This window comes from Coriobacteriia bacterium (assembly GCA_018368455.1).
In the GTDB taxonomy this organism is placed as follows: domain Bacteria; phylum Actinomycetota; class Coriobacteriia; order Coriobacteriales; family UMGS124; genus JAGZEG01.
This window is the reverse complement of the sequence record JAGZEG010000010.1, coordinates 57,672-115,342: the sequence shown is the minus strand read 5'-3', so window position 1 is coordinate 115,342 and position 57,671 is coordinate 57,672. Positions and strand designations below refer to the sequence as shown.

The window sequence follows — 57,671 nt, the reverse complement described above, 5'->3', positions numbered from 1 at the left end:
ACGGGCGGGGACGGCCTGTTCGCTGACGAGGCCCTCGCGGTTGATGCGCAGAACCTCGCCAGGGCGCACGTCTCGCACGAACGTCGCGCCCAGGATGTCGAGGGCGCACGTCTCGCTTGCAACGCACCAACCGGCGCCATCGGGCAGCTCGCCGAGTACGAGCGGGCGGATGCCCTGCGGGTCACGGAATGCGTAGAGCGCCTCATCATTGATGAGCGCCATGGCATAACCGCCCTCGAGCAGCTCCATCGTGTTGCGAATGCCTTCGCGGATGTGATGCGTGTTCTGCGTGAAGTAGCCGATGAGGCGCGTGGCAACCTCGGAGTCGGTGTTGCTCATGAACGGAACGCCGAGATCGATGAGCTGGCGCCTCAGGTTATCGGAGTTGACGAGCGTGCCGTTGTGAGCTAGGGCGATGATGACATCGCCGATGGTGGAGAGGTGCGGTTGGGCGCCCATCCAGCCTTTAGAGCCCGCCGTACCATAGCGCACGTGCCCCACGGCGACGTCGCCGACGAGGGAAGCGATATCCGCATCGGAGAACACCTGGTTGACGAGGCCGGTGTCCTTGCGAACGAGCACGGTCTGACCGTCACCCACGGCTATGCCAGCCGACTCCTGGCCACGATGCTGCAACGCATGCAGGGCAAAGTACGACATGCGGGCGACATCTTTGCCCGGTGCCCACACGCCGAAAACGCCGCATTCCTCCTCGGGTTTGTCGGAGGATGCCCAGTCGGCGGATGAGCAAGGTGAGCTGTTCCCGCACATGGTGCAGTCGGACGGCTTTGACGCAAGTGAAGCCATGCTCAGGGCGTTCATAAACTCCTCTTCGGAAGTCATCGGGACACAATGCAAACGGGGGCTATGCCGCACACACAGCATAGCCCCCGCATAGGTCAGATGCGTTACGCAGCGACATCCTCCGCAGGCACGCCCTCATCCACCGGCACATCCTCGGCAGGAGCCGCGTCTTCGGCAGGAGCTGCCGCGTCGGTCGCAGGCTCGCCGGTCACGTCGCTCACGACCTGGCCCGCCTCTGAACGAATGTCGGCGATGTCTTGAGACGCGTCATGAGCAGCAGCACCGATCTGCGCACGATCGACAGCCAACAGGATCGTGCGGTCGTTCTCACGCTCGTAGCTGCAAGTCGACAGCATGTAGAGGTGCGCGATGCCCGCAACGTTCACGTCGGCTCGCCGAGAAGAGCAGCGATCGAGCAGGCCCTGCACGTAGGCCTGGAACTCCGCGTCAGACGCGAAGTCGAACCGCAGGACGCCCGTGTCCTCGCCGTCCACGACGAGCGCACCGATCGGGACGAGATCGTGCACCGCGCCGTCATCTGTCACGTAGTACACAGCGGGAATCGCGTCGAACTCCGCCTGGTCGGAGTAGTCGGCAACCTTTGCGAACATCTCTCCGTTCTTGAGGTGGTGCCCGTAGATGGTCGTGAGGCGATCGCCCAGCGCCGGGTCACTGCGGTAGTCGAGGAACACCGCACCGAAGTCATCATCGCGTCCGAGGAACGAGTGGTTAAGGTAGTAGTCGTTATCACCATGCTGGGCAATCGGATAGTTGACCGGCGTACCCGGAATCTGAACCCACCCCACGATCTCGGGGTTCTGCGTCTTGAGCGTCGTGAAGTCGACGACGGGCTCATTCGTTGCCGTGTCCTCGGTGACGTTCTGCGCGGCAAGGGCGGCGTACTCGTCTTTGTTCTGCTGGTAGTTGTGCTGCGTCATCAGATAGATGCCAAGCGCCGTGCCCAGCAAGGCCAGGCCCACGATGAGCAAGATGACCGCAGCAATTGTCGTACCGCGCCCGCTCTTTTTCTGAGGCGGCTGACCTCCGGAGGGCCCACCCGCCATCGAGGGCACGTAGCCGGGCACCTGGGGCAGGTCACGCGAAGAGGCGGGATTCTGGGCGAACCGGCGGCCGGCTGGCTGAGGGCGCTGGGCCGAGGACGATCCCTTATAGGCTGAGCGACTATATGCCGACGAAGGTGCGCCCTGAGGCTGTCCCCCCTGTGGCGCAGCGAAGCGAGATCCTCGAGGACTCGCAGTCCCTCGGGGCTGTCCTTGCCGTGCGCCACTCTGGGGAGCAGGGCCAGATGGCGGAGCAAAATGCGAGCCCCTCCGCTGATAGGGATTCTCGCCACCTGGACGCTGGTTGTTTTGTTGAGCCATGGTATCCGCCTGCCTTCGCATGCCACCGCCCAGGGTATCCCAACGCTTGGAAGATCACTCATCCAGCGCCGAGAATGACCCCTCGGCCCACATTCCCGGGATGGCGCCATGATAGCGCACCGCCAGGGCGTGCCACGACGCCTGGGCACCGTCTCGACGAATGCCCATCGACGCGGCGATGCTATGCCAGCTTTGCCCCCGCCAGCTTGGCAGCAGACGGCTTGTCGAAGTTGCCACCCGTGCGCTCGCCAAGCTCTTTCATGAGGCGGCCCATGTCCTTCTTCGAAGACAGGCCCAGCTCAGAAACGACAGCGTCGATAAGGGCAGCGAGCTCATCGCCAGCGACCTGATGGGGCAACAGGCCTTCGAGGATTTCCACCTGGCGTGCAAGGTTTGCGGTACGCTCCTCGTTCGTGCCGGCCTGACGCGAGTAATCGAGCGTCTCGGACGTCACCTTGATGAGCTTCTTGACGCAAGCCGTCACGTCGGCATCGGTCACATCGCGGCGCTGGTCGACTTCGATCTTTTTGAACTCCTCGTTCACCTGACGCAGGATGGACAGACGAACCTTATCCTTCGCACGCATGGCCTCTTTGATAAGTTCGAGCACTTCGTCTTTCGTCATGAGGCTGTTCTCCTTCTCACCGAGAGTATTCGTTGATGACATATGCCCATATACCCACCGCTCATCAGGTGCGCGGGAGCATTGCGCTGGGGAAAGTATATACCCATCATGCGCATATGGGAACATGTGTTCGTAATCATGTAAGGCGTCCACGTGCCAGAACTCGACGGATGCCAGCCATGCCAGATATCTCCTCAAGCACGTCTAGGAGCTCGTCCGCCTGGTAAAAGATACCCCGGCGAGCCGTGCCAATCGGTCTGAGCATCCCATAGGAGCACGCCCGGTCGAGCAGGTTATTTGCGGCTCGTACGGTGATACCCATCGTGCGTGCCAAGTATCGGGAATCAACGACAGGCTGCTCGGCCAGAACGTTTGGCAAGCGATGGATACTTGCCCCCACGCGCTCCTTCATACGAGACGACCAGCTAGACAGTACATCATCAAGAGCGCTCGCCACCAGTGAGCCTATGAGGATGGCTTGCTCAAGCGCTTCGACAATCCTCTCAACAATAGCAATGGGATTACCAGCTTGATATGCCCTCAGCGACTCCATATACATACCGACGTCGTGAAGCAAGCCCGCTGATACAGGAAGCGTCGCTTCGGTGAGAACGCCATCACGCCGTAGAATCTTATGGAGAAGCGTCCGTCCCGTTCGACCATTCCCGTCAATGAAGGGGTGGATCGTCTCGAATTGAGCGTGCACAATAGCAGCTTTGACGATGGGGTTCACGTTATCGCGGCGAGCGTAGATGACAAGGTCGTCGAGGCAGGCACGCACCCTAGACGGCTGAGGAGGGACAAAGAGGGCACCATGCGGGCTAAAGCCACTCCCCCCAATCCAAACCTGTTCCTCGCGAAGCTCTCCTCCAAATGACTCACCTGACGGCGCCATGAGAGCCCGGTGAATCTCGCAGATGCCGTCGACGGTAAGGTCATCGGGCAAGGCTAATGCAGTATGCATCGCGGCAACATTTCCCGCTATGAGACGTGCGTTATGTGGGGCCCCATCCGACAACTCCGCCAGCGCAACGTTACGCACGCTTGACGTCAAATTCTCGATCTGGGAGCTCGCCGCTGACTCACTGCGCAGAAGAAGAGCAGGCAGATTGTATCCCCGCGCTTGTTGACCCGCATCAAACCGAGCTAGGCTGACCATCAGGTCGTCCATGCGTGAGAGGATGTCTTGGGGAAGAGAGAAGTCCCGATCCGCAATAGCAGGGGGAACAGCCGCCCAGTATGTCGATCTGATGCGCTGACGCTGGCGCTTCGAGGCAAAAACAAGCTCGTCCGGATCGCGATGCCACGGCAGCTCTTCCAAAACAACGGGTGGCCACAAAGCGCCGGGTTGTTGTTTCCCCCCTGGTAGAACAGTCCGGCCCCCTAGCTCTTCCACACCGTCCTGATCATGCGGACATACTGAGCATGGCTGCAAAAAGTCCCGTTCTTTTTCCGTTTGCCGACATGACATCTCTAAGTTCACCTCTTATCTGCTGCTCTACGCGTAACACAAGGGTGGCACGCGGTGTCTCGCTTCCTCTATATCTTACCTAGAGGAAGCGAAATGGCATTCACTTCCTCTAAATGGCCTCGAAAAGAAGCGGACGAACCAGCAGGAAAATGCAGATGTGAAGCTTCCCGCCGCGCGACTAGAATACGTACGTTGCCGCGATGTAGAGCGCCCATAACACGAAGATGACGACATACGGCCACAGATGGGCCTTCGTGATAGCAATGAACTCGCGCATGAACGCGGCCGGCCAGTACCAGCCGCGCGTGGGGCTCCCGACGCCGTCGGCCTGAATGCCCAGCTTGTGGGCATATTCAGCACAGCGAAACACATGGAAGTCGCTTGTGACGACGGCGCAGCGATACGGACGGCATCGCCGGGGGGCGCCGGCGCGCGATGGAGTGGGGACATCGCCAGCAGGCGCACCAAGGCCCGCCCGCTCGTCCATGATGCGCTTAGAGAACGCAAGGTTCTCCATAGTTGTCGTGGACTCGTCCTCGTCGAGGATCATCTCGTCGGGAACACCGCGCTTAGCAAGATAAGCGTGCATGGCCCGCGCCTCCGACACCTCCTCGTCAGGCCCCTGGCCTCCCGAGACAATGAAATACCCCACGCGACCCTGGCGATCCCACAGCTCGAGCGCACGGTCAAGGCGCCCCGCCAGAAGCGGCGACGGCTTGTCACCCACCAGGCCAGCTCCGTGCACGACGATGTAGTCGTACGTGCGGCGACGTGGCAGGACGCGGTAAAACCACGAGTACAGCAGGAGCGCCACGAGCGTGAACGAGAACCAGAGCCCCTCCAGCATCAGCAGGCCGATGACTTCGATAACCCACACCGGCGCAGAGAGCGTCACCGCCACCGGCAAGGCAAAATACATGAGCAGGATGAAAGCCGCGAGTGCACCGGGCAGCAAGCTTGACGCTGACAAACCGTTGCGCCGCACAACGGTGACGCAATTCGCAACGAGCAGTCCCGAGGCAGCGAGAGGGAACAGAAGCGCAGCAAGGACAAGCGGTATCACCATCCACAGCTGGCCAAAGCGCATGCCGAGCATCAGGGCGGCCCACAGAAGACCGGCCAGCAGGTAGATAGCGTTACGAAAGCGACGAGGCTCGCGCACAAACGAGATGAGGAAGCACAGCCCCGCAACGATAGCAGGGGACCACAGCGCCACGACGAGAACCGTGTCGGCATGTGCGTTCAGAAATGTCTCCATCGCGCGCCCCTCACCCTATAGGATGCCACCGATCTTTCTCATTGTACCGAAGCGAAAACGGGGAGGAATGCCTCCGAGTTAGCTACGGCCCTCTGAGGAGATACCGTGCCGCGAGAGGCACGGACCCCCTTTCGGGCTACGCTTGTATGTGGGCAATCTGCATGCCAACCCGACCGCGCCGCCACCCGAAGGGAAGCCCATGAGTAACGAGAGCCTCGCGCCGTCCCAGACAGTCGACTCCACTGATCTCGAAGAGATTGCGAGCAGCGGTTCGCAGATACAGCGAGCACTTGCCGGGCTGCTTTACGGAGGTGGCTACGAGGATCCCGAGATGTCGCGCGCGTTCATCAGGTGCCGCATCCTCCTGGAGCGCTATAACGCCTCGAGCGTCACGGATCCGCAGGGTCGTCGTGCGCTGCTTGAGATGCTCATCGGATCGCTCGCCGACGACTGCTGCATCGAGCCGCCATTTCGCTGCGACTACGGAAGCAATATCTCGCTGGGGCGGGGCTTCTATGCCAACACCAGCTGCGTTTTCCTCGACTGCGCACCCATCACGATTGGCGACAATGTGTTCGTCGGACCGCAGGTAGGGATGTACACGCCGACGCACCCCATCGATGCCGAGACACGTAACACGCACGTTGAGCTGGCCCTTCCCATCACGATCGGCGATGACGTCTGGATCGGGGGAAACACGACCATCTGCCCCGGCGTCACTATCGGAAGCGACGTCGTCATCGGAGCGGGGTCAGTCGTAACGCACGACATCCCCGACCACTGCATAGCCGTCGGGAGCCCGTGTCGCGTGCTGCGCACCATCACCGACGAGGAGCGAGCCACGTGGAAGCGCATGGCGCAGGAGTACATCGGCCAGATGGATGCGCTCGGCATCGAGAAGAGGAAGCGAGCGGATCAGGCCGGGGCCGACTTCGCTCATGAGGTCGAGCTCATCGACGAGCAGCTCGCGGCCAAAACCAAGCCGGCCTCCGCCTCCGCGGAGAATCCAACGCGGGCGCAGACCATTCCCATGCGCCGGACACGCCAAGAGCTCCCACGTGAAGAGGTGGCATCGCTGCTGGTAGCTCACGGGGCGACGTCCGGAACCCTGGCCCTGAACGACCCCGTTGCGGGCGTTCCCTATCAGGTACCGATAAGCTACGTGTACGAGCCTGCAACGGATGCAGCTCCGCTCGGCACGTTCTACTTCCACGGGGCACTCAAGGGGCACAAGATCGAGCTCATTCGCCAGGGAGCGCAGGAGGGAACGAACCGCGCGAGCTTCTGTGTGACGTTCGCCGATGATGTCGTGCCCGAGAACTATTCGACGCGTTATCGCAGCGCCGTGGCGACGGGGTGCATCGAGGAGGTTGAAGACGAACAGGAGCGACAGGTGGCGCTCATGGAGCTCGGTCTCGCATATGCGGCAACGCTGGCCAATCCTCGTGGGGCGACGCAGGAAGAGATCGACAAGTTCGGCCCCGCCACCTGTGTGCTCGCCCTGCGAGTCGAGACGCTCGTTGGCAAAGAGGCGAAGTCTCTCGCCGAGGAGAGGAATGGGGCGACGACTTCGCCCGCGGCAGCGATATAGACGACCCTGTTGATCGACGTCGCCACGGGATCATCCCCGCATGCGCGGGGAGCACGGTCATTCCAAAGCCGTCCGCTATTTTCTTCATGGGATCATCCCCGCATGTGCGGGGAGCACGACCTCGGCGGACTTGGCGTAGGACTCCATCCCGGGATCATCCCCGCGCATGCGGGGAACACTGGGCCGGGCCCTGTCGGCGTCGGCCAGCGCCGGTGGATCATCCCCGCACATGCGGGGAGCACCTTCTGGGCGAACTGGATGGCGCCCTGCTCGACGGGATCATCCCCGCGTATGCGGGAGCACGTACTCGAGGCGGTTGGCCGACAGCATGATCTCGGGATCATCCCCGCGTATGCGGGGAGCACAGGCTGTACGACTTGCCGCTGCCGGGCTCCCCGAGGATCATCCCCGCATACGCGGGGAGCACGCTGACCGTCTCGACGAAACCGTTCCACGCCTCGGGATCATCCCCGCATACGCGGGGAGCACGCGCTCCCAGACCAGGCGGCTCTTGAGCACCCAGGGGTCATCCCCGCATATGCGGGGAGCACGGGTGCCGCGACCCTCGTGTGGGGCGTCATCATGGGATCATCCCCGCATACGCGGGGAGCACAAAGGGGTCGCCATACGAGACGTTCGCGTCGTAGGGATCATCCCCGCATACGCGGGAGCACCGGCGCGGGGTGGGGATTCCTGACGTGCGCCGCGGGATCATCCCCGCATACGCGGGGAGCACGGCGGCCGTGGCCGTGCTGGGCGCGGGCGGGTGGGGATCATCCCCGCACATGCGGGGAGCACCTGACCCCTCTCGTATCCGTAGGCGTCCACGAAGGGATCATCCCCGCACATGCGGGGAGCACCCCGATCATGGACAAGCGGGTCGTGCTGGAGTGGGGATCATCCCCGCACATGCGGGGAGCACGGTGCGCGGTCGCGCCGGACACCGAGGCGTCATCGGATCATCCCCGCATACGCGGGGAGCACCTTGCCCGACTTCGTCTCTTTCCACCTGATGTCGGGATCATCCCCGCATACGCGGGGAGCACCACGTGGTCGTAGTCGGGGTTGTCCCAGCCCCAAGGATCATCCCCGCATACGCGGGGAGCACCCTGACGGCAGATCCGCAGGGCAACGAGACGATGGGATCATCCCCGCATACGCGGGGAGCACCTCCCATGCGGAGGACAGCAGGCTCGACATGGCGGGATCATCCCCGCATACGCGGGGAGCACGTCAGAGCTGCTCGCGTAGGCCACGTGGAAGTAGGGATCATCCCCGCATACGCGGGGAGCACGCCCGTGCCGACGTTTGCCATGACGTTGGCCTGGGGATCATCCCCGCATACGCGGGGAGCACTCGTAGTGCGTGCTCATGTGGTGCTCCTTTCTAGGGATCATCCCCGCATACGCGGGGAGCACCGCCCCGGTCGCAGGGTAGAGCGCGGCGTGGAGGGGATCATCCCCGCATACGCGGGGAGCACGTCTCCCGTCGGGCGGAGCTCCGCGAGGTTTATGGGATCATCCCCGCATACGCGGGGAGCACGCACGACCACGCCATGGACGTGTCGGGGTCGGTGGGATCATCCCCGCATACGCGGGGAGCACCCTCATCGCAGAAAGGCGTCAATGTCCGCCTGCGGGATCATCCCGGCATACGCGGGGAGCACGGCGGCACGTTTAGCCCTCCTTGACCCACCATCGGGATCATCCCCGCATACGCGGGGAGCACCATCTCCGGCGAGCGCGACTCTGACTCCTCGACGGGATCATCCCCGCATACGCGGGGAGCACCGGAAAGGTGGCCGCGTACAACCTGGCGTACGCGGGATCATCCCCGCATACGCGGGGAGCACGTTTTCGTTTTGGGTGACGATGCCAGATACGGCGGGATCATCCCCGCATACGCGGGGAGCACGATCGAGCTGACCAACTACGACGGCAACCCCGTAGGATCATCCCCGCATACGCGGGGAGCACGTTGATGGTGCAGGTCAGCTCCGTGGCCGTCTCGGGATCATCCCCGCATACGCGGGGAGCACGTCGGGTCGGTCGAGTCCGGGTCCAGCTCGAAGGGGATCATCCCCGCATACGCGGGGAGCACCTCGCGCAGCATGAAGTGCTCGACGATGCGCTCGGGATCATCCCCGCATACGCGGGGAGCACGCGCTGACGCCCAACTCGACGCTGCCTGACTGGGGGATCATCCCCGCATACGCGGGGAGCACCGATATCTCGCGCTCCTGCTTCGTGGAGTAGTTGGGATCATCCCCGCATACGCGGGGAGCACGGCGATGGCCAGAAAGACCGTGATACGCCGCGCGGGATCATCCCCGCATACGCGGGGAGCACGCGCCCGGCGGAGCTCGTGGCCGACTTCCGCCAGGGATCATCCCCGCATACGCGGGGAGCACCGAGGCCCACTTGCGCCAGCGCACGCCGTTCGAGGGATCATCCCCGCATACGCGGGGAGCACGTTTCTCTGCTGGTTCGCCACGGCCAACGCGTTGGGATCATCCCCGCATACGCGGGGAGCACCATCATCAGTCTCACTACAGTACCGCAGGGGATGGGATCATCCCCGCATACGCGGGGAGCACGCAGCGGGCGCAGCCTCTGCAGCCGGAAAGGCAGGGATCATCCCCGCATACGCGGGGAGCACACTTGTTGACCTCGGGATCCCTGCCGAAGCATCTCGATTTTAATTCACTTTCCTTCTCGCAAAAGCCCCGTTCTCAAAGCAAAAAGCCCGCACCCGAAACGCCGCCCGCCACGAACTTCATCCGCCATATCTCCGCGCACGGTGGCGCTTGCTCGCGCTGCTCCACCCCGCCTTTGGCGCACCCATCAGCGTGGAGTCCTCAGTCCCCTTTGGCCGGCGGATCAGTTCCAGCCCATCCACGTCGACAGGCCCCCAATCAGGTTGGTGAACCTTAAAAGCCAGATGTTGCTCGTTGTTCATCGAGTACACCATGATTGCTCGCCCACCTTCCGCCAGGGAAACAACTCTTTCCCACAGCTTATCTCGGACGCGAGCGGACACGTGGCCAACGAACACGCCTGGGGCTATCTCCAGCAGCCATCGCGTCAGATCCCCGCGCAAACCACTTGGGCAGGCAGTCAACACCATAACGATCATGTCTCTTCCACCGCCCCGAGGTCCCAGTCCTCTGCGTAGGACTTCCCCGCCGGCACCTCTCCCCGCTTATCATCCCAAAGCGTGACGAGGTCCCCCATCGTATCCGGCTCTTGAACAACCTCTCCCAGCAGCAAGTCCTTTACATCGCTGACAATGCGATCGAGAATCGCCAGGTTATAGAACTCGTCCCTCATGGCATGTCGCACTACTGACCCGATGTCATCCGGCTTCGTCGCGGCAGCCCTGAACGCAACTGGGATTGAAACATCAGCTTTGTACAGATCGGCAATATCGTACACAAACGACTTCTCGTGTCCCGTGTGCACAAAGCCCAGCCCCGGCGAGCACCCGAGCGCAACGATGGCCGCGTGCACGATTCCGTAGAGGCACGTATGCGCCGCAGACAGCGCTTTGTTTATCTCCGATCCCGCATCGTAATCGTTTGGATCAAACACCCTTTTGTCCCATGGAACACCCGTCTCGTGTGACCGCGCCCGATATACCTTGCGGACTCGGGCCCCTTCGCGCCCTCGAAGCTGCTGCATGGTGAGTTTCGATACGTCTTCGCCCTCAAAACGCATGCCATACATGCGTCGCGCCACGGCAAGCCGCGAGCGCGCGTTGGAGACAAGAGCCGCCTGGCGCTGCAAGAGGGCCGAAGAGTGCGTGAGAGGCTTACCGAACGCATACATCCTGACCCCGCGCTCTCCAACCCAAATAACAGTCGCACCGTTTTCCCCTATCGTTGTCATTGCGCGATGGGTAACCGTTGTGCCAGGTCCCAGCATGAGAACGTTAAGCGAAGCCGCAGGCAGATACACCGTCCCCTCGTCATCGACGATTGTGATGGCGTTGTCTGAGCGACTCACGGTGCAGCGTTCGAAATACGCAAACGTCAGACGATCCTGCACACGCGCCAAGTCCGTGACCTCCGGGGGAGGGGAGCCCAGAGGCTTCTTACGAGGCCCACCCGTTCCTCCCCCAGACATCTCGGCGCTCATCGGAAGATGGCCCGGGCGGGGGCCACCGTAAGCAGGCCACATCCAAATCCTTTAGCCCGCCCCATCCCGTAGCACAGTGTGCGTCTAAACTTCTCGGCATCCAAAACCACCAGTGTGCCGTCATACACCACCGTCGTCAGGGTAACGTGGCTCCCCTTGTGGAGAAACGCACCCTTAGCCCGCTGGCTCAAGCGCACGGCAGGCGCACCAGCGCTGTCCGACGCAACAGAGAACCCATGTTCTTCGCACCGGGAAAGCAGCCATTTGAGCTGCTGCTGCTCGGTAACATGGCCCTGGATTTTTCCGACAACATTCTCGTTCTTCTGGGTCCCCAAATCCTTGGAGACCTTTCTGACCGGATTTGCCTTCAACCTGAAACTCCAGACCTGGCCATCTGCTATTCGATCCAGCAGGGGCGCATAGTCCTTAGTCTCCCACGTCCCTAACGTCGGCCATCCCGCCCGCTCGCAAATATGCGTGAAATCGGGCTTGTCAGGGCTCACCACATACAACCAGATATCCTCTGAGCCACGGGGCACAATATCCAAGCGCCAAAGAATCCTGCCCTGCGCAGACCCACTCTCCTCTCGAGGAGGAAACGCATGCTCAACGGCAGCGTGCATTTTGTTCGGCGACGCGATCAACTCCATTGCTCCCCTGCGAGCAGAGTTGAGCGGCAACTTCGAGATATACATCCTCCCCTCCTTAGAAGAACATGGGGTCGTGGATGGCGAGATAAGCCTCCGCCGTCTCTTCAACATGTCGATCCCCGCCCACATCATTACAGGGATTCCCACAGGGGTTAGGCACGTAGTACCGCACGACGCTGCGCACACCATAGCGCCGGACAGCACCGAAGCTCAGGGGGATGTCGGGCTGACTTTCCCCCCGCTCCCCCGCACGAGCATCACGCGACACCTCTAATTCGGGATAGGTCGCACTGTCTCCATCGCGCCCAAACCTCGCCCGATACCACTCGGAAGCAATCCAAGGCTCGTTTGCCAGGGCTTCGACCACGTCTCCGTAACAAGCGCCCCTCCCGGACAAGACCAAAGGGACATCGGCAGGACACGACCTGCGCCCCAAAAACAAAGGCCATCGAGGACGGCCGAGAGCCTTTTCTATCGAAGCCAGCAACCCGACCTCTCCCCCAAGCGCCACCAAAAACTTGGCGTCGGCCAGGTAATATCGCTGCGAGAGAGGCATCGTAGCCTTGCCATCAGCCGAGCGCTCCGTCTGGAAGTCACGCAGTAGCCTCCCCGGCTGGTCGGCGCGCACACCAAACTCGAGACCACACAAATCGGACAGAGGCTCTTCCCGCCCACGCCCCAAAGCAGCAGCAATAAGCCCGACGACACCGCTCTTCGTAGGCTCGCGCCGCGTCGAGCGCACCGTAAATCGGGAGGAGTCTCCCCATGACTGCAGCGGCCCCGACAGGCGCAGCAGCAGTACACCCATCTCACTCACCGGATCCCAGATATGCCAGAACCTCGTCATGTAAGCCGGCGACGAGATCCCCGAGGCAAACACTCTCGCTCACGGCATCCAGCTCAACCACGGACTTACCGACAACGGTGTTCCACGCTTTGTGGGCGGGCATACCGTACGCCCGCTCGAAAGCCTCGACCGCTGTACCCAGTTTGGCAGCAGCCTGACGGGCAACTGACGTATCTACCGCAGAGGTAACAGGACACTCGAAAGCAGAGACGACGTTCACAGGCTGGGCGTCACGCAAAGAGACGAGAATGCAGCTCGGAAGCGTCCTGTTGGCAAACGTGTTTTGCTTACCAGTGGGCATGGAACGAGCGAATGCCTCGACAAACGCCGTAACACCGCAGGCCGTAGCCTCCGTGTCAGAGAGCTGTTCGTACAGAGAGTCGATGTTCACCGTCGCATAGCGATACAACGTTGACGAGTTGAAGTCGACGGTGCCAATCATGCCAGCTCCCGCGTTATCCTCCGACGAGCAGTCGTCAACCGCCGTAAAGTAGTCGTATTCCTGCGTCACTCGATCCACGGAGATAGCGTGGGCAACCTGAGCCGCAGCATCCGTGTTGAGATCGGGGGCATCCGCAAGCATCCGCCCGAACAGTGCGATGTCCACGGCGCCTGTCCCATGAAACGCGGCTTTTGCCTCCTTCTTTGCCGCAGCGTCAAGCTTGTCAGGCTTAAGTCCGGCGTCCGCCCAGCCGATGGCAACTTCGCTCAAGGCATCGAGTTCCCGACGCGAGATGAACACGAGGTAGCTCGTCGCCTGCTTCCCCTCATCGTCTCCCGATCGCTTCGAGGATTCGACAGCGATGCCCAGCGCCTTTAATGTCGCAACACCAAAATCCAGCGCCAAGGCCTCTAGATCCGGCCTCTTTTCGACGATTCTCTGTGCAATAAGCTCGGCGGCAAGCTTCGTGCGAACTCCGAGCGAATCCTTCGGGAGATACTTCTCAAACTCCTGACGCATTGCGCGCTTCCACGCCTGGCTGGAAACGCGAGCACGTTGGACCCCCCCGAAGTACGCCGTCTTGGGACTCCCCGTATCATCCCGGTTAATGTTGCTCGGTGGAACAGTCTGGATGGCATATATATCCACAAACATGGATTATCACCCCAAAATTAAGGTTAGCTCTAGCAGTTGCTATTGGTTTTCAACCTCGACCTTTCGATATTGGAAGTAATCGCGCGCCCATCCATAGAAGACCGATCGCCGCCACTGTCCGGATAGCTGGATCAAATACAGATCCTCTGTAAGCGCCACATAATCAAGTCGGATAATCCGTGTTCCTTTTCCAGACTTGATGAGACGAATAAGGGCGCGCATCCCGTATAGGACACCATCCATATCCGATGCAGCCGCGACCGCGGCTAGGCGGCGCTGAATGCCGGCGGCGGCGTCGAGATCGGGGCAGGCCTCACGACAAGCCTTACCAAACGTGCCATTTCGGCGCCTCCGAGCAAAATCCTCATCGGACTCGTCCGACGCACGTAGAATCGCACATCCCCCCGAAAGAGACTGCTGATGAATGGCATAAAGGTTCAGCACGCCCTTTACAGCCGCAAAAGCTCTGTCCTTATCAGATTCCCGAGCTCCGAGATTCTGGAACGCCTGCTCAGGCCACCCGTCAAACAAAAGCTCACCATTCTCGAGAACGGGCGAGCCCGCCAGGGAGCTCAATCTGCGCAAGCCAGCCAGAGAAGCTCGGGCCCTTGAGGCAGAAGGCCCCGTCCCCGACGTATAGCCACGCTGAAGCACACGAATCTTCGAGACGGCATACAATCCCGCCGTTCTTGCTATGCCCCGTTGATCAGGCATCGTCGCTCACTCCCTCCTTTTTTCGAGGAGCCCCGATGCTCCCCAGGAGCTCGTTTAGGCTGAAGCTCAATCTCGAGAAGGCCTCGGCAGCCGAGTATGTGGCGTTCGTGTACACCTTTCGCCGCGCAAACGGCTGCGGACCCGCGTCTGCCAGGTAACTCCGAGCCAGTCGTAGCAGGACCCGATGCGTCTCGTCATACCACGCGTTGCAATACTCGACTACCGGCTCATCCGTCGAAAAACCTGCGATCTTGCTCCTAAACAGCTCGTCGAGCTCCGCATACGCGCGCTCCCTGACGTCGTCGGACATTCGCCCTGTCTGGCTGTCCCTGTCACCGCGAGCATCGCCCTTGATGCGCTCGACTTCGCGCACGAACGTTGCGAGGCGGGAGACTGCCTGCTCCGTCTGGGCCACCAGCGCGATAGTTTGGGTCGTCGCTTCGGAATCGCTTCTCATCATGGCAGAGCCGAGGTCGAGACGGTCATCGAGTGCGTTGGTGATAACGCTGCTCTGAGCCCCGTATTCGACTCCCTGAGCGTGGATGGCAACAACATCGGGAACGCCTTCTACTTCCTCGTACCGCAGCTCTTCCAGCCAGCGGATCACACCCGGTCGGCAATCACCATCAGCGCCCTTTCCCTTGCTGAGCAACGCCGACAGTCCGCGCCAAAGCGCCCGACCACACACATGCGTTTTGGGCATCAGGGGCATCGTTGAAGTCCCCAGAGCCTTCTGCTGCTGCGCACTTGGACGCCAGGATGTCATCGTCTCCCATCCTGGTGCCTCCGTGGGATGCAGTACATCGCCGTAGCACCCGATAACCCCTTTGACCTGCCCGGGAGCCTCACTCGCCACGAGCCTAGCACGCCTGCTTTGCCACGTCAGCATCTGAGCGGGACCCTGGGGAATTTTAATCTCGCAGTCCGCCGTTGGCGCGGACCTCTCCCATGGAGCAGAATCATGCTCATTTTCGAAGAGCGCCCTGTCCGGAAACGCCGTGTCATACATGACGAAGTTCATCATGAGCGTCTCGAACAGGTTGTTGCCCTCGAGAAAGACACCACCGATCGAGCCGAGCCACCCCATCCCTGGGTAGCCCTTGGGCGGGTAGACCTTACCATTTCTGGCTGAGGAGTTGCCAACCACAGGCGTCTTTATCCCTGCGCAGTCGTACGACTGGAAGAAGAGAAGCCAGCGCGCAGCCTCCGCATAGCCGATGTCCCCCGGTGCATTGCGAGCTCGCATGGAAAACAAGTACTTCGCATCCTTGGGAACGTCGGCGATTAGCTCACGGATTGGATCGAACTCCTTGTCTTTCGAGCTGTAGGCAAGTCCCGGCACCTGAAAGAAGGGGCGCGCGCCGAACAGGTCAAAGCCGTCCCGATACTCACCCAAATAGTCCTCGAGAGCTTCCATCGGAAACGAGCCCTTCAGCCAAAGGTCTCTCCACGCTTCGCGCATTTCACTCCGTCGAAGCTCCTCTTCGAAGCTGCCGGCAAACGCCCGGTACATGGTCGCGACACACAGCCTGATGAGGGGCAGCTCAAGCTGGGGAATGTCGCCAATAACCCGACGTATGCGATGGGCGTCTCTGAAGAGCGTAAGTAGCGACACCTCCGCCGTTTCCCCAGAAAGGCCCACAACAGGGATCCATGGGTTCGTCAAGAGGTTAAAGCTCGGTTGAGCCATATCATTCATTTCAACCTCCTCAATGAGTCGAAGGTGTTGAGATATTCGGTTCTCAAGGTGCGGTCATCTTTCTTTCAAACCCCACGTATGTGGGGAGCATATTGTTAGTAAGTACTAACACAGGACCAACCCAACATCAAAGCCGTCGGGACAACTCGGAGTATACAACTTTTTGAACGTGTTTGTACTAAAAGCTTTTCGTTTGAAGACCCATTTCCCTGGAGTACGTCAGGCATCGGCCATCAAGGTGCGCCACGAGAGCCCCCGTAGCGTCCTCCTCAAAGAAGAGCACGAGCTGGCCGGCCAGCCATGGCGACTCCTGCCAGGCGCCGACGTAGGGACCATCCTCCCTCTCGAGCTCCCGGATAACGCTCTCTATCCTGGTAGGCGGGCACACAGATAGGGGCAGCCTCACCACAGACTGGGCGGCCACCTTTGCGACGGCATCGCTCGGGCACAGATTCGTCGTAAGCTCCGCACCAAGCTCGACACCGCCGGCTTCGTCTCCAATCCACGGCAACAGGCGAATGCCGGCCTCGCCACGCCTAAGAACAACGACCTCCAGCGTTTCCTGAGTATCTCTCACGGCACGAGGCCCACTGTCGTAATCGCCGCCCGCCATCGCTGACTGGCCCTCGCTACGCCTGCCGTTGTACATGCCGACCAGTGTGTCCTCGTTGCGGCACATGTCCGCAACAGAACGCAGGAGACAAAATGAGGCGCGCCGACGCTTCTCTTCGATATGGCGGCTACGATCCTCGCACGCACGGTCATACGTCTCTCGCCATGTCGGCGGCATATCCGCGGCAGTTTCTTCCCCGTACGCTTGGCGCACCATGCGCGAGATGTCAGTCGGCAGCGTCAGCTGGACAGTCGCGCCTTCATTGCGGAGGCCCATAACCGAGAGAGCTTCCAGGAGTGACGCTCGTTCATACACCCTGGCAATCGCCGGCACGAACCTGGGGCCGCCTTCTTCCCAGCTCTCAATTCCCCGCACAAAGCATCGGGCATTCTGTAAGCCAGCGGGCCGATCATCCCGGGCATGTCGATGGACACGACCAAGCCGCTGGAACAAGAGGTCAGTTGGCGCAACATCTGTCACCAGGACGTCGAAGTCCAGGTCGAGCGACTGCTCGAGCACCTGAGTGCCCACCACAATGTGCAGATCCGGCCGACGGCCGTTTGCTCTCGTTGCGTCAGGCCCCAAGATGGCACGGATGGCCTGCTCGTTTTCCATGCGGTCTATGTCAGTGAATCTCGCGTGTGTCAGGGACACCCTGTCCTGGCCAAACGCGGCACGCAAAACCGTTGCCGCCTCTTGTGCACGGCCCACGGTGTCGCAGACAACGCCGGCGCAACCTCCGCCCTCAAGCTGCTTGCCCAGAAGCCCGACGAGCAAATCTGCATCGTCGGCGATCAGAGCGACTTCTGCCGTAAGCCTCCGCGAAGATGGCGCGATGGCAAGGTAGTCGAGAGTAGAGCCATTCGTATACGCGACGAGAGGGTAGGCCGATTCGGGAGCCTTTGGAATATCTATTTCCTGCCGACGTTTCGGCGGGACTGCATCGGGAGGCCGTCTCCTGCCAAGGCTAAGTTTGCTGCCGCCCTCCTTGCTCCCCGCCTCGGCTCGCCATCCTTTCAGATAAGACCGCGCCATCTCCTCTCGCTGAGCTTCGGGAAGTGTTGCCGAGAGAAGGATCACCGGCGTGCGCCAGCTCCCCATCCACTCAAGTGCAACGCGGAGATACTCTCTCATGTACGCGTCATATGCATGGCACTCGTCGATGATGACAACCTTGTTCGCCAAAGCCAGCTGGCGAAGCGCCAGGTGCTTCATTTGGAGGGCGCTCATGAGCACCTGGTCGATGGTGCACACGACGAAGTTGGCGAGCACCCCGCGCTTTCTGCCGTACATCCAATCGCAGACAACGGCTTCTGGACTCTCGGCCTTCTCTCGAATGTCCTGCCCAATTGCCGAAAACGAGCTGCCGTGCGCGATACCCCGATACTCCTCGTTAAGCCGCGCCTTCCCATGAGCGAGATATATGCTGTGGTCGGGCCCTCCGTTTGCTTGGGGAAGGTGCTGCAGCCATGCGTGCACCCGGCTAAACATGGCATCGGTTGTCGCCATCGTAGGCAGAGCAATGCACGCGCCACCGCAGCCCGACGTCCTTGCGAACACTTCCGCAGCCGCAAGTGCAGCCTCTGTTTTTCCCTCCCCCATGGGGGCCTCGATAATCATCAACCCGGGATCGCTCAGCTTTTGAGCGATGTCTAAGACAGCCCGTTGCATGGGACGAGGACTTGCGTTCGCAGGAAAGGAAAAACGCTGGGCATAGAGGGCGCTCGAGACATCGCCCGCCAACGGGCGGCCACGCCAACACGGAAGGATGTCTATGGAAGCCCAGGCTTCCTCGAAGCGCCTCGACAACGCAGCCTCGTCGAGCCGGCCCTCCCTGACAAAGGAGGACAGACCCTCCCCGTCCTGAATGGCGAGCAAGGGGAAGGCATCCTGATCGCTCGCCATCCAATCGACCACGATCACAAGACCAGCGAGAAGGCACGTTATCTGCGGCGGCAAGAACATGCTGGCAATCGATACTAAGGTATCCGACGGCAGGCCAGAGATAGCAATCGCATACTCTACGAGCTCGTTTTGTACGGCCTTCCAGTTGGCATCGCTCTGCCCCAGATCGGTTGGATAATCACTCTCAGCCTCGGACACTCTAAGCTTTTCGGGTGGGGATCCATGATGGCTGCCGAGGATGCTCGTCAAAGAGCGTGCCCTTCCTGGAACGCCATGCTCGGCCAGAATCCTTTGCAGGATTACCTGTCCGGCAACAGGATGCCCCGGCGCATGTTTGGAACTCGACGGAGGTAGGGCAAGGCCCGCTTTCTCCACCTTCCACTTGGGGCCCGCATAAGCCCCGGCGAAATTCCGATGACACGGCATGGTCTGAAAGCAGGGAGTCGCCTTTCCGAGATCGTGGATAGATGCGAGAAAAACGAACAACTGACGAGCAAAAGCGGCGTGGGGCCCGAGACCCCTCCTGATAGTCGATTGCGTGCTGTCCGGGACCCACGTATCCCAAAGCCGTTCAGCGACGCATTTCGAGTCGTATATGTGCATGAAGAGGGGAAGCCATTCTCGCTCCTCCCCGTAGTCGGACTTTCCCCAAAGAGATTGGGCGGCTTTTGAAAGTTGGGGAACCTCCTGGGTGATAGTCATCGCTGCGCCCCTCTCTGTACGCAGTAGAAGCACGGGCTACGGCGGTCTAAGCCGACGATAGCGCAGGCCCCTAGGCCTCGGCCAGAGCACGATCGCCCCATCGGCTAGCGGCTGCTCGTGAGGCGATATCTCCGCTTAGGACTGCTCAACGAGCCAATGCCCTCGATAAGACCCTGTTCGAGTAGGTCTCTTATGTAGCGGGCGAGGAACTGGCTGCGCGACGCCGTGCCCCCGCGCCTGCCGAGCTGCGCGACCGCTGGTTCTCGATGAAGCGATCCACCTCATAGGGCGTCATGCGATGATCGCCGTCACCCGTTCGGATGAACGATCCGCCGCGCTGGCCATACTTTCGCACGTAGCAGGGCTTCTGGCGCGAGGAGGCGTCCGGCACGTTCACGACAACAACAGGAGCGCCCTCAAACGACAGGACGCGTATGTCTGCCTGGACCAGGGGTTCGACGCCCTCCCGCGCGACCTGGGCGCAGTTCGCCTGGGTCGCCTTTGGGTCGAAGCCGGCCTCAGGGTGGAAGCCACGCGACTCTCTGATGCCGAAGATAATAGTCCCGCCCCCGCTGTTCGAAAACGCGGAAACGGTCTCGGCCACCTCCTTCGGAAAACCGCCAGCCGCCGACTTGAGCTCGTATTCCATAAGGTCGGTATGGGCGACCCTCATGCGTTCGATCGCGCGGGCAAGCTCCTCGTCAGTTGCGATCGCGATCATGCAGCCTCCCGAGAGCATCCACTTGGTAAGCTACTCGAGTAGTTGGCGTGTCCAAGTTCCCAAGTAGCTTACCAACTATAGTCCTCTTTTTCCTAAGTATCACCATGCTAGAGCAGTGCGGAAGCCATCATGAATTACAGCAAGAAAGCAGGCGCCTGCGACGTTGTCGCGAAAACGTCGGGGAGCAACCAAGGACGGCCCCGGGGCCTGGCTCTCGTGGATACGATGCTTTATCATTATGCATCTATACATAATGCATGAACGCATAACCTTGGAGGTATCATGTTCATCGGCAGGGAGGCGGAACTGGACAGGCTCGAGCGGCTGTACGCCAAGGAGGCCTTCCAGATGGTCGTAGTGTACGGGCGACGCCGCGTGGGCAAGACGGCGCTCATCACCGAGTTCGCCAGGGGCAAGCGAGCGCTGTACTTCACAGCTCTCGAACAGAGCGACAAGAACAACCTCTCCGACCTCTCGAGGAAGATCCAGGAGTTCTTCGGGCTCCCCCCGACGGGGCCGTTCGAGTCGTGGGCGCAGGCGTTCGGCTACCTCGCGTCCCGCGCCGCCGAGGAGCCGCTCGTCTTCGTGTTCGACGAGTTCCCCTACGCGGCGCAGCGCAACGAGGCGCTGCCCTCCGCGCTCCAGGTAGCCATCGACCACGGGTTCAAGGACACCCGGGCTTTCCTCGTCCTGTGCGGGAGCGACCAGGGCTTCATGGAGAGCAGAGTGCTCGGCCGCAAGAGCCCGCTGTACGGGCGGCGCACTGCACAGATGCAGGTCCTGCCCCTAGGGTTCGCCCAAGCCCGACAGATGCTGCCCGGGCTCGATGCCCAGGAAGCGTTCCGTTACTACGGCTGCTTCGGCGGCGTGCCCTACTACCTCGCACAGGTCGACCCGGGGGCGGGCCTCAGGGAGAACCTGGCGCAGCTATACTTCGACCCCTCCGGTTTCCTGTACGACGAGCCCATGGGCCTGCTGAGACAGGAGCTGGGCGAGCCGGCGCTGTACAACTCCATCCTTCGCGCCGTCGCAGGCGGCGCGAACAAGCCGAGCGAGATCTCGGACAGAACAGGGGTCGCCCAGACGAGCCTCCCCCGCTACCTAAGGACGCTCGAGAGGCTGGGCATACTGGAGCGTCAGGTCCCGTTCGGGGAGAATCCCGAGACGAGCAAGCGCGGGCTCTACCGCATGCGCGACGCTTGCTACGACTTCTGGTTTCGCTTCGTGATGCCTTATGTGTCCGACGTCGAGAGCGGCTTGGGCGAGGCGATCGTGGCGGCCCTGCCCGACTCGCAGATCGCCGAGTACCTGGGGCGCAGGTTCGAGCGGGTCTGTGGGGAATGGCTCGTCGGGGAGGCAAAGGCGGGGCGGCTCCCCTTGCCCGCCACGGCGGTCGGTTCGTGGTGGGGGACGAACCCGGCGACCCGCTCGCAGACCGACATCGACGTGCTTGCCGCGGACAAGGTGGGCAAGAGGCTGCTCATTGGCGAGTGCAAGTACCGCGGCGAGTTCGACGTCTCCGAGGTCGTCCGCTCATTGGAGGGTAAGCGGACACTGGTCAAGGGGTACGTCGCCGAGCATCTATATGTCTTCTCGAAGCACGAGGTGCCGAGGAGCACCAGGGAGGCTCACGGGGACGTCCGCTTCCTCTCGATCCGGGAGATGTGGCCGGAGAGTCGCTGAGCTCGGCGTCGGGCTCGGGACCAGCTTCGCCGGCCCCTCATCTCTTTTGCGCCAGTATGGACGGGTCTGTTCGGCCAAATCTAAGAGCAGGGCATCCCCTCCATGGACGGGAATCCCAACATGTCCGAAGGCAGCGCCTGGAGCGGCGCCTGGCCCCTGGGAAACCTCATCAGCCAGATCGAAGGAAAGCGAAATACCTCGATCTTTGGAAAGAGCGAGGAACATCAATGGGACGAACCCGAAAGTAACGAGAGGAGACACTCCGCACATCTCGCGACGGCACCGCAAGCCAGCACCTCAGAAGATGCCGTTCAAGTTTGGTGTAGGATTTGGTGCGAAAATAGAAATAATCAAAGACTCTAGTTCTCTGACCTGTGATTTTAATGGTGGGCCGTGTGGGGGTCGAACCCACGACCTTGGGATTAAAAGTCCCCTGCTCTACCAACTGAGCTAACGGCCCTCGTATGCACCGAGACATCCGCATACATCTGACGCTACAACTTGCAAGAAGACAGGCATCTTCTCGCCCGGTCATCATAATACGAAGACAGCCATCCCACACCACCACAGCAGCACGGTTTCAAAACAAGCACCGATATTGGTGCAGCGCACAGATCAGCGAGCGATACGCAAATGACCGCTCCGCTCACTTCATTCATCGTCCCACGCGTCACAGCCGAAACAGCGTGGGGTCACCTGTCCCCTCCGCATTTCCCTCGCAAAAGCGCAGGGCTCGCAGCAGATGGGGCATCAGCGTCGCGGGAGTCTCGACGTCGGCCGTTGGGAGCAGGAGGATCTTACGCCAGAGGTCACGGCTGCGCACGAGAATGCACGACCACGCGTAAAAGTCAGCCACTATCTCGCGCGATACACCGCGAGCCTCGTACCAGGAGGGAACATCGCGTGCGCCGTAGCCAGCGAGAAACTCTCGCACATCGCCGCAGCCTGCCATGGGATAAGCGGGAATCGTGTATCCCTCGTGTCGGGCAACTTCCCAGATAAGCATCTCCCCTGCCCGAAAGAACGAGAAGTCGGCACCCAGGACCTCGCTCACGAGTCCAAGCAGTCTCTCGGCGCTCACTCCTGCCGGCAGTTCACATGCGGGCGGCCTCGCCGACGCACCGGGCGCCCCCTCACAGCAATAACTCTCGAACAGTCCGATAAGCCGAGGTGCCAGGGCGCGCTTCCGAGCTTCGATATCCACACTGATCACGATTGCACCCCCAAGCTTCGCGCCCCGCAACCTTCCACGACGATTCCAGTCTACCGATCGGACTCTACCAAGGACACGGTTTCTCGGCCGGCGTCGTGAGATGGGGAACAACGACCACCGTTTCCTCGTGCCAGAACGCGCCGCCTCTCACACATTGCCTATCTATGCGCCCATTCCTGCTCGCTTGAGGGCGCTTTGCGGACAAGAACTGGACCTGTGTATGGCACCGTCTCACGCGGCGGTGGGCCTTGCGTGCCAGAGACCCTCGCAAGCTGCGGCTTTGTTCTTCAGCTTCGCGCCTCAAATTTCCCCACGCCGCGCGGGCGCACGCGGCCAATTCACGAGCTCGATTCTCGTCCAAAAAACGTCCGCGCTCGCACAAAGGCGAGCCACTTCCACAGGAAGGCACCCTCGGCACCTTCAACCGCTCGGAAAACTCCCGCGCCCACACAAAGGCGGATTTACTCTCGCAAAAGCATCCCGATGGCCGTCCACCAGCTACGAAACGCTCACTCAAAGGCGAGTCCATCCCACACGGAGCGCCCTCAATAACCCGCCCGTAACCCATCACCAGCAAGCGTCTGCGCTCGCGCAAAAGCCCGTCCATCTCCACAGGAAGATGCCCCACAAACGCAAGCAGGCCAGGAAGCCGTAGCCTCCTGGCCTGCGAATTCTCATGGAGCGGGCAACGGGATTCGAACCCGCGAGTGTCAGCTTGGGAAGCTGATGCCTTACCACTTGGCGATGCCCGCGTAAGCAGTGACGGCCATTATAGCGGAAAACGCCGCGGCGCGGGAAGACGTCGTCCTCATTCACATCCGATCCCCGTCGCGCCCCGTGCGACCAATTGCGCGTATGCTAGCTCTTGCATATGCCACCAACGCGAGGAGGAACCATGGGAGCACGTGCTCAGGAGCAACGCCGCGATCTCAGTCCGGAGAGCCCTCGCAGGTCTCCCAGAACAGCGGAGAGTCCATCCCACCCCTCGCGCCGCGATGCGATCATGCTGGGCGCCCTCACCTTCGCGGGCCTCGCAGAAACCGCCCTCGCCGGCTGCGGCGCCCAGGCAACAGCAGACAGCAGCGCCTCCTCAAGCAGCGATCACTCCCAAAGCGTGCCTACCATCTCGGAAGCCCCTCAGCCCTCCACAGACCCTCTGCTCGCCATCCCCGGCGCTACCCCGCAAGCCGTCAGCAGGGCCCGCTCCCAGCTTGACAGCATGACGCTCGAGCAAAAGGTTCACCAGATGTTCTTCGTCACACCCGAGAAGCTCACGGGCGTCGATACCGTCACACAAGCCGGCGAAACAACGCGGGCCGCCCTGCAGGCGCGCCCCGTTGGCGGCATCGCCTACTTTGCCGACAATCTCACCGATCCCGAGCAGACTCGCACGCTGCTCTCAGACACGCAGGCCATGGCCCGCGAGCTCACCGGCATCCCGCTGCTGCTCAGCGTCGACGAAGAGGGCGGAACCGTCGCCCGCATCGCCCGTAACGCGGCATTCGGCGTCGAAAACCCCGGCGACATGCGCGACGTCGGCTCTACCGGAGACACGTCGTATGCCCACGACGTCGCGCTCACCATCGGCACCTACCTGCGCGACCTGGGATTCAACCTCGACTTCGCGCCCGTCTGCGACATCGCGAGCAACCCGGACTCCGATGTCATGGCGCGTCGCAGCTTTGGGGATGATCCCCAGCTCGTGGCCGACATGGTCGCTGCCCAAGTCGAGGGCTTCGCCCAGGCTGGCATGCCGTGCAGCGCCAAGCACTTTCCCGGCATCGGCGCCGCCCTGGGCGACAGCCACGACGTCAACATCGTCAGCGAGAAATCCGTTGAAGAGCTCGCCATCGAGGAGCTCATCCCGTTCGAACGGGTCGTCAGCGCCGGCGTCCCCCTCGTTATGGTGGGTCATCTCAGCCTGCCGGTCGCCACGGGCTCCGACGAGCCGGCCTGTCTCAACCCACACGTCGTCACCGATCTGCTGCGCGACCGGCTCAGGTTCGCCGGCCTCATCATCTCCGACTCTCTCGAGATGGGTGCCGTCACGCAGCTCCACGACAGCGCAGAGGCGGCCGTTCTCGGCATTCAGGCAGGTCTCGACCTGTTGCTCATGCCCGAAGACTTTGACACAGCGCTCGAAGGCGTCATGGCGGCACTTGCCGACGGCACGATCACCGAAGATCGCATCGATGAGTCGGTCTCCCGCATCCTGACGCTCAAGTTCTCCCGACTCTAGGCCCATCGCCGGCGCTGGCAGACCCTCGCCGCCCTAGAGGTCGAGCAGCAGTTTGCGCACCTCGTCCTCGTGCGCCGACTTCGTGCACACCAGCACGCTTGCCCCCGGCACGAGCACGGTCGATCCGTTCACGACGTCGAACTCCTCGCCAACGGACATGGCCACGAGGATGGTCGACGGCGGCAGCGTCAGGTCGCTCACGCGCACGCCGCCCTCCGCCTTCAACGTCGTGGATTGGGGAATCTCGATCTCCATCATCGAGAACTCGCCGTGACGCAGCGACATGACCGTGCGCATCTTGGAGGACAGCGCCTCCTCTTCGATCATGCGCGCGATGACGGTTGTGCTCGAGATGGCCTCGATGCCCAGCTTGTAGAAGATGCGCTCGTTGCGCGGGTTGTTGACGCGGGCAATGATGCGTGGCGGGTTGAACAGCGTGCGGGCGATCTCGCAGGCAACGAGGTTGTCGTCGTCGTGACCCATCAGCGCAACGAATATGTCGGCGTCGCGCATACCCGCGTCTTCCATGACGGAGGAGTCGCACGCGTCGCCGTGAATCACCATGCTGCGGCCGCGCAGCTCGCTCGCCAGGACGTCAGCCGTTTCTTCGTCCTGCTCGACAACGACGACTTCGTGGCCGGCCTTTATCATCTGCTGGGCAAGCACCTCGCCGACCTTGCCGCCGCCTCCGATGATGATGTACATGCTCGCATCCCTTCGCCGACCTATGTCCCCGCGCCCCTAGCCTCGCATATAGGGATCGAGCGCCGCCAGAGATCCCTCGTGCACAACCGCCATGACCGCATCGCCGGGGTGTAGGTAGGTCGTCGGCGTCGCTTTGCTAACCGCCCCGTTGTGGCTGTACAGTATGACGTCGATCTCGCCGAGCTCCTCAAGGTCGCGCACCTGCATGACGGCAGGCGCCTCAAGCGAGAACGTCATGACCTCGTACTCGCCCAGCGTGTCAATGTGGTTCGAGCGACGGGACCGGATCTTTGCCGAGATCTCCTCCGCGACGAGCTCTGTGTCGCACACAAAGTCGAGTCCGAGCTGGTGGTAGACGTCCAGGCGCGAGGGGTTCACGAGGCGCGTGATGACGTGCGGCACGTTATAGAGCCGCCGCGCGACCTCCGAAGCCATCAGGTTCACGTTGTCCGAGCTCGTGACCGCCGCAAACGCGTCGCACTCGCGAATGCCGGCCTGTACGAGCACGCGCTCGTCAAAGCCCGTGCCCACGACCGTATGCCCCGAGAAGTCGGGATCGATATGGTCGATGACCTCAGGATTGCTATCGACGACCGTGACGGCGTGCCCCGAGTTGGCAAGAATCTTCGTAAGGCCGGCGCCGACGCGCCCGTACCCGACCACGATGATGTTCACGATCAGCCTCCAGCCTGCACGGGCCCGCAAAACCCTACCTACAAAAAAGCGCGGCGCCCCTCGTCAGCAAAACGACGAGCGGCGCCGCGCCTCACACTCACCAGGATTATGCGCGCTTGATGACCTCAACCATGATGTCGACGACATCGTCGATCATCGAGGGGTCCACCGCCTCGGGCACGTCACCTGTCCAGCGCGCGTTGGCAGGACAGCCCTTGTCGACGCCGCACACCGTGACACCGTGGAAGCCCTGGCGCAGCGCCGTCGTGGCCTCCGTGTCGCGCCATGGCATGCGAGCGAGCGCCAGCGGGCGGCCGATGGCCTGCGAGGACTCGCCGAACAGGTTGACGAGACGGCGATTTGCCTTGCGATGTCCGGCCAGGCCCTCCTCGACGACGAGCGACTGGCGCCCGGCACCGACGGCCTCAAGGTTGATGACGTACGCCCCGCGGAGCTTCTTGCTGTACTCGTCGAAGAACGCCTGGGCACCGGCATGGTCGGCCTCGGAGGCACCGGTGAGCACGAACCACACCTCATGCGAGATGAGATCGCGGTCGCCGAGCTGCATGGCAGCCTGGCGCAGCTCGCGGCGATCGTCGTCCTGCTGCTCCGGCGTCGCACCCGCTCCACGGCGGCGCGAGGACGCCGACGCGGCGCCACCCTGCCAGCGACGACCGCCCTGCTGGCTGCCGTTGGGCGCGTCGGGGTAGAAGCCGTCGGCGTCGGGCTGAGACCCGTCGTCGAACGGGTCGGCCGGAGCTGCCGGGGCGGCGCTGCCGTTGGGCGCGTCGTCGGCAAAGTTGCTCCAGCTCCCCATCTGCTCGCCATTCTTCTTGGCGTCGTAGTCCTCGTCGACGCCCAGCCAGTCAGAGAAGGACTCCTCCTGCATCTGAGCGGCCATCTCAGCAGCACGGCGGCTGATGCGCCCCGTCGCCCCGCGTCCCTTCTTGGCGCGAGAGCGCTTGCTCGAACCGCCCGCCGCGTCGAAGTCAAAGCCGGACGTCGTGCGGCGCTTATAGTCCTCGAGCATCGCCGGGGTCACGTTATCGTGCGTGCCCGTCTCGAAGTCCATGGCCGAGAAGTCGTCGGGGTTGTAGTCGCCGATCGTCTCGACGTTGGTCACGCTGAACGGATCGACAGCGGCAACGGAGGGGTCGGGCACGTCCTCGAGAATGCGGCGATTCTGGTTCACGCTGACCGGCGAGAAGCTCGTCGTGCCCCACGTCGGACTGTTGAGGATGGAGTCGCGGCGTACCTCGTCGTCATCGAGCAGGTTGCCCTGCTGCTGGGCGACGTCGCGAGGCAGCGTGACGCCTGTCTTGCCCAGCTCGGCATCGGGCTCGTCGTGCACGGTGATGACGTCGAACGGCTTGGGAGGCTCAGGCACGTCGGGCACCTGGTCGCTTGACACCGGCTCGGAAGGCACAGCCTCGCGCGAGGCTTCGTGGGTGGCGCGAGCCGCATCCAGCTGATCGTGCGTCAGCACCATCGTGGCACCCGCAGGCGCACTCGGTGCAGCGGAAGACTCCCCGCCCTCCTCGAACAGCGACGGCTGCTCGGCCGGGACAACCTCAGCGACGGGAGCGGGATCGGTCGCGGGAGCCGCAACGCGCTCGTGCACGGCGCTCACCGACGGCGCCTCAAACCCGGTATGCGCATCGACCGGCGTGCTGAGAATCGTCTCGCCCAAGTCGGCCTCAGGGGTGCACTCGTACTCGATGGCGCAGCTCTCGGGGACCATGCCAAGGCTCCGCAGCACGTCGGCACCGCGGCGTACGGGCTGGGCAGCGAGGCGCTGGGCGCGACGGTTGAGACGCAGGCGCTCCTCCTCCGGAGAAAAACGACGCTCGCGCGGCTCATCAACGCCCTCGGCATACCCCTCCTCCGCGCCATACGCAGCCTCGGAAGCGTCATCCTCGACGCTGATCATGGAGCCGTCGATGGCCGGACGCACGCGATAGAGCAGGCCGAGCAGGGCGGCGACGCCGGACATGTTGTCATTGGCGCCGCGCGTGAACGGCATGACAAAGCGGTTGACGAGGATGCGCGCACCCTGGCACACAAGCACGAGCGCCGCGACGATGGCGCTGGCGAACGCCACGCTCTTCACGACGACGGGCAAGGGCAATAGCGCCACGACGATCGTCACGAGCTCGGCGACCATGGCAACGAACGTCGCGAGCTCCATGTAGGGCTGGAGGCCGCGCAGCAGCGGGATCGCCATGATGTCAGCGCGCGGCGTGTCATAGTGCGCCACGACGACGATCGGGCGGGACTTCTGACCGGGGGCGACGCTCGCTGCGGGATGGCGCGCGATGAGGTTCTGGCTGCACCCCGGCTCACCCACGCTCTTCAGAAGGTGGATGCCGCGCATCTCGAGCACATAGAGCGCCGCAGCAGCCAGCCCCAAAACGAGGCAGATGACCGTCAGGACCGTTGCGTGGATACCGGCGAGCAGGCCAGCGAGCGCCATGAGGAGCAGCGCCCCGGCAAGCGGGATCTTGCCCAGGAACGGGTAGCTGAAGTCCTGGTTGATCGTCTGCAGCCCGTGCAGGTGGATGGCTTCGGACAGCTCCTTTGCCATCTCGGCCTCTTCGCGCGTGCCTGCGGGAGCCGTGTTGAACTTGTCTACGAGGTAGTGCATGGTATCGGAAGCGTCAGCCATCGGAAGGCCCCTCCGTCAAAGTCGTCAGTCGATCGGGACGGCCTCTCTCGCCTCGGATGAAACAGGAGAGACTCGTAGAGGATCAGTATAATCCCCGCACAGGTGCTCCGAGCAGATTCACCAAGGCTACGCCGCTGCAGCATCCTGGCTCACGGCGTCCGTCGGAGCGGGGTCGGACGTCGCGGACGGCGTGTCGAGCGTGGGCGTCACATCTTGAGTCGAGCTGGCATCCATACCCGGGGTTACACCGTCCAGATCGTCCGTCCCCAGATACTCGCGGATGATCGCGTCGTTCTCGGCACATGCGTCGCGCGCGACGTCATACTGCTCGCTCTGGCTCGACGTCACGACTGAGTACGCAGCCCTCACGAGGTCGCGCGACGTGCCCGGGACGGACGAGGCGGCTTGCTCAGAGGTGGCAGCAGCCTGGTTGAGCTGGTCGATCATGCCGTTTGCGCCGTCCTGGTCACCGCTTGCCACGGCCGTGTCGAACGCGACCATGACGTTCAACTCCGCCAGGCGCGCGTTGAGGTAGTTCTCGATCCCCGAGTAGTCGGCATCGGGGAACTGCTCCTTGGCGGCAGCAACAGACGCCTGGGCGTTCGTGATGTCCGCAACAGCCTGGTTATCCACGTCGACAGTAGCCCACAGGTCAAAGACGCTGAGATCCCCGTCCTGTGCGACAGCGTCGGCATAGGCCGTATACGCGTCCTCGGACTGCTTGACCTTGCCGTTCGCAGCCTCGATGGAAGCATAGGCAGCGTCGAGGTTCTCGAGGGCCTTCAGCACCTTCGCGTCAGAGGCGAGCAGCGTCCGACCGATCTCGAGCATAGAACGGCGAGCGGAGATGGAGCCCTTGAGGGCGTCGATGACCGTCGTCTGCTCCTCGGTGAGCAGCGCACGCTGGTCGTTGGCGTCCCTCACCCTGCTGTCGGCGTCCGTCAGGGCATTGGATGCCGTCGTCGACGACAGCATGGCGTCCGTCAGGGCCTGCGAGACAGTCTCGCTCGATATCTCGGAGCCGATGGCGGCGTCAAGCGGCGTGATGACGACGTCGGCGTCACTGACACGCTGGATAGCCGCCGTGATGTTGTCCGTGGCCTTGGCCTGGGCCTGTCCGCGCACGAAAAAGAACCCGCCCACGACAAGAACCGCAAGCACGACCACGACGATGAGCACAATGACGACAGTTCGTTTAACGTTATGCCCATCGCTGAACGACGTGTCGAACGACTTGCCCGTTCCCTCCGCTGCCGCAGCCGGGGCAACGCTGTTCATGTCGAACAGCTCGTCAGCAGCGCGCGGCGCACTTGCCTCAGCGCGAGCCGCACCCGCCTCGCGCGCCGCAACAAGCGGGTTGATGGGAGCCCCAGAGCCCCTGCCCTCGCTTGCAACAGGCGGCACGGATGCAGGGGGGACCTCGCCCGGCCCTGCAACAAGGGAGGCATTCCCTTCTCCATGCGCCCCTGCGCTCATCTCAGGCGCGCGATGTGCCCGTGCCGCGCCCTGTTCGCCTTCCCCTGCGCTGGGCGCAAAGTGGCGACCCGCCCTGGGTGTGCTCATCCCGGCCCTCCTGTCTCAAGAAACGATGCGCGTGCATCGCTGTTTGAACGTGTCTTTACCTAAACGAATTACTATACAGCATGACATAATGAGAGTGTCCTATTCCAAGGTAAATACGGGTGCGGCCGAGAGTTCAACCTCCTGTTGCTGCACCGCCATCACCAGTTGGAGAACACACAACGCGCACGGCAAGGAGACACGCGTGGCGAGAGAAAACTCGATGCAAGCCAAGGAGCCTGCCATTGCGGTGAGCCTAGCCCTGCTGCTGGACGGTCGCCGTCAGGGGCTCACGCTCAGCCAGATCATGAATACGGGGGCCCTACTCATCGACGACCGCCCCGAAAGTGACGCCACACTACGCAAGCGCTTTGAGCGGGCCCGCGCGCGGCTCGGGCAGGTCGGAATCGTCATCTCCATCGCCCCAGGGTCAGAAGCGGAGCAGGAGCCGCGCTACGTCCTGGACGCGGGCCTGTCCTACAGTGCCGAGCAGTCCGTGCAGCTCAGCGGCGAGCAGGCCTTACGACTCAGCTACCTGCTCGCCATCTGTGAGCAGGCCGATCTGCCGTTTCGGGACGATCTCGAGCGAGCCCGCTTGCGTCTCACCACCATGATGCGCGTAGAGGTCGACGGGGACGCCTCTGCACCGGGTCTCGCGCCAGCGGCGTCTTCCCATGCCGGGCTCCCGACGAGCGACGGTGCAAACGAGCCCGCACTCGATGTCATCAGCGACGCATATGCCCACGCTCATCCCATTGAGTTTTCCTACGTCAACGCCCACGGCGAACCGTCGCGCCGGACCGTCGCCGTCTACGGGCTCTTCACGCACCGGGCCCACACCTACGTCGTCGGCTTTGACGAGGGTCGCCGCGGCGTGCGCGTCTTCCGCGTTGGGCGCATCGCCACCGAGCCGGCCCCCGCAATCGATACTCGGCGAACGTACGCCGTCCCCGCCGATTTTTCCCTCAGCGACTACCGCCACCTGCCGTTCCAGTACGGCGAGGAGCCGTTTATCGCAACATTTCGTGACACGCGCGGCATGACGGATCGCGAGAGGTCTGCGCTGACCCAGGATCTCGGCTCGTGGGAAATAGCCAAGACAGATGTGGCCTCGCACGACAGGGCCACGTGGACAGTCGAGGCATCCGACGTCGAGGAAGCCGCTCGCTGGTCCACCCACGCGCTCTCCACGAATGGGCTGCTTCCCATCTCGCCTGAACGCCTCGTCAGCGCCGTGCGCGACGGTCTGGAAAGGACGGTACGCATCCATGGCTAGACCAGCAGCACACGCCATCATCGACCAGATGCTCGCCATCATGCGCCTCGTCAACGAGCTCTCCCCCGCCGACCCCACGCGGGCTGGTGCGCCCGTCTCTCTTGACGACGTGGCTGACAAGCTCGGTATGAAACCCGCTGCCGTCAAACGCGGCATCGAGCTGCTCAACATCTGCAGCGAGAGCATGCCTGGCTACTTCATCGACTATGACGACAAGCGCAACGAGGTAACGCCCCTGCGCATGGATATGGCAATCGATCGCACGATCGGCCTGACGCCACACGAGGCCATGGCCCTGCTCACCGCTTTGGATGCCATGGGGTTCGATCGCGACGACCCGCTCGCCAAAGCGCTGGGGCACGCCCTGCCCCCACTGACGAGGGAGCGCATCAGCGGCGTGCAGACGCAGGCAGCCATCGCGGGGACGTCTGACATACTCGGCGTGCTCTCACAGGCCATCGTCGAGCATCTCGTCGTGCGGCTCTCCTATCGCAGCCTGACTGACGCGGAGCCCCACACGAGAGAGGTGGAGCCGTACTCCCTCTCATATGATCTCGAGGAAACAGCCTGGTATCTCACCGCCTGGTGCCACAAAGCTCAGGCGTGGCGCACGTTTCGCGTCGACCGTATCGCAGAGGCATCGCTGACGGAGGAGTCGTTCGCATCCCCCCTCGACGCACGGGGAACGCAAGGGCCTACTCCTGTCTCAGACTTCCTCGACGGCGCCCAGCTCGCAACGCTTGCGGTGCACGATCCCGCATGCGTGGGCGATGCCTCTCTCGAGCCGTGGCGCGGATTGCGTCCGGCTGACGAGCGCACAGCGGAGGCCTGGGTCTCCCATCTCGGCGCGGAAGCGCAGGACGGCGCCTTTATCGCAACGATACCCTGGATACCGGATCAGCCTTGGCTCGCCCGCATGGTTGTCTCGACGCTCGGCGGCGTCGAAGCCCTCGATCCGCCTGAGCTACGCACCCAGGTAAGCTCCCTTGCGCAAGATCTCCTGGGGCAGTTGGGGTAAAAGCCTGACTCGCATAAAAAATGGCGCGGCCGACCCCTCAGTCGACCGCGCCTTCCCCAGAAGTACTAGCGTCTACATCCCCCTCGATGCATAGGCTAAGTGCCAGTTTACTCAAAACACTCGCGAAATCAATACCATTTCTTCATGAACTCTCAAGTGGTCGGCGAGCGGTAAAAGAAGCTCCCGCCGTTTACCTCGATATATCGACCGTTTGCGATCAGTTATCGCAAAGAGGCCTCTTTCACATCGGCAGAACCGTTTCGCCGCTCATCATCTTGAGTGCGCCACGCTTCGAGCGCAGAGCGGATGTCACAGGACGCCACCTTGTCAAAGTCCTTCTTAGGAAGCGCCCCAAGGAATACCTTGCCGTATCCCTTCGAAAGCAGGCGCGCGTCCGCCATTACAAGGCATCCACTGTCCGTCGACGTGCGAATAAGGCGTCCAGCCGCCTGTTTAACGGCCAGCACGGCCTCCGGCAGGCTGTAGCGTGACCAGGCCCGTTCCTCGCGAGCGTCGCGCTCGCACGAAACGGGGTCAGTCGGCCGCGAGAACGGCAGCTTGGGTATCACGACACAACGCAGCGTCGTTCCGGCCGCATCAAAGCCCTCCCAGAACGACTTGAGCGCGAACAGACTGCTCGACTCCTCGGCGATGAACTTCTCTCGCAAAAACCTCGCATTGCTGCCGCGGCTCTGACAGAGCAGCATCTGACCGCGCTGAGCGAGTACCGGCTCGACAAGCTCGTACATCTGCTCCATCTCGCGACGGTTCGTGAACAGCGTGAGGACAGACCCCCCCATGCCGAGATGCACGTCGACGAGCAGGCGTTCAAGCGCGGGAAGGTAGGCAGGCTCTCGCGGGTCGGGCATGTCACGGGCCACGAGCACGCTCATGTTGTGCTCGAAGTCGTAGCTCGAGTTGAGGCGCAGCGTATCGTAGGCTCCGCTGCCGAGTGTGTCGAAGCCTACCTCGTGATTAAAGTGCGTGAACTCGTCGCCCACCGCGATGGTCGCCGACGCATAGACGACGCTCTCCGTCTCGGGATACCAGCGGCGTGCGATCTCCTGGCCCACGCCCAGCAGCTCTGCCGTGACCTCGTAGCTCTCAAAGCCCGTGCGCCGGTCTATGCCGACCGAGTACACGTAGCGGTCGTCCGTCCCATCCAGCGTGAGCTGCAGCGCGTCCCTGACGTCGCGCAGCGTGCCAACCGCCGCCGACAGGTCGTCCAAGCGCTCGGCCAGCGTGGGATTTCGCCCGGATGACGCCTCCTCTGACAGGGCCTTCACGCTGTCCTGCCCCTGCTTGACCGTCTTGTCGAGGCGCTCGAGAAACGCACGGCCTGACTCCTCGACAGCCGCGAACGGCTCCCCCTTGCGCACGTCGGGGCTCAGCCAGATCGTCTCGGCGTCATAGCCTCCGCGGCGTCCCTGCTTGGGAGCCATGCGCCGCACGTCATCAAAGAAAGCCGTCGACGTCACAAGAGCTCGGCTCGCCTCCGATGCTGTGCGCGACAGCGCTCCCAGCATGAGCGTGGCACCAGAGCACCCTTGCGCCTCCTTAGCAAGAGCCCCGATAGCACCCGACCCCATGGAGCCCAGCTTCTCGAAGCCCGCTGCGACCTCGCGCGAGTTCACGTGAAGCGCCCACTGGCGACGGGCCTCGCTCTCGACAGCGTGGGCCTCGTCCACGACCCAGTATCGGATGGGAGGCAGGATGTCCACGTCAGAGGCGACGGCGCGGAACAGCAGCGAGTGATTCGTGACGACGATGTCCGATGCGGCAGCTCGGCGTCGCGCCCCGTGCAAGAAACAGCGATTCGGAAAATATGGACAACGGCGCTTCTGGCACTCGGCGGACGTCGACGAGAGGTCGGGGCGACGAACCTTGCCCCAACGGATGCCGAGAGAGTTGAGATCGCCCTGGGCGCTCTGCGTCGCAAACGAGAAGATAGCAGCGATGGCATTGAGCAGATCCTCGCTCGGGGCAGGAAGGCCCGCCGGCGTCTCCACTTCCGCGTCGGGAGCAGCCTCGCCCTGCTCGACAGCGACAGGCTCACGACGGCGCTTCGAACCCAGGCGAGCCAGGCGCTCAACCTTGCGCAGGCATGGATAGTTGTCATAACCCTTAAGTGCCACGTACGACAGTGGCTTTTCCAGGCATGAGGAGAGCAGCGGCAACTCGTGGCGGATAAGCTGATCCGTCAGAGCGTTCGACTTCGTTGCAACGCCAACGGTCACGCCGTTGCGCTGGGCGAGCAGGGCGGCCGGCAGCAGATATGCCATGGACTTGCCGACTCCCGTCCCCGCCTCGATGGCCGCGTGTTTCGCGTGCGAGAAGGCATGCGTGACTTCGCGAGCCATCGTGACCTGCTCTTCGCGGGGCTCATACCCCTCGTACATGCGCCCCACGATGCCGTCGTGCCGGTACTCGTGAGCCACCTCTCCAGGCTCAGGAAAGCGCAGCATCCCCTGCTCGCCCAGCACGCGCGCGTCTATGCGGGCCGACAGCTCCTGGTGGGCACAACGCGTCGCCCGCTCGTCAACAAGGGAGAACGGCATATCGGGATAGGCCGCAGCAAGCTGGGCGAATATGGGGCGATATGACCAGGGCGTCTCTGGATAGAGGTTGGCGAGGTAGTTGAGCAGCCCCGCCGGCAAATCCGACGTTGCCGTGAGAAGCACGCGCCACAGGCCGCACGTCGCCTCAACGTCCGCGTCAGCGCGATGCGTCGAGTGCACAAGGTTGAACGCCCTCGACAGATCCGCCAGCTTGTGGCTCGTCAGGCACGGCAGCGCGATGCGAGAGAGTTCCAGGGAGTCGACCCACGCCTCTCCAACCTTGTGACCAGCCGCCTTTTCCAAAAAGTGACGATCAAACGTCACGTTGTGTGCGATGAGCGGTGCGTCCCCGATGAACTCCTCAAAGGCAGCCATGGCCTCGGCCGGCATCGGGGCATCGGCAACCATGTCGTTTGTAATGTGCGTCAGCTGCACGATCTCCGCTGGAATGGGACTCGACGGCCGAACAAACACGTCAAACGAGTCTACGATCTCGCGCCCGCGCAAACGAGCCGCAGCGATCTCGATGAGCTCGCACGTCTTGAAGTCGAGCCCCGTCGTCTCGGTGTCGAGAACGATGACGTCGTCCTCAAGTAGGCCGAAGTCGCAGTGAGCCGCCCTATCGGAAAGGGAGAGATACCGCTCGACAATGTCCTGGTCGGTACCGGGGGCAATCAGAGCTCGCAGCGCATCGGAAGCCGACGACGCGGCATCACGCCCGAGCGAGCCGGAGAGAGATGTGTCGGCCATAGGGACGCTAGAGCTCCTTGCGCATCACGGTTACGACAGAGCCGCCAAGCTGGGACGCAAGCTCGGCCGTGCGATCCTGGTAACCCAGGTGACGCCAGAACGACTCCGCCCCATCGCGCGTCGGCAGCGAGAGAATGGACGTCGCCCTCACCTCGGCCGTGCGGGCGAGCTGCTCAATCGCGTCGATCAGCTTGCTGCCGATACCCTGGAGTCGGTGTGTCGGATCGAGCAGCAGCTGTTCGACCGTCCACTCGTTGGCGCAAGGCCATCCGCACAGCACGTGAGCATAGGCAACGAGAGAGCCATCCTTATACGCACGGAAGATAAGCTTGTCAGACGACGTCGACCCCTCGGGCGCCAGCTCAAGCTCCTCGTTGATGGGAAGACGCATGGCCTCCTTGCCCGTAGTTGCCTCGTAGTTGTCAAGCGCGCGCTGACGAAGCTCGTCGAGCTCGGCGATCTCGGAGGACGCCATTTGGCTCAGCGTGACGCAGTTCATGACGAGGCCTTCGCGATTCTCGGGGTCTTGCTTGTCAGCGAAGTAGCCTTCAAAACCCTTGGGTGCCTCTTCGTCAGTCGTCACCATAGCTGCCATATCCTCCTTGCGAGCTCGCGTATCGTGCCATGGTACCACGGGCATCGCAGGGCCACCGACCCCTCTTCCTGGGAGCGCCAAAGCAACGTACACCAGACCATCGACGTCGCCGCTCCTCCGGCCACAGAAAGCAACCGCATCAGCGTGCACCGGGTGTGGCGTGGTATTCTGTCTTTCGTTTCGCCGCGAGGCCATAGCGCGCCTATATCGGAAGGGTCGTCACCCTCCCAAACGTGCAAGGGGGCTGTTCTTTCATATGAGCAAAGTTGATGTGTATATCGGCGGTTATCTCACCATCGAAAAGGTCACGAAGGAAGAGAGCGAGCGTCTCGCCTCAAACGAGTGCATGATCGGCATGCCCGTCACGCTGACAACCGATGCCGAGTCTAGCGAGTTTCGCATTCTGAGCTCACAGGGCAACTCCATTGGCGTCGTGAAACCCAAAAACCGGCTCGCCCTGCGCAATACGCTTGAAAACGGCTGGACGTGCCGCTGCTGGCTCTCCCTTGTCTATTACGCCGAAGCTGACAAGATGTTCCACGGCGAGATCGTGTACCAGTGCTTCAACGTCAAGGAGTCCCAGACGAAGGAGCAGGCCGCTCTCGAGGCATACACCCAGCACACCTCCGAGGCACTGGCTGCCGGAAAGCGTCCGCGCCTCACGCTCACGGGCACTTCGTACGACCAGGTCATCGAGTCCAACGGCGCCTGGCAGGGCGAAGACGGAGAGCCCCTGCCCATCTCCACAAAGAGAGGCTCCGGCACCGTCGTATTCAAGCGTAAGCGCTCCGCCGCTGATAAGCTTGCCCTCAGCGCCCTTGAGCGTAAGCCCGGCTGTCGAATCGCCCTTACGGTTGTCCTGCTCGTCCTCGTCATTGCCATAGCCTTTGGTATCTGGAAATGCGTGATGGGGTAAAACTCCCCTACGTTTCTCACTCTCGTTTTGAAAGGGACGCTTTATGGCCAAAGACGGAATCATCGTCTACTCGTCTCGCACCGGCTTCACGAAGCGCTATGCCGAATACCTTGCCGAGGAGCTCAACTACGACATCAAGCCCGCGCAGAAGGCGAACCTCTTTCGAGTGTCCTGCTATCCCGTCGTCATCTATGGTGGTGGCCTGCATCACAACAAGATCGATGGCATCCAGGGACTGATTGACGGTAACGAGTACCTGGGCGACCAGACGCTCATCGTCTTCTCCGTGGGCCTCTCCTCGGTCACACCGGACATCTTGCGCGACCTCAAGACTCGCAACATCCCCGACTTCCTAGAGGAGCAGGTCTTCTTCCAGGCCCTCCCCGGCGGCCTTCGTCGTCAAGATACGATTGGCGAGGGCCCTATGGCCAAGAAAGTTGAGTTCTACCGCAAGAAGCGTGACGAGGGACGCAAGCTTACGCGCGGCGACCTCATCGCCCTCTCTATTGCCGACGGCGAGGGTAAGGATCAGGATCGCTTCGATCCCAAAGCGTGCGAGGACATCGTCATTGCTGCTCGCAGCCACATCTAGACCATCGTCATACGCTTCGAGCCGTACGCAGCGTTTAAAAAGAGCCTCGCATCCCAAAAGATGCGAGGCTCTTTTCGTGCAATGTTTCACGTGAAACATCCGGCCCCATGGCTAGGCAGCCAAGAACATCAGCACCACCCAAACGACAACGAAAGCACCCATACCGATTGCGGTCTTTCCCATCGACACCGCAAGCGCATCAAACGTGCTCAGTTCAAGACGGGCGCGAGAAACGAGCCCCACGACAACCGAGAGGATCGCGCCCACAACTAACACAGCGGCAAGTAATATTACACCGATCGAAAAATGGAGCGGCTCCCCCATGACAGAGCCTGCCACCGTGGCTTTCACCCAAACAAACCACGCAATCTCAAGCAGCAGGGCAACAACCCCGTATATCACATAGGGAATGACGTACTTTCCGTTGAAGAGACTGCGCCCTCATAGGCTCCGCTCATTCCACCATCCGACAGAACGCCAGCCATCTCATCCCGCTCGCATCCGGACGCATAGCGGGTTGCGTTCGCATAACGACTGTAAGCACGAGCCTCACTGCTCATGTGCACAGACATTCGCCCCTGACGATCTGACGCCGCAAAATGCTCTGCCCGGTGAGCACCCTGACCGGCAGAGTCACCTCGCACCGACACACCCTGGGATCGCTGAACAGGCCACTGATCACGAACAGACGGAACGGCTGTGTTTGGAACCTTTGCCGACATTTTCCCTCGCACGCTCTTCGCAGAATGACATTTTCCTCACAGGCAGGTATCCTGTGACATGGTGGAATATAACCGGGACGTATTGTAACCTGTTATTTCTACATGCATAGTTCTTCTGGGGAAACCGCCTAAAAGCGATGAGGATGGGGAAGGCAGCTGATATGGAACGAGCCACACGGGAGACCATTGGCATTAAGGCGCTCTCACGGGCAGAAATCTCCGAGTTTATGCAAGAGCTCGGTCAGCCTGCTTACCGCTCTGAGCAGCTCATCCAATGGCTGTATCAAAAGGGCGTCTCCACCTATGACGAGATGACCAACCTCTCCCTCGCCCTTCGTTCGGAGCTGGCGGAGAAGTGTCCTCTTCTCTACCCCACTATCATCAAAAAGCAAATCTCAAGCGACGGCACGCGCAAGTACCTACTCCGCCTTGCAGATGGAGCGACGGTCGAGGCCGTCGGCATGCCCAGCAAGACGCGTCTCAGTGCCTGCGTCTCAACTCAGGCTGGCTGCCCGCTTCGCTGCGCTTTCTGCGCGACGGGCCGTGGTGGCTACACGAGGAGCCTCGGCTGCGGCGAGATCGCCGATCAGGTCAGCATCATCGCACAGGACTTTGGCCAGCGCGTCACGAACGTCGTCTTGATGGGTCAGGGTGAGCCGTTCCTCAACTACGATGCAACGCTCGAGGCCATGCGCATCATGAACGCAAGCGACTGCATGGGTATCGGGGCACGTCACATCACGGTTTCGACGGCTGGCATCCTTCCTGCCATTCGCCGCTTTGCTGCAGAGCCCGAGCAGTTCACACTTGCCATCTCCCTGCACTCTGCCGTACAGGAAACGCGTGACGAGATCATGCCTGGCGTTCGCAAGTATCCGCTTGAGCGTCTGCGCGACTCCATCATATCCTATGCTGATGCTACGGGACGCCGCCCTACTTACGAGTACGCTCTCATGGCTGGCATCAACGATGGTCGTACGGAGCTTGAGGCCCTTGTTGACTTCACGCGCCGCACGCTTTGTCACGTCAACCTCATCCAGCTCAACGATGTACCCGGCAGCCCTATCAAGCCTTCCACTCCCGAGCGTCTCCAAGACTTCAAGGTTGCTCTTGAGCGAGTTGGCGTTGAGGCAACCGTTCGTGACTCTCGCGGCGCAGATATCGACGCTGCCTGTGGCCAGCTAAAGCAGAAGGTCGCTAAGTAGGCCGATGCCCTTGCCTTTTGGCCGAAAACGTACCAGACAAAATGAAGCCTCCTCACCAAATGGCGTAGGAGGCTTCATTTTTCTCTTTTAGCACCAATATGAGCATGTCTTGCTTTTCGTGCCTCAGAACGCATTCTGTGAGGCCGTTTTTGAAGCTAAATCCCCAAAGCTTCCCACTGCTGATCCGCCCATGCCTGATTGCGGTGGGTCTCCTCCTGTTCTTTGAGCACGTCCTCTTGCTTCTTATCCTGCACACGCTCCTTGATTACACCAACAAGCTCGCCAACGCTCTTCATTGCAGTATCAACTGTCTCACGCACCCGCTCGTCCGTTCGATACGCATAGACAACAACGGCAGCCGATGCCGCAATCGAAAGCATGCACGCTGCAAAGAAGCCCTTCTTCATATCAGACCTCCCCTGGCTCGTCACACTCTTGCCTATATAGTAGTCCATCCTCTACGAGACTCGTGGACCAGAACCAATCACTCCGAGAAGTCGAGCGAGCTCTTCCTCGTCAGCAAAATCGATCTCGATCTTGTATTTGCCGCGAACCTGCTTGATCTTGACGTTTGTATCTAGATCCTCTCGCAAACGTCGAGCCGCTCGCTTAAAACTCGACGGCAGCACCGCTCGTGGCGTCTTGTTAGCTTGCTCGACGGAAAAAAGAGCGACGAGAGACTCTGTCTGACGCACAGAAAGATGCTCATCTGCAACCTTATGTGCCAGCTTGATGCGCATCTCTTCGCTGGGCACAGCCAGAATCGTACGCGCATGGCCCGCAGTCAGCTTTCCCTCGAACACAAGGTGCTGGACCTCATCCGGAAGGTCAAGAAGGCGCAAGGCATTCGTGATGCTAACGCGAGACTTGGCAAGACGCTTTGCAAGATCTTCCTGCGTCATGCCTGTCTGATCAATGATTTGACGATATGTGCGCGCTTCTTCAATAGCATTGAGGTTGCTTCGCTGAATGTTCTCTATGAGGGCAAGCTCAAGGCTTTTCGCATCATCGATCTCTTTGATGATGACGGGCACCTCGGTAAGACCCGCACGTCCTGCAGCCTGGAATCGGCGCTCGCCCGCAATGATCTCAAAACCCTTGCCCTTTATGTCAGGACGAACCAAAAGAGGCTGCAGAACGCCAACCTGAGCTATGGAGTCCGCAAGCTCCTGAAGCTCCTCCTCATTGAAGAAAACTCGAGGCTGCTTCTCGTTACGATGCAAGAGAGACAGTGACAGGATCTGAGGTTGATCGCCAAGTTCCTGCATGTTTGCCTCACGCGCTGTCTCAGTCGCAATCGACTGAAGCCCCTTGCCAAGGCCACCAAGCTTCCTAGCCACGGTTCAGTACCTCCTTGGCCAGCTCGCGATATGCTTTAGCCCCCTTGCTATGGTCGTCATACTCAAAGATTGACTGTCCAAAGCTCGGAGCCTCGCTGAGTCTGACGTTACGGGGAATGACGGTCTTAAACATCTGATCGCCAAAGTAGTTGCTCACTTCCGTGACGACCTGCTTTGAAAGCGATGTACGAGAGTCATACATCGTCATAAGAATGCCCAAGACATCAAGATTGGGATTAAGCCGCGTCTTTACCATCTTCATCGATTCAAGAAGCTTGGCCACCCCCTCAAGAGCGTAGTACTCACACTGAATGGGGATAAGGAGCTCCTTGCTTGCTGCCAGAGCATTCATTGTCAGGATGCCAAGCGACGGAGGACAATCTACGAACACAAAGTCGTAGGCGTCTTTTATCTTATCAACGACTTCTTTAAGTCGCATCTCGCGGGCAACAACCGAGACCAGCTCGATTTCCGCACCCGCAAGCTGAATCGTCGCCGGAAGCATGCTCACATAGGCGTTACTCGTCGGCTGAACAACCTGCTCAGGGTCTGCGTCGTTGAGAATCGCATCGTAAATGCTGAGCTCTATCTCGTTCTTATCGATGCCAAAACCTGACGTCGCGTTTCCCTGAGGATCGAAGTCAACAACGAGTACCTTGTATTTCTTCTCTCCGAGGGCAGCTGCCAGATTGACAGCAGTCGTCGACTTTCCGACTCCGCCCTTTTGATTCATGATAGCGATAACGCGCGTCTCTTGGTCGGGCAGTTTGCGTTTCTTCTCCGTTTTGCCCATCGACCCCTCTTCCCTTCTTCAGATGTTTCACGTGAAACAATGAGCCAACGATCCCTGAGATGTTTCACGTGAAACATCATGCAAGGGGATGTTTGAGGGCATACCCCACTGCTCGCGGTAGACGAACAGACGGCTTTCCCATTTTGCCATAGACAAGAAGCGTCCTGCGACCATAGTCGCCGGGAAGTTCAAGCTCCATCGTCTCAATGCGTTGCATTCCTGCGAGCTTGGCAGCCTGTTGGCCAGAGCGTAGCTCCTCGTGATCAGGAACGCCCTTTGAAACGATAAGACGTCCATCGCGTTTCAACAGCGGGGAAGCATACTCGATAAGCACGGGAAGAGGAGCAAGGGCTCGAGCAAACGCATAGTCAAACTTTTCCCCATACACCTGAGGAAGGATCTCAAGACGCTCTGAGGAGGTAGAAAGCCGATCACCCAATTCGAGCTTATCGATAAACTCGTCAACAGCAGCTACTTTTTTCTTGACAGAGTCGCAAAGCAGGCCCTTGAGGTCAGGGTTAGCGAGAGCAAGCGGAATACCGGGAAAGCCACCGCCACACCCCATGTCAACGAAAGACCCCTTGAACTGAAGCACACCTGCATCATCAGCCCCCGCACCTTTCATGAAGAGCAGGGAGTCTAGCAGATGAAGGACAATCCCCTTGTCGCGATCACGAATGGCTGTCAGATTGAGAACTTCATTCTTGGCCAACATGAGATCAAGGAATTCCAATAAGCGAGCAGACGCTGCGTCGTCCAGTGAGATGGAGAAATCCGCTGCCATCTCCTCGAGAGTGTTGATGTCACACGTTGTAGCCATATCGCACTTCGCTTTCTGACAGAAATCCTTGGTTCACGGAGTTCAGGAAAAAATATCGATAAAACGCAGGCGCCTTAAATGAATCCCAGAGAATGATCCGTTCTCCTAGTCCACATATCTTACCGGTAAGAGCAGCATGCGCTGGTCGGCAACAATAAAAAAGGGTGCCCGCAGGCACCCCTCAAAAGCATGTCTCTTATGAAACAGCCGCGCCTACTTGGCTGGCACAACAACAACGCAGCGATTGGGCTCAGACCCCTCGGAGTGCGTCGTAACGCGACGGTCGTTCCGGAGAACAAGGTGGACGATACGCCGCTCATACGGCTTCATGGGGTGCAGACGAACCTCAGAACCGCGCTGCACAGCCTTGCGCGCAGCGGACTTCGCCAGGTTTTCGAGCTTCGAGAGGCGTCGGTTCTCATATCCCTCGATGTCAACAGTCGCCGGGAAACGGAAGCCCAACTCGTTGTTGAGCAGCGTGGAGAACATAAACTTAAAAGAGTCGAGCACCTTGCCGTGATAACCAATCAAGATGCCGAGATCTTCACCCGTCACGTTGAAGATGAGCTGTCCAGCATCGCTGTCATACTCATCGATCGTTGCATTCTCGGCATCAAAGTACGACAGCAGCGTACGCAGAATGGCAATGCCCGCGTCAGCAACCTGGTCAAGCTCGTCGTCAGTCAGAGACTCGCCAGCAGACACCTTACGGGCGATCTCGGCATACTCCTCAGGCACGCCAGCGTCGCTCTGCTCCCCCTCGACAAGGGAGGCAGCAACAGCCTCCGGCCCCGCCATCTCCTGAACGTCCTCGTTCAACTCTTCGCTCGACATACGTCTCTCACCTCGTGAATCCTGATGGATGGCAGCGGCGCGCACCGCGCTGATACAGCATACCCGAACAGCACGCATCAGTGCACCCTCGTCTACGAAAAGGGGCCGGCACACCATTCGGCACGCCGGCCCCACACACAGCCTTTCGACAGCTTGTTAGCCCTTCTTGCGAGGACGGGGCTTGTGCTCGCGACGCACGACATTGACCTCGACGGGCTTCGTCGCGATCTCCTTCTCGCGCTCCTCCTCGACCTCGGCGTCCTTCTTCTTGAAGATGATGAACTGCTGGACGCACGCCCACAGGCTCGACGTAACCCAGTACAACACAACGCCGGCGGGAGAGGACCAGCCAACGAACAGCATCATGACGGCCATGACGGCACCCATGCCCTTTGTCATGCTGTTCGACTGCTTCTGCATGAGCATCGGGATGAACGTCAGGGCGCTGAACAGGACGGTGAAGATGAGATACGGGATGGCGCCCAGGATGTCGCCGCTACCAAAAAGCACGGATGTCGACGTCGTAAGATCAGGCAGAATACCGTAGAATGCGAACGGGGCGCCCTCCGGGAACATCTCGCCCAGGTTCCTCAACACACTGAACAGCGCGAAGAAGATGGGCATCTGGATGAGCATCGGCAGACAGCCCGACAAAGGGTTGAACTTATGCTCGGAATAAAACTTCATCATCTCTTCGTTGAGACGCTGAGGATCATCCGCGTACTTGGTTTGAATCTCTTGAAGCAGGGGCTGCACGACCTGCATCTCCGCCATGGACTTCATCTGCTTGAACGTAAGCGGCAGAAGAAGTAGGCGCACGATGACCGTGAGCAAGATGATAGCCAGGCCCCAGTCGCCAACAAAGCCCTCAAAGAAGCCGATGCACACGGCGAGGGCGTTGATAATCCAATCCCACATGGGTCCTCCGAGAACAGTCGTAAGGAACTCAATCGATTACACGCCGGCCGCATCCTACGGCAGGCACCCCAGACGCAAGGCAACGATCAGTGTGCCGATCCTCCCCTCCCTGACCCGAGATGGTCGGGCACCGGGTCATATCCTCCTTCGCAGAACGGGTGGCATCGCAAAATGCGCCGAAACGCAAGCCAGCCACCACGCACAGCCCCAAACCGCTCGATTGCGATAACAGCGTACTGCGAGCACGTGGGGATATAGCGGCAGCAGGAAGGAAACCGCGGGGATATACAGGAACGGTAGAAGTTGATGAGGCACAACAGAAGCCATCGGGGCACGTTGATGAGCCGACGTATCGCGGCTTTCATCGCACGTGAGCCTTCTTGAGCAAGCTCCCCAGGTTGGCAGCAACCTCTTCATGATCCGCCGAGCGTGTGCGGGCGTTCGCTACGAGAACGACGTCATACCCAACCGCAGGCAAGCCGGCCTCACGGGCAACTGCCCGCAAGACCCGCTTGCTCCGGTTGCGCACAACGGCGCACCCCAACTTCTTGCCCGCAATAAACGCAACGCGACCGGCCTGGTCGCGTTGCGTCTCGCCATACTCTTTGGTTATGATGCTGAGGTTTCTCCCATTAAATCGCGCCCCCGATGCAAATACATCGGAGATCTGGGCGCTCGATTTAATGACAGCGCCCATCGCTATCGGGTGTGGCTGACGTTGCACTTCTCGTCGGAGACGGTCAGGCGCTTGCGGCCCTTGGCGCGACGACGGGCGAGCACCTTACGGCCGTTCTTCGTGGACATGCGGGAAAGGAAGCCGTGGCACTTGGCACGCTTCCTCTTATTGGGCTGGTACGTACGCTTCATGGTGATCCTCCTGGCGTGGCACGTCTATGCTGCGTATGCAGACAAAAAAGCCTTTGAAGTATAGCGACGGGCTTCGGGAGCGTCAACGAAGGTAGGCAACCGCGCATAACCTGTGAAGATGATTCCACGAATTCAGAATCTTCTACCGTGCGAGCCTCAACTATAAGCGTTTCAACCAGGTGGGAATATTCCACGTTTCAACGTAACTTTCCACGGTTTCCGCCGTTGTGAATGAAACTTTCAACAGCTTTGGAATGTTTTTCTGTTTGAACGATTGTTTTGCCTGTTGAAAGACTAGATTTCCTGTTGAAATATCTGTCGAAACAGTCGATACTTACCAGCGGAAACGTCGACAGCGAGCGGAATGCCGTTGAAAGGTTCGTGGAAAGTGTTGAAATCTTCCACGCAAGTGGATGTCACAACATCATCCAGCGAAACTTTCAACGAAACGCATCACGGGGGGCAACGCTATCTCTGAAAGTCGCAAGACGACGTTGTCGGCGGAATGCGCGGCGGGCACGCGCACGACGTGGCACAATGGGGAGCCTGCGGTCGTCGGCCGCGTTTTGGCTCTATGACGGGAGGCGCGAGTGGCGGACGACTTCTATCCCTTCGTGGACAACGGGGCCCAGGCAGTGCCCGGGGTTCCTGAGCGCCCCTCCGAAGCAGCACCTCTATCGCAATCAGCATCCCAAGCAGATAACACCGCAGCCCCCAGCCTCGGCGTCCCCATCTACCCGGCACGTATCGCGGTGTACGACGACATGGAGATGTCGCCGCGCGTCGTCGTCGTAGACCCAAAAGACATCCGTGACTACCTCGCAGAGATCACGAGCACGACCTACGATCTCGTGACACAGCAGGGCGGCACGTTCGCGTTCTCCATGATCCGCGAGCTCGTGGAGAACTACATCCACGCGGCGTTTATCGAGCCGACGATCTCCATCCTCGATCGCGGTCAGACCATCGTATTCAGCGACCAGGGTCCGGGCATCCCCAACAAGCGCGATGCCATGCGGCCTTCGTTCACGTCGGCAACGCGCGCAATGAAGAAGTACATCCGCGGCGTCGGCAGTGGCCTTCCCATCGTCGAGGAGTACATCCGTCGTAACAACGGAACACTCACGATCGAGGACAACCTAGGTCACGGCACGATCGTCACCGTTTCGCTCGTACGCAAAAACGGCGCACCCACCGAAAGCGCTGCGCCATCCCCGCAGGGAACACCCGGCAGAGGTGCCTTCGCGCCGGAGACGCCGAGCACCACGACGCCGCAAGCCAACACCCCTGTCGGGTTCCCGGCCACGACGGGCTACGGAACCCCCGCGCAATATCCGGCGGCACAACCCGGCTCCCCATGGCCGTACGGTGCGCCGAGCCATGAGATAGGCGCCGGCATCGCTGCTGGCCAGCAAGCATATCCGTCAGGCTACCCCGGCTACGGGACGCAGGCGGCGGGTGGATGGGCCGCCGCCTACCCGCAATCCCAGTGGGGGGCGACCCCGGCATACCCGGGAAGCATGCCCGGCTATCCGGGCGGCACGAGTGCGTATCCCACACCAGCGCCCGGCTACCCCGCCGCCCCACCCGCAGGCAGCCAGACGTTCCCCGGCTACCCGGTCCAGCCCGCGGGATATAGCGCACCCGGATCCCAGGCCGTCGCACCCAGCCAGATGTCCGGCCTTCCCATGGGCACCGGTTACCCGACGGGATCGTACGCAGGAACCGCCGGTATGCCAGGAGAAGCTGCACCCCACGCAGGCGCCCCCAAAGCATCAGGGACGCCGCTCAGCGACGAGCAGATCGCCATCCTGACCCTCTTCACACATCATGAGGGCATCGGGCCAAAGGAGTTGACCGACGAGCTCGGTATCTCCGGGGGCACCGGGTCGCGACGTCTCGCGACGCTGCAGAAGATGGGCTACATCATCAAACAGGGTCAAAAGTACCGTCCCACGGACATGGGGCGCCAGGTAGCCAACCAGTCAGGCCCCCTCACGAACGGGAATAGGTGATGCGCATGAACGAGGAATCCCGCGAGGAAGCCGCCATTCTCTGGGGCAGCGTCGTCCACGCCCCGTCGTCACCCGAATCGCCGGCGGCATCCGTCACGTCCACGCCCGCACCGGTGCCCCAGGCGAGTGCCTCCGCGTCATTGGCGGCGCCGCTCAGCGACGAGCAGATCGCCATCCTCTCGCTCTTCGGACACCACGAGGGCGTCGGACCCAAAGAGCTGCACGAGGAGCTTGGTATGCCAACGGCAACGGGTTCACGGCGTCTCACGGCTCTGCAGCAGATGGGTTACGTGATCAAGCAGGGGCAAAAGTACCTGCTCACGGACATAGGACGTCAGATCGTCGGTCAGCTTGGCCCCCTCACGAACGGGAATAGGTGATGCGCATGAACGAGGAATCCCGCGAGGAAGCCGCCATGCTCTGGGGCGACGTCGTCCAGCTGGCCTGCGAGTCGGGTGACCCAGAGATGGCGCAGTGGCTCGAGCGCCTGCTGCCCGTGTCGTTCGACGGCACGACGCTCGTATGCGCCACGAAGCTCAAGTGGACCGAGCGTCGCGTCATGACAAACTACCGGGCCGCCATCGAGGCGTCCATCCACGAGATCACGATGGAGCCGGCATCCTTGTCTGTCGTCGTGGACCCGTCGCTCTTCGCTGACAGTCCGTCGTCACCCGAATCGTCGGCGGCATCCGTCACGCCCACGCCCGCACCGGTGCCAGCCCAGCCAAGCCCGGTACCCTCCGCGCAGCCCGTTACCGCAGCTCCCACACCTGCCGCCGTAGAGTCACCGGCCGAGACGCCCTCCCTGAGCCCCGCCGCACTTGCCGGGGCCCAGGCGGCAGTGAGCCGCACGACTCATCCGCTCGTCGGCCTGCGGGCCAAGATTCCAACAGCCGTCTCGGCGTCCCTAGAAGCAGCGCGCCCCAGCATCCAGACGGCACAAACGTCGGCGGAGCCGCCCGTCGCAGCGCAGCTCAGCTCCGTCCCCCCAGCCACCCCGACTCAGGTCGAGCCTCCGGCGGTGCCGGCGGAGACCCCTGCTTTCGCAGCGGAATCTCGGTCCTCGGCTCCCGACGACCAGGCCGTTCAGTACGCCGAACCCGACGAGCCGGAACCCACTCCCGTCCCCGTCGCTCCGCCGTCATCCGAAGTGTCGGCCCAGGTAGCTGCCGCCGATCGCCCCTCCCCCGCCCCGGCAGAGCCGCTCTCGAACCTCACGTTCGAAACGTTTGTCGTCGGTGAGGCAAACCGCATGGCGTTTGACGCAGCCCGCACGATCGCCGAGGAGGAAGTCGTCCCCTACAACCCGCTGTTCCTGTACAGCAAGCCGGGCATGGGCAAGACGCACCTGCTCCACGCCATCCGCAACTACATCCAGATGTACCGCCCCGGCATCAATGTCTCGTACGCGCGCGCGGAAGATCTGCTCGACACCTATACGAGCGACCTCAAGGAGGGCAAGCGCGGCGCCGAGATCCTGCGCGACTACCGGCAGGCCGACGTCCTGCTCGTCGACGACGTCCAGTTTTTCCAAAAGAAGGACGCCACACAGGTCACGTTCTTCGACATATTCAACCAGCTGACGATGCAGGGGAAATCCGTCGTGCTCACCGCCGACGTCCCCCCCGACTACCTGCAGCTCGACGAGCGTCTGAAGCAGCGGTTCGGCATGGGGCTCATCATCGACATCTCCGCCCCGAACTTCGAGCTCAAGCGCGCCATTTTGCATAGCTACTCCCAGACGTACTGTCAGAGCTCCAAGCGCTTCCACGGCGTCAGCCTCTCGGAGGATGCGCTGTCCTACATGGCGGAACTCGCCCCGAACAGCATTCGCGAGACGCTGGGCTTCCTGACGCGCGTCCTGGCAGAACAGGCCGTCACGCCCCAACAGCCCCTCACGCACGAGCGCATCAAGGCTGTCCGGGACAAGCTGTTCAAAGCGGGCAGGCGCGTCGACATCGCCATGATCATCGACGTTGTGTGCGAGGAGCTCGGCGTTCCCTCAGCCGACATCAAAGGCAAGGGGCGCACGAAACCCGTCAGCGAGGCGCGTCAGATTACGATGTGGCTCGCCCGCCAGATGACAGACGAGAGCTATCAGGCCATCGGCAGCCCCTTTGGGCGCGATCACTCGACCGTCTATGCATCCATCTCCAAGATCGACCTGCTGAGTCAGGAGGACCCGGTGTTCCTCGCGCGCCTGGAGGCCCTCAAACGTAAGATCGAAGGCCGCACCGCGTAAAAGGAAGCATCCAAGGCTTGTGGTTGAGCATCACGCAAAACCGCAAGATGTGGGATCTGCCTGTTGAAAACTCAGTGGATAGTTTGAGAGAAGTCGTTTGAAATCCCAGGGCGTTCCCGTCGAGAGGTCGGTGTATAACCTGTGGGAACGCAGTTGGATTGCCGTTGCATATCGGTGGTTTGCAAACAGCGCCTCCGCGGGCATGCCTCGGTCATCCAACACAAGGTAGAATTGCATCAACAGAGCTCGTGTGGGGAAAAGAAGGCCCCCCACCTGCGGGAAAGCAAGGTTTCAACCATAAGAACAGCGCCTACTACCACTACTACCTATACCTATATAAGGGGAGTACGGTAGAGGACGTTTTCACTCCACAGCCCCTTCGGGAGCGAGTGGCGGGCAACACCGATAGCAGCGCACGGCGGAAGGATGCAGCACATCATGAGATTCGTCATAGACAGGGACTCTCTCAAGAATGCCCTTGCCATCACAGTCAAGGGCATGGACATGAACTCGACGCTGCCCATCCTCTCGGGCGTCCTTCTCACGGCAACCGAGGGCTCCCTCCAGCTCGAGAACACGAACATGGAAGTGAGCATCCGCCAGCGCGTCATTGCCAATGTCGAGGAGCCGGGGCAGACCGTCGTGCCCTACAAGCTTCTCAATGACATCATCGGCCATCTTCCTGACATGGCGATCTCGTTCAAGACCGAAGGGACGAAGCTCTCCATTACGTGCGGATCTAGCTTCTATAGCCTCAACACGCTCAGCCCCCAGGACTTCCCTGCCTTCCCGGAGTACAGCCTCGACAGCATGGTCGAAGTGCCGACGGACTCGCTGAACGAGATGATCGCACGCGTAGGCGTTGCCGCCTCGACAGATCGCATGCGCTCCATCCTCAACGGCGTCCTTGTGAATATCACACCCGACATGGTGCGCTTCGTGACGACGGACTCGGTGCGTCTGGCCGTTGCTGAAACGAAGATCGTCTCCGAAGTCGAAAACTTCGAAGTCATCGTGCCTGCCAAGGCCCTGCGCAGCGTGCTGTCCCTCGCGGCTGGCTGCAAGTCGATCACGATTGGTACGAACGCTTCCCAGATCGTGTTCCTGTTCGGGGAAGCCGTCTACGTGACGCGTCGCATCGAGGGCACGTACCCGAACTACCGCAAGCTCATCCCGACATCGCACGCGACGGGCGTGCGCATCAAGACGGGCGTGCTGTACGAGGCCATGCAGCGCGTCAAGGCCATGACGGCGACGAACTCCGAGATCTGCTTCTCTATCGACGCCGGGCAGAACCTGCTGACTATCACGTCGAACATTCCCGACCAGGGCAACGCGCGCGAGGAGATCCCCTGCGAGGTCGAAGGAGACGACATGGTCATCGCGTTCAACTCGCGCTTCATCTACGACTGCGTGCAGAAGGGCGACGGGGACGAGATCCTGACGTTCGAGGCCGAGAGCCCCCTGCGCCCGGGCATCTTCAAGAGCCTCGGCAAGGTGGACTTCCTCTACCTCGTCATGCCCGTGCGCCACAACTACTAGGCGCGCGACGGCGTGGCTCTCACCATCACGCGGGTCGAGTACCGCGACTTCAGGAACATGGCTTCTCGAACGCTGGAGCCCAACCCCGGCCTCACGGTGCTCGTGGGGCCCAACGCGGTGGGCAAGACGAACTGCGTCGAGGGCATCGCGCTTCTGACGAGCGGGCAGAGCTTCCGTCATCTTGCAGGGCCGAGCGACCTTGTTCGTGAGGGGGCATCATCCTGTCGCGTCTCCATGCTGCTTGAGGGGGAGAAACGCCGCGTCGACGTTGCGTTTGAGGTCGTGGAGGGCAAGAAGCGCCTGCTCGTCAATGGCAAGGCTCGCCGTATGGGGGAGGGTGCCCGTCTCATGCCCTCTGTCCTGTTCTATCCTGACGACCTCATGGTCATCAAGGGGCCGGCCTCGGGGCGGCGCGCCATGCTTGACGACATTGGCGTTCAACTCAGCGAGGCGTACAGGCGCGTCCATCGCGATTACCAGCGGGCTTTGGCGCAGCGCAATGCCCTGCTGCGCGTCGACGACCCTGCAGGGGAGCCAGGGGCCGACCCCCGTCCCAACGGCATGCTCGAGGCGTGGACGGAGGCACTCGTCGGCGCGGGGGCGACGCTGTACCTATATCGGCGCTCGCTGCTCGCACGCCTGACGCCGCTCATCGCTGACGCCTATGCATCGATCGCGCCGGGCGAGCGGCTGGATGTGGGCTACGAGAGCTCCTACGCCCCCGCACTCGACGTGGACGTCTCGCGCGCGGATGTCGAAGCGGCTCTGCGGGCACGTCTGGGGGAGCTACGCGTCGCAGAGCTGTCGCGGCGCGTGACGCTCGCCGGACCGCACCGCGACGACGTGACGTTTGCGATTGACGGGAGGCCAGCGCGCCTGTTTGGCTCACAGGGACAGCAACGCACGATCAGCCTTGCCGAGAAGATCGCTCACGTGAACCTCGTGCGGGCCATGACGGGAACCTACCCCGTCGTCTTACTCGACGACGTCATGAGTGAGCTGGATGCCACGAGGCGCTCGGCCTTGTTCGACCTCATCCATACGGGTGTGCAGACGATCATGACGACGACGAACCTCGACTATTTCACGCCCGACGAGCTGGGGAGCGTGCGTATCGTGGACATGGGTCATGAGTAGGGCGAGCGAGGCGGGCCGCGCTGCCCGTGATAGGCGGGAAAACCCCGCCGTGCGCCCGAAGCTGGACGCCGAGAGCCGGGCCGATCTTGCCGATGCTGTCGCCACGGGCAAAGACATCGCCGCCCAGTTTGATCCGCGGCTCGATAAGCAGAACGCCGGACGTGCCTGCGTCCCGCAATCAGCGGGCGCGCTTGCGGGACGGGCAGCTGACGGCATTTTCCGTACCTCGAGTGCCTGGTCGCTGACGTCGCGCGCCCTGCGCATCTGGCGCATGATGTCTGACGAGCGTGTACGCACGCATGTCACGGGCGTGTCTCTGACGGAGCGTCGCGTGAGCCGCGTTCTGACGTTCTACGTCGATAGCAGCGTGTGGGTACAGGAGCTCTCTATGCGTCGCTACGAGCTGTTCCAAGAGTGGACAATGCTCTGTGAGCGGCATGATCCCGACCTTGCTGTGGACGATGTCATGTTCAAGCTTTCGAAGTCGGCCCGAGCTGCCGGGCACAACGGCTCCGTCGCCAACTACGGAGTGCAGCCTGTGTACGTTCCCGCTCGCCTAACGCCCGACGAGCTTGATGCCGTGCGTCGACGCGTTGAGCCCATCACGGACGCAAGGCTGCGGAAAAGCGTCCAGGATGCGATGACGGCCATGTTTGCGTGGAAAAAGTCAAAGGGACACTAAATCGGGCCTCAGATAGCCTCTGAAGCATTCATGAGGCATTCCGTACAGTAGTTGCTGTACCGACTTTTTTTACAGGCATTCATCTATAATGTATCACATGTGTATACAAGGCGGCAGCCGCTTGTTTATGTGGCGGCCCCGCCCGGCGGGAAGGGACACTCGTGCCTGAGAAGGTATCCGAAGCATACGACGGTAGTAAAATCCAGGTTCTTGAGGGTCTCGAGGCCGTGCGCAAGCGCCCGGGCATGTACATCGGCTCGACGGGTCCTGCTGGCCTGCACCACCTCATCTATGAGATCGTCGACAACTCGGTCGATGAGGCCCTCGCTGGTTTCTGCACGAAGATCGAGGTAACAGTCCACCTCGACAACTCCGTTAGCGTCGTCGACAACGGCCGCGGCATCCCCGTGGACAAGCACCCCAAGCTCAAGAAGCCGACGCTCGAGGTCGTCATGTGCGTACTGCACGCCGGCGGCAAGTTCGGCGACGGCGGCTACAAGGTGTCGGGCGGTCTGCACGGCGTCGGCATCTCCGTCGTCAACGCGCTCTCGAAGAAGACGATCGTGCGCGTCAAGCGCGACGGCCACAAGTACGAGATGCAGTTCTCGCGCGGCAAGGTCACCGGCAAGTTCACGGAGATCGACTTCGATAAGGGAGAGTCGCGCGCCTCGGGCACGACGGTGACGTTCTGGCCCGACGAGGAGATCTTTACCGAGACGACGGTGTTCGACCACGACACCATCTCGAACCGTCTCCAGGAGATGGCGTTCCTCAACAAGAACCTCAAGATCGTCTTCACCGACGAGCGTGAGCTTGAGCCGCGCGTCGAAGAGTTCTGCTACTCCGGCGGCATCAGCGATTTCGTGAAGTACCTCAACGAGGGCAACGAGATCCTGCCCGGCCTGTCCAAGCCCATCTACTTCGAGCGTAAGACGACGCAAGAGGGCGGTACGGACGAGAACGGCGAAGTCGAGATCGCGATGCAGTGGAACACCGGCTACAGCGAGCGCGTCATGCCGTTTGCCAACAACATCTATACGATGGATGGTGGCACGCATCTCGAGGGCTTCCGCCAGGCGCTCACGCGTACGATCAACGACTACGCGCGCAAGCAGGGCATCCTCAAGGACAAGGATAACAACCTGTCCGGCGATGACACGCGCGAGGGCCTGACGGCCGTCGTGTCCGTCAAGCTGTCGAACCCGCAGTTCGAGGGCCAGACGAAGACGAAGCTCGGCAACTCCGAGATGCGTCTGCTCGTGCAGTCCACCGTGGCCGATGGCCTGGCAGAGTACCTGGAGGAGCACCCCAACCAGGGCCGCGCCATCTGCAACAAGGCTATCGCCGCGAGCCGTGCCCGCACAGCCGCTCGCAAGGCCCGCGAGGCTACGCGCCGCAAGGGTCTGCTCGAGAGCGCGAGCCTGCCGGGCAAGCTGGCCGACTGCTCCGTGCGCGAGCCTGCCATGACCGAGCTGTTCATCGTCGAGGGTGACTCGGCAGGCGGCTCGGCCAAGGACGGACGTCGTCGTGACATCCAGGCCATCCTGCCCCTGCGCGGCAAGATCCTCAACGTCGAGCGCGTCGGCGACCACCGAGCGTTTTCGAGCGACACGATCCAGTCGCTTATCACGGCCATTGGCACGGGCGTCACGAATGCCAACGGCGAGGGTGGTGACTTCGACCTGTCCAAGGCGCGCTACCACAAGATCATCATCATGACGGACGCCGACGTTGACGGTGCACACATCCGCATCCTGCTCATGACGTTCTTCTACAAGTACATGCGCCCGCTCATCGAGGCTGGCTACGTCTATGCCGCTTGCCCGCCCATCTTCGGCATCAAGAAGGGCAAGAAGATCAGCTACGTCTATCCGGACGGCCGCACGCCCGAAGACGAGATCCTCAATAACAAGCTGATCGAGATGGGCCTCAAGACACGCGACGAGGTTGCGTCCGACGAGGACCTCGAGGCCCTGCGCGAGGGCAAGGAGGTCACGAAGAAGAATCGCGGCTACTCCGTCCAGCGCTACAAGGGTCTGGGCGAGATGGATCCCCAGCAGCTTGCCTCGACGACGATGGACCCCAAGACGCGCATCCTGCAGCGCATCACTATCGAGGACGGCGCCCTTGCCGAGCGCGCCGTGCGCGAGCTCATGGGCAACCAGGTGGAGTTCCGTCGAAGCTATATCGAGGAGCACGCCCACGACGCCCGCTTCCTCGACGCGTAGGAGGTTGCAGAACCCCGGCTGCTGCGTTGCGATGGAACGCGCCGATGATCGACATCGAATGAGAAAGGCCAACTGTGGCTGACGACATGAACACGAACGACCGGGAAGGCTCCGCGGGCCTGCCCGACGACCTTAAGCGCCTGCTGGCCCGCGCCGAGGGCGACGACTCCGACGCGCCCGTCTACGACCCCGACGCCGCCGACGAGACGGGCGACGACGCCGTGTCTTCTGACGACGATGACGACGAGCTGGAAGAGGACTTCGGCAACGTCGCACGCGGCGAGGACGGCGGCACGGACATCAACGGCGGCATGCTCCAGGTCAAGGAGTTCGGCCGCGAGATGAAGCAGTCGTTCATCGAGTACTCGATGAGCGTCATCACGGCCCGCGCCCTGCCTGACGTGCGCGACGGCCTCAAGCCCGTGCACCGCCGCATCCTGTACGCCATGAACGAGAGTGGCATCTTCCCGAACAAGCCCCACAAGAAGTCGGCATGGACCGTCGGCGAAGTTATCGGCAAGTACCACCCTCACGGCGACTCCGCTGTCTACGACACGATGGTCCGCCTCGCGCAGTGGTTCTCCATGCGTACGCCGCTCATCGACGGCCACGGCAACTTCGGCAACATCGACGGCGACTCGGCGGCCGCCATGCGTTACACGGAGAGCCGCCTGGCCAAGCCGGCCATGGAGCTGCTGCGCGACCTGCAGAAGGACACGGTCGACTGGCAGCCAAACTACGACGAGTCGCTGCGCGAGCCGTCTGTGCTGCCGGCGCGCTTCCCCAACCTGCTCGTAAACGGCTGCAACGGCATCGCCGTCGGCATGGCCACGAACATCCCGACGCACAACCTGGGCGAGGCCATCGACGCCACGTGCATGCTCATCGACAACCCCGAGGCCACGACCGACGAGCTCATGACGGTACTGCCCGGCCCGGACTTCCCGACCGGTGCCCTCATCATGGGCACGAGCGGCATTCGTGATGCCTACGAGACGGGCCGCGGCTCCATCACTGTGCGCGCGAAGGCCCACGTCGAGACGACGAAGACCGGTCGCAACCGCCTCGTGTTCACCGAGATTCCCTATCAGGTGAACAAGGGCATGCTGCAGGAGAAGATCGCCCAGCTCGTCAACGAGAAGCGCATCGAGGGCATCTCCGACATGCGCGACGAGTCGAACCGCAAGGGCCTGCGCCTCGTCATCGAACTCAAGCAGAACGTCATCCCACAGGTCGTGCTCAACAACCTGTACAAGTTCACGAGCCTGCAGACGACGTTCGGCGTCATCAACCTCGCCCTGGTCAACGGCGTGCCCAAGCTGCTGACGCTGCGCCAGATGCTCCAGTACTACATCGACCACCAGGTCGACGTCGTGACGAGGCGCACGCGCTATGACCTCAAGAAGGCCCAGGCGCGCGCCCACATCCTCGAGGGCTACCTCATGGCCCTCGACCACATCGACGAGGTCATCTCCATCATTCGCTCGTCGCAGACCGATGCGGAGGCCTCGGCGCGCCTCATCGAGCGCTTCGGCTTCTCCGAGGAGCAGACGACGGCCATCCTTGAGATGAAGCTGCGCCGCCTGACCGGCCTGGAGCGCGACAAGATCGAGGCCGAGCTCGAAGGCCTGCGTAAGGCCATCGCCTACTATGAGGACCTGCTGGCG

47 protein-coding genes, 2 tRNA genes and 1 CRISPR repeat array (2 of these 50 cut by a window edge) are annotated in these 57,671 nt (G+C 61.5%); of the genes, 16 read left to right on the top strand and 33 right to left on the bottom strand.

Annotated features, from left to right (window positions below; genetic code table 11):
* From KHZ24_07980 to KHZ24_07960, 5 genes are all read right to left on the bottom strand, one after another.
* Positions 1-771, bottom strand: the 5' portion of a protein-coding gene (locus tag KHZ24_07980; protein ID MBS5451130.1) for an amidophosphoribosyltransferase. Its footprint begins 762 nt before the window's first position; only the first 771 of its 1,533 coding nucleotides appear in the window; the start codon lies at positions 769-771; its stop codon lies beyond the left edge, outside the window.
* 137 nt (positions 772-908) lie between these two features.
* Positions 909-1,793, bottom strand: coding sequence for a class B sortase (locus tag KHZ24_07975; GenBank protein MBS5451129.1), 885 nt, complete (start codon positions 1,791-1,793; stop codon positions 909-911).
* A gap of 574 nt (positions 1,794-2,367) precedes the next feature.
* Entirely contained in the window at positions 2,368-2,811 is a 444-nt protein-coding gene (locus KHZ24_07970) for a GatB/YqeY domain-containing protein (GenBank protein MBS5451128.1), read from the bottom strand.
* 136 nt (positions 2,812-2,947) lie between these two features.
* Positions 2,948-4,132, bottom strand: a complete 1,185-nt coding sequence (locus KHZ24_07965; protein MBS5451127.1) for a Fic family protein — start codon at positions 4,130-4,132, stop codon at positions 2,948-2,950.
* 328 nt (positions 4,133-4,460) lie between these two features.
* Complete coding sequence (locus tag KHZ24_07960) at positions 4,461-5,540, bottom strand: YdcF family protein (GenBank protein MBS5451126.1); 1,080 nt, start codon at positions 5,538-5,540, stop codon at positions 4,461-4,463.
* A 199-nt stretch (positions 5,541-5,739) separates the two neighbouring features.
* On the opposite strand from KHZ24_07960, the gene KHZ24_07955 reads away from it, so the two are divergent.
* Positions 5,740-7,131: a pyridoxamine 5'-phosphate oxidase family protein gene (locus tag KHZ24_07955; GenBank protein ID MBS5451125.1), complete on the top strand. Its 1,392-nt coding sequence runs from the start codon at positions 5,740-5,742 to the stop codon at positions 7,129-7,131.
* A gap of 26 nt (positions 7,132-7,157) precedes the next feature.
* Positions 7,158-9,789: direct repeats of the CRISPR family, unit length 29 nt; unit sequence GGGATCATCCCCGCATACGCGGGGAGCAC.
* Positions 9,790-9,906: 117 nt separating this feature from the next.
* On the opposite strand, the gene cas2e is transcribed toward KHZ24_07955, so the two are convergent.
* The 9 genes from cas2e to KHZ24_07910 all read right to left on the bottom strand — a co-directional run bounded on the left by cas2e (position 9,907) and on the right by KHZ24_07910 (position 20,214).
* A complete protein-coding gene (gene cas2e / locus KHZ24_07950) occupies positions 9,907-10,266 on the bottom strand; it encodes a type I-E CRISPR-associated endoribonuclease Cas2 (protein MBS5451124.1) in 360 nt (119 codons plus the stop codon).
* Positions 10,263-11,267 carry a type I-E CRISPR-associated endonuclease Cas1 gene (gene cas1e / locus KHZ24_07945; GenBank protein ID MBS5451123.1) on the bottom strand — a complete coding sequence of 335 codons (1,005 nt, stop codon included), beginning with the start codon at positions 11,265-11,267 and terminating at the stop codon, positions 10,263-10,265. The genes cas2e and cas1e overlap by 4 nt, the downstream gene beginning before the upstream one ends.
* Positions 11,264-11,962 carry a type I-E CRISPR-associated protein Cas6/Cse3/CasE gene (gene cas6e, locus KHZ24_07940; GenBank protein ID MBS5451122.1) on the bottom strand — a complete coding sequence of 233 codons (699 nt, stop codon included), beginning with the start codon at positions 11,960-11,962 and terminating at the stop codon, positions 11,264-11,266. The genes cas1e and cas6e overlap by 4 nt, the downstream gene beginning before the upstream one ends.
* A gap of 10 nt (positions 11,963-11,972) precedes the next feature.
* Positions 11,973-12,725 carry a type I-E CRISPR-associated protein Cas5/CasD gene (cas5e, locus tag KHZ24_07935; protein MBS5451121.1) on the bottom strand — a complete coding sequence of 251 codons (753 nt, stop codon included), beginning with the start codon at positions 12,723-12,725 and terminating at the stop codon, positions 11,973-11,975.
* A gap of 1 nt (position 12,726) precedes the next feature.
* Positions 12,727-13,860 carry a type I-E CRISPR-associated protein Cas7/Cse4/CasC gene (gene cas7e, locus KHZ24_07930; protein MBS5451120.1) on the bottom strand — a complete coding sequence of 378 codons (1,134 nt, stop codon included), beginning with the start codon at positions 13,858-13,860 and terminating at the stop codon, positions 12,727-12,729.
* 39 nt (positions 13,861-13,899) lie between these two features.
* On the bottom strand, positions 13,900-14,574 hold the full coding sequence (locus KHZ24_07925; protein MBS5451119.1) for a type I-E CRISPR-associated protein Cse2/CasB: 675 nt from the start codon (positions 14,572-14,574) through the stop codon (positions 13,900-13,902).
* A complete protein-coding gene (gene casA / locus KHZ24_07920; GenBank protein MBS5451118.1) occupies positions 14,567-16,273 on the bottom strand; it encodes a type I-E CRISPR-associated protein Cse1/CasA in 1,707 nt (568 codons plus the stop codon). Before casA ends, KHZ24_07925 begins: the two co-directional genes overlap by 8 nt.
* A 178-nt stretch (positions 16,274-16,451) precedes the next feature.
* A complete protein-coding gene (gene cas3 / locus KHZ24_07915) occupies positions 16,452-19,493 on the bottom strand; it encodes a CRISPR-associated helicase Cas3' (GenBank protein MBS5451117.1) in 3,042 nt (1,013 codons plus the stop codon).
* A 190-nt stretch (positions 19,494-19,683) separates the two neighbouring features.
* Complete coding sequence (locus KHZ24_07910) at positions 19,684-20,214, bottom strand: ATP-binding protein (GenBank protein ID MBS5451116.1); 531 nt, start codon at positions 20,212-20,214, stop codon at positions 19,684-19,686.
* A 282-nt stretch (positions 20,215-20,496) separates the two neighbouring features.
* Between KHZ24_07910 and KHZ24_07905 the strand changes: the two genes are divergently transcribed.
* The gene (locus tag KHZ24_07905) at positions 20,497-21,897 is read left to right on the top strand and encodes an ATP-binding protein (protein MBS5451115.1); all 1,401 of its coding nucleotides are present in this window, start codon (positions 20,497-20,499) and stop codon (positions 21,895-21,897) included.
* A gap of 384 nt (positions 21,898-22,281) precedes the next feature.
* On the opposite strand, the gene KHZ24_07900 is transcribed toward KHZ24_07905, so the two are convergent.
* From KHZ24_07900 to KHZ24_07890, 3 genes are all read right to left on the bottom strand, one after another.
* A tRNA-Lys gene (locus KHZ24_07900) sits at positions 22,282-22,357 on the bottom strand.
* 210 nt (positions 22,358-22,567) lie between these two features.
* On the bottom strand, positions 22,568-22,978 hold the full coding sequence (locus KHZ24_07895) for a hypothetical protein (GenBank protein MBS5451114.1): 411 nt from the start codon (positions 22,976-22,978) through the stop codon (positions 22,568-22,570).
* A gap of 809 nt (positions 22,979-23,787) precedes the next feature.
* Positions 23,788-23,862, bottom strand: a tRNA-Gly gene (locus KHZ24_07890).
* 362 nt (positions 23,863-24,224) lie between these two features.
* On the opposite strand from KHZ24_07890, the gene KHZ24_07885 reads away from it, so the two are divergent.
* Positions 24,225-25,349, top strand: a complete 1,125-nt coding sequence (locus tag KHZ24_07885; protein ID MBS5451113.1) for a glycoside hydrolase family 3 protein — start codon at positions 24,225-24,227, stop codon at positions 25,347-25,349.
* Positions 25,350-25,382: 33 nt separating this feature from the next.
* Here KHZ24_07885 and KHZ24_07880 read toward each other — a convergent pair whose 3' ends face one another.
* The 4 genes from KHZ24_07880 to KHZ24_07865 all read right to left on the bottom strand — a co-directional run bounded on the left by KHZ24_07880 (position 25,383) and on the right by KHZ24_07865 (position 30,798).
* Entirely contained in the window at positions 25,383-26,054 is a 672-nt protein-coding gene (locus tag KHZ24_07880; GenBank protein MBS5451112.1) for a TrkA family potassium uptake protein, read from the bottom strand.
* Positions 26,055-26,090: 36 nt separating this feature from the next.
* On the bottom strand, positions 26,091-26,729 hold the full coding sequence (locus tag KHZ24_07875; protein ID MBS5451111.1) for a TrkA family potassium uptake protein: 639 nt from the start codon (positions 26,727-26,729) through the stop codon (positions 26,091-26,093).
* A gap of 106 nt (positions 26,730-26,835) precedes the next feature.
* Positions 26,836-29,394, bottom strand: coding sequence for a M28 family peptidase (locus KHZ24_07870; protein ID MBS5451110.1), 2,559 nt, complete (start codon positions 29,392-29,394; stop codon positions 26,836-26,838).
* A gap of 126 nt (positions 29,395-29,520) precedes the next feature.
* Positions 29,521-30,798, bottom strand: coding sequence for a hypothetical protein (locus KHZ24_07865; protein ID MBS5451109.1), 1,278 nt, complete (start codon positions 30,796-30,798; stop codon positions 29,521-29,523).
* A gap of 361 nt (positions 30,799-31,159) precedes the next feature.
* On the opposite strand from KHZ24_07865, the gene KHZ24_07860 reads away from it, so the two are divergent.
* Together KHZ24_07860 and KHZ24_07855 are read left to right on the top strand one after the other, a co-directional pair.
* Positions 31,160-32,230, top strand: coding sequence for a WYL domain-containing protein (locus KHZ24_07860; GenBank protein ID MBS5451108.1), 1,071 nt, complete (start codon positions 31,160-31,162; stop codon positions 32,228-32,230).
* A complete protein-coding gene (locus tag KHZ24_07855) occupies positions 32,223-33,248 on the top strand; it encodes a WYL domain-containing protein (protein ID MBS5451107.1) in 1,026 nt (341 codons plus the stop codon). Before KHZ24_07860 ends, KHZ24_07855 begins: the two co-directional genes overlap by 8 nt.
* A gap of 221 nt (positions 33,249-33,469) precedes the next feature.
* On the opposite strand, the gene KHZ24_07850 is transcribed toward KHZ24_07855, so the two are convergent.
* Positions 33,470-36,556 carry a DNA polymerase III subunit epsilon gene (locus tag KHZ24_07850; GenBank protein MBS5451106.1) on the bottom strand — a complete coding sequence of 1,029 codons (3,087 nt, stop codon included), beginning with the start codon at positions 36,554-36,556 and terminating at the stop codon, positions 33,470-33,472.
* Between the two features lie 7 nt (positions 36,557-36,563).
* Complete coding sequence (locus tag KHZ24_07845) at positions 36,564-37,151, bottom strand: GNAT family N-acetyltransferase (GenBank protein MBS5451105.1); 588 nt, start codon at positions 37,149-37,151, stop codon at positions 36,564-36,566.
* A gap of 256 nt (positions 37,152-37,407) precedes the next feature.
* Between KHZ24_07845 and KHZ24_07840 the strand changes: the two genes are divergently transcribed.
* Both KHZ24_07840 and KHZ24_07835 read left to right on the top strand, forming a co-directional pair.
* The gene (locus KHZ24_07840; GenBank protein MBS5451104.1) at positions 37,408-38,067 is read left to right on the top strand and encodes a hypothetical protein; all 660 of its coding nucleotides are present in this window, start codon (positions 37,408-37,410) and stop codon (positions 38,065-38,067) included.
* 43 nt (positions 38,068-38,110) lie between these two features.
* The gene (locus tag KHZ24_07835; GenBank protein MBS5451103.1) at positions 38,111-38,659 is read left to right on the top strand and encodes a hypothetical protein; all 549 of its coding nucleotides are present in this window, start codon (positions 38,111-38,113) and stop codon (positions 38,657-38,659) included.
* Positions 38,660-38,770: 111 nt separating this feature from the next.
* Here the strand turns inward: KHZ24_07835 and KHZ24_07830 are convergent, their stop codons facing one another.
* The gene (locus KHZ24_07830) at positions 38,771-38,983 is read right to left on the bottom strand and encodes a hypothetical protein (protein ID MBS5451102.1); all 213 of its coding nucleotides are present in this window, start codon (positions 38,981-38,983) and stop codon (positions 38,771-38,773) included.
* Positions 38,984-39,542: 559 nt separating this feature from the next.
* On the opposite strand from KHZ24_07830, the gene rlmN reads away from it, so the two are divergent.
* Positions 39,543-40,586, top strand: a complete 1,044-nt coding sequence (rlmN, locus tag KHZ24_07825; GenBank protein MBS5451101.1) for a 23S rRNA (adenine(2503)-C(2))-methyltransferase RlmN — start codon at positions 39,543-39,545, stop codon at positions 40,584-40,586.
* Positions 40,587-40,741: 155 nt separating this feature from the next.
* On the opposite strand, the gene KHZ24_07820 is transcribed toward rlmN, so the two are convergent.
* The 9 genes from KHZ24_07820 to rpmH all read right to left on the bottom strand — a co-directional run bounded on the left by KHZ24_07820 (position 40,742) and on the right by rpmH (position 46,158).
* Positions 40,742-40,993: a hypothetical protein gene (locus KHZ24_07820; GenBank protein MBS5451100.1), complete on the bottom strand. Its 252-nt coding sequence runs from the start codon at positions 40,991-40,993 to the stop codon at positions 40,742-40,744.
* A gap of 51 nt (positions 40,994-41,044) precedes the next feature.
* A complete protein-coding gene (locus tag KHZ24_07815) occupies positions 41,045-41,854 on the bottom strand; it encodes a ParB/RepB/Spo0J family partition protein (protein ID MBS5451099.1) in 810 nt (269 codons plus the stop codon).
* Positions 41,855-41,918: 64 nt separating this feature from the next.
* Positions 41,919-42,719 (bottom strand): ParA family protein, encoded by an 801-nt coding sequence (locus tag KHZ24_07810; protein MBS5451098.1) that lies wholly within the window; start codon positions 42,717-42,719, stop codon positions 41,919-41,921.
* A 76-nt stretch (positions 42,720-42,795) separates the two neighbouring features.
* A complete protein-coding gene (gene rsmG / locus KHZ24_07805; protein ID MBS5451097.1) occupies positions 42,796-43,539 on the bottom strand; it encodes a 16S rRNA (guanine(527)-N(7))-methyltransferase RsmG in 744 nt (247 codons plus the stop codon).
* A 213-nt stretch (positions 43,540-43,752) separates the two neighbouring features.
* Complete coding sequence (locus tag KHZ24_07800; GenBank protein ID MBS5451096.1) at positions 43,753-44,337, bottom strand: KH domain-containing protein; 585 nt, start codon at positions 44,335-44,337, stop codon at positions 43,753-43,755.
* A gap of 192 nt (positions 44,338-44,529) precedes the next feature.
* A complete protein-coding gene (locus tag KHZ24_07795; protein ID MBS5451095.1) occupies positions 44,530-45,291 on the bottom strand; it encodes a YidC/Oxa1 family membrane protein insertase in 762 nt (253 codons plus the stop codon).
* Positions 45,292-45,377: 86 nt separating this feature from the next.
* Positions 45,378-45,656, bottom strand: coding sequence for a membrane protein insertion efficiency factor YidD (yidD, locus tag KHZ24_07790; GenBank protein ID MBS5451094.1), 279 nt, complete (start codon positions 45,654-45,656; stop codon positions 45,378-45,380).
* Positions 45,653-45,988, bottom strand: a complete 336-nt coding sequence (gene rnpA, locus KHZ24_07785; GenBank protein MBS5451093.1) for a ribonuclease P protein component — start codon at positions 45,986-45,988, stop codon at positions 45,653-45,655. Before rnpA ends, yidD begins: the two co-directional genes overlap by 4 nt.
* 2 nt (positions 45,989-45,990) lie before the next feature.
* A complete protein-coding gene (gene rpmH, locus KHZ24_07780; protein MBS5451092.1) occupies positions 45,991-46,158 on the bottom strand; it encodes a 50S ribosomal protein L34 in 168 nt (55 codons plus the stop codon).
* Positions 46,159-46,748: 590 nt separating this feature from the next.
* Between rpmH and KHZ24_07775 the strand changes: the two genes are divergently transcribed.
* From KHZ24_07775 to gyrA, 8 genes are all read left to right on the top strand, one after another.
* Positions 46,749-48,173 (top strand): winged helix-turn-helix transcriptional regulator, encoded by a 1,425-nt coding sequence (locus tag KHZ24_07775; protein ID MBS5451091.1) that lies wholly within the window; start codon positions 46,749-46,751, stop codon positions 48,171-48,173.
* A 5-nt stretch (positions 48,174-48,178) separates the two neighbouring features.
* The gene (locus KHZ24_07770; protein MBS5451090.1) at positions 48,179-48,553 is read left to right on the top strand and encodes a helix-turn-helix domain-containing protein; all 375 of its coding nucleotides are present in this window, start codon (positions 48,179-48,181) and stop codon (positions 48,551-48,553) included.
* A 5-nt stretch (positions 48,554-48,558) separates the two neighbouring features.
* Positions 48,559-50,415 (top strand): ATP-binding protein, encoded by a 1,857-nt coding sequence (locus KHZ24_07765; GenBank protein ID MBS5451089.1) that lies wholly within the window; start codon positions 48,559-48,561, stop codon positions 50,413-50,415.
* A 438-nt stretch (positions 50,416-50,853) separates the two neighbouring features.
* Positions 50,854-51,957: a DNA polymerase III subunit beta gene (gene dnaN / locus KHZ24_07760; GenBank protein MBS5451088.1), complete on the top strand. Its 1,104-nt coding sequence runs from the start codon at positions 50,854-50,856 to the stop codon at positions 51,955-51,957.
* Positions 51,958-51,969: 12 nt separating this feature from the next.
* Positions 51,970-53,094 carry a DNA replication/repair protein RecF gene (locus KHZ24_07755; GenBank protein MBS5451087.1) on the top strand — a complete coding sequence of 375 codons (1,125 nt, stop codon included), beginning with the start codon at positions 51,970-51,972 and terminating at the stop codon, positions 53,092-53,094.
* On the top strand, positions 53,087-53,776 hold the full coding sequence (locus KHZ24_07750; GenBank protein ID MBS5451086.1) for a hypothetical protein: 690 nt from the start codon (positions 53,087-53,089) through the stop codon (positions 53,774-53,776). Before KHZ24_07755 ends, KHZ24_07750 begins: the two co-directional genes overlap by 8 nt.
* A 161-nt stretch (positions 53,777-53,937) precedes the next feature.
* Positions 53,938-56,004, top strand: coding sequence for a DNA topoisomerase (ATP-hydrolyzing) subunit B (gene gyrB / locus KHZ24_07745; protein ID MBS5451085.1), 2,067 nt, complete (start codon positions 53,938-53,940; stop codon positions 56,002-56,004).
* Between the two features lie 86 nt (positions 56,005-56,090).
* Positions 56,091-57,671, top strand: partial view of a DNA gyrase subunit A gene (gene gyrA, locus KHZ24_07740; GenBank protein MBS5451084.1) — the 5' portion only. It continues 1,239 nt past the right edge of the window; 1,581 of the gene's 2,820 nt are visible here — the first part of the coding sequence; the start codon lies at positions 56,091-56,093; its stop codon lies off the right edge, out of view.

Bases quoted from the DNA above. Each gene is read 5' to 3' on its own strand.
- KHZ24_07905 (MBS5451115.1), top strand. From the start codon at position 20,497: ATGTTCATCGGCAGGGAGGCGGAACTGGACAGGCTCGAGCGGCTGTAC.
- rlmN (MBS5451101.1), top strand. From the start codon at position 39,543: ATGGAACGAGCCACACGGGAGACCATTGGCATTAAGGCGCTCTCACGG.
- rpmH (MBS5451092.1), bottom strand. From the start codon at position 46,158: ATGAAGCGTACGTACCAGCCCAATAAGAGGAAGCGTGCCAAGTGCCAC.
- cas5e (MBS5451121.1), bottom strand. From the start codon at position 12,725: ATGGGTGTACTGCTGCTGCGCCTGTCGGGGCCGCTGCAGTCATGGGGA.
- KHZ24_07840 (MBS5451104.1), top strand. From the start codon at position 37,408: ATGAGCAAAGTTGATGTGTATATCGGCGGTTATCTCACCATCGAAAAG.
- KHZ24_07870 (MBS5451110.1), bottom strand. From the start codon at position 29,394: ATGGCTGACGCTTCCGATACCATGCACTACCTCGTAGACAAGTTCAAC.
- cas3 (MBS5451117.1), bottom strand. From the start codon at position 19,493: ATGACTATCACCCAGGAGGTTCCCCAACTTTCAAAAGCCGCCCAATCT.
- KHZ24_07955 (MBS5451125.1), top strand. From the start codon at position 5,740: ATGAGTAACGAGAGCCTCGCGCCGTCCCAGACAGTCGACTCCACTGAT.
- KHZ24_07880 (MBS5451112.1), bottom strand. From the start codon at position 26,054: ATGTACATCATCATCGGAGGCGGCGGCAAGGTCGGCGAGGTGCTTGCC.
- KHZ24_07800 (MBS5451096.1), bottom strand. From the start codon at position 44,337: ATGGCGGGGCCGGAGGCTGTTGCTGCCTCCCTTGTCGAGGGGGAGCAG.
- KHZ24_07810 (MBS5451098.1), bottom strand. From the start codon at position 42,719: ATGGGCAAAACGGAGAAGAAACGCAAACTGCCCGACCAAGAGACGCGC.
- yidD (MBS5451094.1), bottom strand. From the start codon at position 45,656: ATGAAAGCCGCGATACGTCGGCTCATCAACGTGCCCCGATGGCTTCTG.
- KHZ24_07850 (MBS5451106.1), bottom strand. From the start codon at position 36,556: ATGGCCGACACATCTCTCTCCGGCTCGCTCGGGCGTGATGCCGCGTCG.
- KHZ24_07770 (MBS5451090.1), top strand. From the start codon at position 48,179: ATGAACGAGGAATCCCGCGAGGAAGCCGCCATTCTCTGGGGCAGCGTC.
- KHZ24_07820 (MBS5451100.1), bottom strand. From the start codon at position 40,993: ATGAAGAAGGGCTTCTTTGCAGCGTGCATGCTTTCGATTGCGGCATCG.
- cas1e (MBS5451123.1), bottom strand. From the start codon at position 11,267: ATGAGCGCCGAGATGTCTGGGGGAGGAACGGGTGGGCCTCGTAAGAAG.
- KHZ24_07970 (MBS5451128.1), bottom strand. From the start codon at position 2,811: ATGACGAAAGACGAAGTGCTCGAACTTATCAAAGAGGCCATGCGTGCG.
- KHZ24_07855 (MBS5451107.1), top strand. From the start codon at position 32,223: ATGGCTAGACCAGCAGCACACGCCATCATCGACCAGATGCTCGCCATC.
- KHZ24_07795 (MBS5451095.1), bottom strand. From the start codon at position 45,291: ATGTGGGATTGGATTATCAACGCCCTCGCCGTGTGCATCGGCTTCTTT.
- KHZ24_07960 (MBS5451126.1), bottom strand. From the start codon at position 5,540: ATGGAGACATTTCTGAACGCACATGCCGACACGGTTCTCGTCGTGGCG.
- KHZ24_07815 (MBS5451099.1), bottom strand. From the start codon at position 41,854: ATGCAGGAACTTGGCGATCAACCTCAGATCCTGTCACTGTCTCTCTTG.
- casA (MBS5451118.1), bottom strand. From the start codon at position 16,273: ATGAATGATATGGCTCAACCGAGCTTTAACCTCTTGACGAACCCATGG.
- cas7e (MBS5451120.1), bottom strand. From the start codon at position 13,860: ATGTTTGTGGATATATATGCCATCCAGACTGTTCCACCGAGCAACATT.
- KHZ24_07835 (MBS5451103.1), top strand. From the start codon at position 38,111: ATGGCCAAAGACGGAATCATCGTCTACTCGTCTCGCACCGGCTTCACG.
- KHZ24_07925 (MBS5451119.1), bottom strand. From the start codon at position 14,574: ATGCCTGATCAACGGGGCATAGCAAGAACGGCGGGATTGTATGCCGTC.
- rnpA (MBS5451093.1), bottom strand. From the start codon at position 45,988: ATGGGCGCTGTCATTAAATCGAGCGCCCAGATCTCCGATGTATTTGCA.
- cas6e (MBS5451122.1), bottom strand. From the start codon at position 11,962: ATGTATATCTCGAAGTTGCCGCTCAACTCTGCTCGCAGGGGAGCAATG.
- rsmG (MBS5451097.1), bottom strand. From the start codon at position 43,539: ATGGCTACAACGTGTGACATCAACACTCTCGAGGAGATGGCAGCGGAT.
- cas2e (MBS5451124.1), bottom strand. From the start codon at position 10,266: ATGATCGTTATGGTGTTGACTGCCTGCCCAAGTGGTTTGCGCGGGGAT.
- dnaN (MBS5451088.1), top strand. From the start codon at position 50,854: ATGAGATTCGTCATAGACAGGGACTCTCTCAAGAATGCCCTTGCCATC.
- KHZ24_07910 (MBS5451116.1), bottom strand. From the start codon at position 20,214: ATGATCGCGATCGCAACTGACGAGGAGCTTGCCCGCGCGATCGAACGC.
- KHZ24_07765 (MBS5451089.1), top strand. From the start codon at position 48,559: ATGAACGAGGAATCCCGCGAGGAAGCCGCCATGCTCTGGGGCGACGTC.
- KHZ24_07845 (MBS5451105.1), bottom strand. From the start codon at position 37,151: ATGGCAGCTATGGTGACGACTGACGAAGAGGCACCCAAGGGTTTTGAA.
- KHZ24_07750 (MBS5451086.1), top strand. From the start codon at position 53,087: ATGAGTAGGGCGAGCGAGGCGGGCCGCGCTGCCCGTGATAGGCGGGAA.
- KHZ24_07830 (MBS5451102.1), bottom strand. From the start codon at position 38,983: ATGGGGGAGCCGCTCCATTTTTCGATCGGTGTAATATTACTTGCCGCT.